Origin of the sequence: Nitrobacter sp. Nb-311A (genome assembly GCF_000152905.1) — a bacterium.
Lineage (GTDB): Bacteria > Pseudomonadota > Alphaproteobacteria > Rhizobiales > Xanthobacteraceae > Nitrobacter.
Window position 1 is genome coordinate 84070 of sequence record NZ_CH672420.1, and the last position, 56629, is coordinate 140698.

Annotated in this window: 59 protein-coding genes and 1 pseudogene (1 of these 60 cut by a window edge); 48 read left to right on the forward strand and 12 right to left on the reverse strand. The window is 60.0% G+C overall.

Annotated features, from left to right (window positions below; translation table 11 throughout):
- On the reverse strand, positions 1-1798 hold a 1798-nt coding region (locus NB311A_RS16335), incomplete at its 3' end, for a peptidylprolyl isomerase (protein WP_040675679.1).
- 253 nt (positions 1799-2051) lie between these two features.
- On the opposite strand from NB311A_RS16335, the gene tpiA reads away from it, so the two are divergent.
- From tpiA to NB311A_RS16350, 3 genes are all read left to right on the forward strand, one after another.
- Positions 2052-2804, forward strand: coding sequence for a triose-phosphate isomerase (tpiA, locus tag NB311A_RS16340; RefSeq protein ID WP_009799827.1), 753 nt, complete (start codon positions 2052-2054; stop codon positions 2802-2804).
- Positions 2805-3105: 301 nt separating this feature from the next.
- Positions 3106-3495, forward strand: coding sequence for a preprotein translocase subunit SecG (gene secG / locus NB311A_RS16345; protein ID WP_009799826.1), 390 nt, complete (start codon positions 3106-3108; stop codon positions 3493-3495).
- Between the two features lie 169 nt (positions 3496-3664).
- Positions 3665-5296, forward strand: a complete 1632-nt coding sequence (locus tag NB311A_RS16350) for a CTP synthase (RefSeq protein WP_009799825.1) — start codon at positions 3665-3667, stop codon at positions 5294-5296.
- A 106-nt stretch (positions 5297-5402) separates the two neighbouring features.
- Here the strand turns inward: NB311A_RS16350 and NB311A_RS16355 are convergent, their stop codons facing one another.
- Positions 5403-5759, reverse strand: coding sequence for a PAAR domain-containing protein (locus NB311A_RS16355; RefSeq protein WP_040675746.1), 357 nt, complete (start codon positions 5757-5759; stop codon positions 5403-5405).
- Between the two features lie 174 nt (positions 5760-5933).
- On the opposite strand from NB311A_RS16355, the gene kdsA reads away from it, so the two are divergent.
- Both kdsA and NB311A_RS16365 read left to right on the forward strand, forming a co-directional pair.
- The gene (gene kdsA, locus NB311A_RS16360; protein ID WP_009799822.1) at positions 5934-6797 is read left to right on the forward strand and encodes a 3-deoxy-8-phosphooctulonate synthase; all 864 of its coding nucleotides are present in this window, start codon (positions 5934-5936) and stop codon (positions 6795-6797) included.
- Entirely contained in the window at positions 6794-8005 is a 1212-nt protein-coding gene (locus NB311A_RS16365) for an MFS transporter (RefSeq protein WP_009799821.1), read from the forward strand. Before kdsA ends, NB311A_RS16365 begins: the two co-directional genes overlap by 4 nt.
- Before the next feature lie 3 nt (positions 8006-8008).
- On the opposite strand, the gene queF is transcribed toward NB311A_RS16365, so the two are convergent.
- A complete protein-coding gene (gene queF / locus NB311A_RS16370; protein WP_040675682.1) occupies positions 8009-8485 on the reverse strand; it encodes a preQ(1) synthase in 477 nt (158 codons plus the stop codon).
- Positions 8486-8836: 351 nt separating this feature from the next.
- Here queF and eno point away from each other — a divergent pair, with 351 nt between their 5' ends.
- The gene (gene eno / locus NB311A_RS16380; protein ID WP_009799818.1) at positions 8837-10120 is read left to right on the forward strand and encodes a phosphopyruvate hydratase; all 1284 of its coding nucleotides are present in this window, start codon (positions 8837-8839) and stop codon (positions 10118-10120) included.
- A 217-nt stretch (positions 10121-10337) separates the two neighbouring features.
- Here the strand turns inward: eno and NB311A_RS16385 are convergent, their stop codons facing one another.
- On the reverse strand, positions 10338-11012 hold the full coding sequence (locus NB311A_RS16385; RefSeq protein ID WP_009799817.1) for a thioesterase domain-containing protein: 675 nt from the start codon (positions 11010-11012) through the stop codon (positions 10338-10340).
- Between the two features lie 219 nt (positions 11013-11231).
- On the opposite strand from NB311A_RS16385, the gene NB311A_RS16390 reads away from it, so the two are divergent.
- The 10 genes from NB311A_RS16390 to NB311A_RS16430 all read left to right on the forward strand — a co-directional run bounded on the left by NB311A_RS16390 (position 11232) and on the right by NB311A_RS16430 (position 21040).
- Positions 11232-12488: a hypothetical protein gene (locus tag NB311A_RS16390; RefSeq protein ID WP_009799816.1), complete on the forward strand. Its 1257-nt coding sequence runs from the start codon at positions 11232-11234 to the stop codon at positions 12486-12488.
- A 16-nt stretch (positions 12489-12504) separates the two neighbouring features.
- Positions 12505-13092, forward strand: a complete 588-nt coding sequence (locus NB311A_RS16395) for a protein-S-isoprenylcysteine O-methyltransferase (protein WP_040675748.1) — start codon at positions 12505-12507, stop codon at positions 13090-13092.
- Positions 13093-13254: 162 nt separating this feature from the next.
- Complete coding sequence (locus tag NB311A_RS16400) at positions 13255-13572, forward strand: septum formation initiator family protein (RefSeq protein ID WP_040675750.1); 318 nt, start codon at positions 13255-13257, stop codon at positions 13570-13572.
- Between the two features lie 190 nt (positions 13573-13762).
- Entirely contained in the window at positions 13763-14785 is a 1023-nt protein-coding gene (gene pdhA / locus NB311A_RS16405; protein WP_009799813.1) for a pyruvate dehydrogenase (acetyl-transferring) E1 component subunit alpha, read from the forward strand.
- Between the two features lie 26 nt (positions 14786-14811).
- Complete coding sequence (locus tag NB311A_RS16410) at positions 14812-16227, forward strand: pyruvate dehydrogenase complex E1 component subunit beta (RefSeq protein WP_009799812.1); 1416 nt, start codon at positions 14812-14814, stop codon at positions 16225-16227.
- Positions 16228-16239: 12 nt separating this feature from the next.
- Positions 16240-17592: a pyruvate dehydrogenase complex dihydrolipoamide acetyltransferase gene (locus NB311A_RS16415; protein ID WP_009799811.1), complete on the forward strand. Its 1353-nt coding sequence runs from the start codon at positions 16240-16242 to the stop codon at positions 17590-17592.
- Between the two features lie 382 nt (positions 17593-17974).
- Positions 17975-18148: a DUF559 domain-containing protein gene (locus NB311A_RS23245; RefSeq protein ID WP_116394795.1), complete on the forward strand. Its 174-nt coding sequence runs from the start codon at positions 17975-17977 to the stop codon at positions 18146-18148.
- Between the two features lie 2 nt (positions 18149-18150).
- On the forward strand, positions 18151-19584 hold the full coding sequence (gene lpdA, locus NB311A_RS16420) for a dihydrolipoyl dehydrogenase (RefSeq protein WP_040675752.1): 1434 nt from the start codon (positions 18151-18153) through the stop codon (positions 19582-19584).
- A 288-nt stretch (positions 19585-19872) separates the two neighbouring features.
- The gene (locus NB311A_RS16425) at positions 19873-20232 is read left to right on the forward strand and encodes a hypothetical protein (RefSeq protein WP_009799809.1); all 360 of its coding nucleotides are present in this window, start codon (positions 19873-19875) and stop codon (positions 20230-20232) included.
- A complete protein-coding gene (locus NB311A_RS16430) occupies positions 20225-21040 on the forward strand; it encodes a tetratricopeptide repeat protein (protein ID WP_371256531.1) in 816 nt (271 codons plus the stop codon). Before NB311A_RS16425 ends, NB311A_RS16430 begins: the two co-directional genes overlap by 8 nt.
- Before the next feature lie 74 nt (positions 21041-21114).
- Here NB311A_RS16430 and xth read toward each other — a convergent pair whose 3' ends face one another.
- Both xth and erpA read right to left on the reverse strand, forming a co-directional pair.
- Positions 21115-21915 carry an exodeoxyribonuclease III gene (xth, locus tag NB311A_RS16435; RefSeq protein ID WP_040675755.1) on the reverse strand — a complete coding sequence of 267 codons (801 nt, stop codon included), beginning with the start codon at positions 21913-21915 and terminating at the stop codon, positions 21115-21117.
- A gap of 93 nt (positions 21916-22008) precedes the next feature.
- Positions 22009-22341 (reverse strand): iron-sulfur cluster insertion protein ErpA, encoded by a 333-nt coding sequence (erpA, locus tag NB311A_RS16440; protein WP_009799806.1) that lies wholly within the window; start codon positions 22339-22341, stop codon positions 22009-22011.
- 111 nt (positions 22342-22452) lie between these two features.
- Here erpA and NB311A_RS16445 point away from each other — a divergent pair, with 111 nt between their 5' ends.
- The 7 genes from NB311A_RS16445 to gyrA all read left to right on the forward strand — a co-directional run bounded on the left by NB311A_RS16445 (position 22453) and on the right by gyrA (position 32685).
- Positions 22453-23667 carry a deoxyguanosinetriphosphate triphosphohydrolase gene (locus NB311A_RS16445; protein ID WP_207382390.1) on the forward strand — a complete coding sequence of 405 codons (1215 nt, stop codon included), beginning with the start codon at positions 22453-22455 and terminating at the stop codon, positions 23665-23667.
- A 38-nt stretch (positions 23668-23705) separates the two neighbouring features.
- On the forward strand, positions 23706-25499 hold the full coding sequence (gene argS / locus NB311A_RS16450) for an arginine--tRNA ligase (protein WP_009799804.1): 1794 nt from the start codon (positions 23706-23708) through the stop codon (positions 25497-25499).
- Positions 25500-25600: 101 nt separating this feature from the next.
- Positions 25601-27019 (forward strand): SPOR domain-containing protein, encoded by a 1419-nt coding sequence (locus NB311A_RS16455; RefSeq protein ID WP_040675758.1) that lies wholly within the window; start codon positions 25601-25603, stop codon positions 27017-27019.
- A 47-nt stretch (positions 27020-27066) separates the two neighbouring features.
- On the forward strand, positions 27067-28092 hold the full coding sequence (gene nagZ, locus NB311A_RS16460; RefSeq protein ID WP_009799802.1) for a beta-N-acetylhexosaminidase: 1026 nt from the start codon (positions 27067-27069) through the stop codon (positions 28090-28092).
- Positions 28089-28922, forward strand: a complete 834-nt coding sequence (locus NB311A_RS16465) for a ScpA family protein (protein WP_009799801.1) — start codon at positions 28089-28091, stop codon at positions 28920-28922. Before nagZ ends, NB311A_RS16465 begins: the two co-directional genes overlap by 4 nt.
- Before the next feature lie 20 nt (positions 28923-28942).
- Complete coding sequence (gene scpB / locus NB311A_RS16470; protein WP_009799800.1) at positions 28943-29689, forward strand: SMC-Scp complex subunit ScpB; 747 nt, start codon at positions 28943-28945, stop codon at positions 29687-29689.
- Positions 29690-29943: 254 nt separating this feature from the next.
- On the forward strand, positions 29944-32685 hold the full coding sequence (gene gyrA / locus NB311A_RS16475) for a DNA gyrase subunit A (protein ID WP_009799799.1): 2742 nt from the start codon (positions 29944-29946) through the stop codon (positions 32683-32685).
- Between the two features lie 94 nt (positions 32686-32779).
- Here the strand turns inward: gyrA and NB311A_RS20800 are convergent, their stop codons facing one another.
- Complete coding sequence (locus NB311A_RS20800) at positions 32780-33034, reverse strand: hypothetical protein (RefSeq protein WP_083780496.1); 255 nt, start codon at positions 33032-33034, stop codon at positions 32780-32782.
- 321 nt (positions 33035-33355) lie between these two features.
- Between NB311A_RS20800 and coaD the strand changes: the two genes are divergently transcribed.
- The 6 genes from coaD (at position 33356) to tgt (ending at position 37658) form a co-directional block, all read left to right on the forward strand.
- Entirely contained in the window at positions 33356-33853 is a 498-nt protein-coding gene (coaD, locus tag NB311A_RS16480; protein WP_009799798.1) for a pantetheine-phosphate adenylyltransferase, read from the forward strand.
- 32 nt (positions 33854-33885) lie between these two features.
- Positions 33886-34446 (forward strand): peptidylprolyl isomerase, encoded by a 561-nt coding sequence (locus NB311A_RS16485; protein WP_009799797.1) that lies wholly within the window; start codon positions 33886-33888, stop codon positions 34444-34446.
- A 19-nt stretch (positions 34447-34465) separates the two neighbouring features.
- Positions 34466-34876: a TonB C-terminal domain-containing protein gene (locus NB311A_RS16490; protein WP_245257021.1), complete on the forward strand. Its 411-nt coding sequence runs from the start codon at positions 34466-34468 to the stop codon at positions 34874-34876.
- Positions 34869-35333, forward strand: coding sequence for a peptidylprolyl isomerase (locus tag NB311A_RS16495; protein WP_009799795.1), 465 nt, complete (start codon positions 34869-34871; stop codon positions 35331-35333). The genes NB311A_RS16490 and NB311A_RS16495 overlap by 8 nt, the downstream gene beginning before the upstream one ends.
- Positions 35334-35445: 112 nt before the next feature.
- Positions 35446-36528 (forward strand): tRNA preQ1(34) S-adenosylmethionine ribosyltransferase-isomerase QueA, encoded by a 1083-nt coding sequence (queA, locus tag NB311A_RS16500; protein WP_040675690.1) that lies wholly within the window; start codon positions 35446-35448, stop codon positions 36526-36528.
- Complete coding sequence (gene tgt / locus NB311A_RS16505) at positions 36525-37658, forward strand: tRNA guanosine(34) transglycosylase Tgt (RefSeq protein WP_009799793.1); 1134 nt, start codon at positions 36525-36527, stop codon at positions 37656-37658. The genes queA and tgt overlap by 4 nt, the downstream gene beginning before the upstream one ends.
- A 27-nt stretch (positions 37659-37685) precedes the next feature.
- Here the strand turns inward: tgt and NB311A_RS22725 are convergent, their stop codons facing one another.
- Positions 37686-37901: a hypothetical protein gene (locus tag NB311A_RS22725; RefSeq protein ID WP_083780497.1), complete on the reverse strand. Its 216-nt coding sequence runs from the start codon at positions 37899-37901 to the stop codon at positions 37686-37688.
- Positions 37902-38114: 213 nt separating this feature from the next.
- Here NB311A_RS22725 and cysK point away from each other — a divergent pair, with 213 nt between their 5' ends.
- Positions 38115-39092, forward strand: coding sequence for a cysteine synthase A (gene cysK, locus NB311A_RS16515; RefSeq protein ID WP_009799791.1), 978 nt, complete (start codon positions 38115-38117; stop codon positions 39090-39092).
- 147 nt (positions 39093-39239) lie between these two features.
- Here the strand turns inward: cysK and NB311A_RS16520 are convergent, their stop codons facing one another.
- Positions 39240-39737: a hypothetical protein gene (locus NB311A_RS16520; RefSeq protein WP_009799790.1), complete on the reverse strand. Its 498-nt coding sequence runs from the start codon at positions 39735-39737 to the stop codon at positions 39240-39242.
- A gap of 19 nt (positions 39738-39756) precedes the next feature.
- Positions 39757-40104, reverse strand: coding sequence for a hypothetical protein (locus tag NB311A_RS16525; protein ID WP_009799789.1), 348 nt, complete (start codon positions 40102-40104; stop codon positions 39757-39759).
- A gap of 489 nt (positions 40105-40593) precedes the next feature.
- Here NB311A_RS16525 and NB311A_RS16530 point away from each other — a divergent pair, with 489 nt between their 5' ends.
- Positions 40594-41742, forward strand: coding sequence for a PcfJ domain-containing protein (locus NB311A_RS16530; RefSeq protein WP_009799787.1), 1149 nt, complete (start codon positions 40594-40596; stop codon positions 41740-41742).
- Between the two features lie 269 nt (positions 41743-42011).
- Here NB311A_RS16530 and NB311A_RS16535 read toward each other — a convergent pair whose 3' ends face one another.
- Entirely contained in the window at positions 42012-42212 is a 201-nt protein-coding gene (locus NB311A_RS16535; RefSeq protein ID WP_009799786.1) for a twin transmembrane helix small protein, read from the reverse strand.
- 337 nt (positions 42213-42549) lie between these two features.
- On the opposite strand from NB311A_RS16535, the gene NB311A_RS16540 reads away from it, so the two are divergent.
- The 11 genes and pseudogenes from NB311A_RS16540 to NB311A_RS16585 all read left to right on the forward strand — a co-directional run bounded on the left by NB311A_RS16540 (position 42550) and on the right by NB311A_RS16585 (position 51110).
- Entirely contained in the window at positions 42550-42819 is a 270-nt protein-coding gene (locus NB311A_RS16540) for a hypothetical protein (protein WP_009799785.1), read from the forward strand.
- Positions 42820-43302: 483 nt separating this feature from the next.
- Complete coding sequence (locus tag NB311A_RS16545) at positions 43303-43743, forward strand: globin family protein (protein WP_009799783.1); 441 nt, start codon at positions 43303-43305, stop codon at positions 43741-43743.
- Positions 43744-44149: 406 nt separating this feature from the next.
- A pseudogene (locus tag NB311A_RS22730) lies at positions 44150-44392 on the forward strand (Arm DNA-binding domain-containing protein); the annotation flags it as partial.
- A 57-nt stretch (positions 44393-44449) separates the two neighbouring features.
- Positions 44450-45385, forward strand: coding sequence for a site-specific integrase (locus NB311A_RS16550; protein WP_245257024.1), 936 nt, complete (start codon positions 44450-44452; stop codon positions 45383-45385).
- A complete protein-coding gene (locus NB311A_RS16555) occupies positions 45382-45837 on the forward strand; it encodes a hypothetical protein (RefSeq protein ID WP_040675694.1) in 456 nt (151 codons plus the stop codon). The genes NB311A_RS16550 and NB311A_RS16555 overlap by 4 nt, the downstream gene beginning before the upstream one ends.
- An 87-nt stretch (positions 45838-45924) precedes the next feature.
- On the forward strand, positions 45925-46137 hold the full coding sequence (locus tag NB311A_RS16560; RefSeq protein ID WP_009799780.1) for an AlpA family transcriptional regulator: 213 nt from the start codon (positions 45925-45927) through the stop codon (positions 46135-46137).
- On the forward strand, positions 46134-46358 hold the full coding sequence (locus NB311A_RS16565; RefSeq protein WP_040675763.1) for a cold-shock protein: 225 nt from the start codon (positions 46134-46136) through the stop codon (positions 46356-46358). Before NB311A_RS16560 ends, NB311A_RS16565 begins: the two co-directional genes overlap by 4 nt.
- Before the next feature lie 18 nt (positions 46359-46376).
- A complete protein-coding gene (locus NB311A_RS16570; protein WP_009799778.1) occupies positions 46377-47132 on the forward strand; it encodes a hypothetical protein in 756 nt (251 codons plus the stop codon).
- Positions 47122-47427: a hypothetical protein gene (locus NB311A_RS16575; protein ID WP_131522928.1), complete on the forward strand. Its 306-nt coding sequence runs from the start codon at positions 47122-47124 to the stop codon at positions 47425-47427. Before NB311A_RS16570 ends, NB311A_RS16575 begins: the two co-directional genes overlap by 11 nt.
- 138 nt (positions 47428-47565) lie before the next feature.
- Positions 47566-48933: a hypothetical protein gene (locus NB311A_RS22735; RefSeq protein ID WP_009799775.1), complete on the forward strand. Its 1368-nt coding sequence runs from the start codon at positions 47566-47568 to the stop codon at positions 48931-48933.
- 266 nt (positions 48934-49199) lie between these two features.
- On the forward strand, positions 49200-51110 hold the full coding sequence (locus tag NB311A_RS16585) for a primase-helicase family protein (RefSeq protein ID WP_009799773.1): 1911 nt from the start codon (positions 49200-49202) through the stop codon (positions 51108-51110).
- A gap of 142 nt (positions 51111-51252) precedes the next feature.
- Here NB311A_RS16585 and NB311A_RS16590 read toward each other — a convergent pair whose 3' ends face one another.
- Entirely contained in the window at positions 51253-51894 is a 642-nt protein-coding gene (locus NB311A_RS16590) for a hypothetical protein (RefSeq protein WP_131522929.1), read from the reverse strand.
- A gap of 542 nt (positions 51895-52436) precedes the next feature.
- Between NB311A_RS16590 and NB311A_RS16595 the strand changes: the two genes are divergently transcribed.
- The 6 genes from NB311A_RS16595 to NB311A_RS16620 all read left to right on the forward strand — a co-directional run.
- Positions 52437-53081 carry a hypothetical protein gene (locus tag NB311A_RS16595; protein WP_009799771.1) on the forward strand — a complete coding sequence of 215 codons (645 nt, stop codon included), beginning with the start codon at positions 52437-52439 and terminating at the stop codon, positions 53079-53081.
- Positions 53075-53827 (forward strand): phage terminase large subunit, encoded by a 753-nt coding sequence (locus tag NB311A_RS16600; protein WP_009799770.1) that lies wholly within the window; start codon positions 53075-53077, stop codon positions 53825-53827. The genes NB311A_RS16595 and NB311A_RS16600 overlap by 7 nt, the downstream gene beginning before the upstream one ends.
- Complete coding sequence (locus NB311A_RS16605; RefSeq protein ID WP_009799769.1) at positions 53818-54477, forward strand: hypothetical protein; 660 nt, start codon at positions 53818-53820, stop codon at positions 54475-54477. The genes NB311A_RS16600 and NB311A_RS16605 overlap by 10 nt, the downstream gene beginning before the upstream one ends.
- A gap of 202 nt (positions 54478-54679) precedes the next feature.
- Positions 54680-54838: a hypothetical protein gene (locus NB311A_RS22120; RefSeq protein ID WP_009799768.1), complete on the forward strand. Its 159-nt coding sequence runs from the start codon at positions 54680-54682 to the stop codon at positions 54836-54838.
- Positions 54839-54849: 11 nt separating this feature from the next.
- On the forward strand, positions 54850-55107 hold the full coding sequence (locus NB311A_RS16615) for a hypothetical protein (RefSeq protein WP_009799767.1): 258 nt from the start codon (positions 54850-54852) through the stop codon (positions 55105-55107).
- Positions 55108-56084: 977 nt separating this feature from the next.
- Positions 56085-56629, forward strand: the 5' portion of a protein-coding gene (locus NB311A_RS16620) for a hypothetical protein (protein WP_009799766.1). It continues 25 nt past the right edge of the window; 545 of the gene's 570 nt are visible here — the first part of the coding sequence; its start codon is at positions 56085-56087; its stop codon lies beyond the right edge, outside the window.

Here is a 56629-nt window from a genome sequence, read left to right on the forward strand (position 1 = left end):
TGCGCTGGATGCCTTCACGCAGCTTCTTCATTTCATCGGAGGCAAGGTCGAGCGGTGGCACCTTGACGTCGGTCACGCGGAAAACGAACCATTCGTCGTTATCCGCACCCGGAGCCTGGCCAGCGGCGCCTTTGACGACGCGGAATACGGCGGCGACCACGGCGGCGGGCAGTTCGCCCGTTGTGGCATCCCGTTTGATAGCACTCGCGCTCTCGACCTTGAGACCGAGGCTGGACGACTCTTCGGCGATCTTGCCGCCCTGCTCGAGGTTGCGGACGATGTCCGTCGCCTTGGTCATCAGGCGGCCGCTGATCTGGTCTTTGCGCCACCCCGCTTCAACCTTGTCCTTGACCTCGGCGAGAGTGCGGTCGCGCGAGGGGGTGACGCCGAGAACGTCAAACCAGACAAAGCCGTTGTTGCCGAGTTGCAGCGTGTCGTTGTCGACGCCGACATCGCTGGCGAATGCCTGCGCGATCAGGTCGACGCCCTGCGGAATCTCCGTAACGGGTTTGCCGTCCGGCGCGCGCCCGGAACGGTCGGTGGCTTCGATGGTGACCGCGGACAGTCCAACCTTTTTGGCGGCTTCAACAACGCTCGCGCCGCCTCCGCGCTCATCCTCCATTTTGTTGTGGAGGTTGTTGACCTCGGCGCGTCCGCGATCGACCGCGATGTCGTGCTTCAGTTTCGTGGCGACGCTGTCGTAGGTCGGCTGGTTGCCCGGTTCGATCTTGCTGACCTTGACAAGTGCGACGCCGAATTTTCCTTGAATCGGCTGGCTGACATCGTCGGTCTTCAGCGAGAAGGCGGCTTCAGCAACAGCGGGATCGACGATCTCGGGTCTGGAGATCGTGCCGAGGTCAATATCGGAGGTGGCAAGATTGCGCTCCTTGGCAATGTCGTCGAATGAAGCGCCGCTGGCGATTTTCTCCCGCGCGGCCTGGGCGTCTGCGACGCTGGGGAATATGATCTGCCAGATTTTTCGCCGTTCGGGTGTGGACAACTTGTCCTTGCGCTGCTCATAGACCTTTTTGGCGTCGTCGTCGGACACTGTCGTCCATTTGGCGACCTCCTCGGGCGTCAACACCACGAAAGCGATCTTGCGATACTCCGGCGCGCGGAACTGCACCTTGTGAGCATCGAAATAGCCGGACAATTGGGCCTCCGTGGGAGGATCGATGCTTCCGGCTTGTGCCGCGCCGAGCTTGACGTAATCGATGGTCCGCTGCTCGTTCTGGAAGCGGTTCAGCGCTTCCAGCAACTTTGTTGAAGGCTCGACGCCAGCCGTTACCGTTCCGACGATCTGGCGGCGCAGCGCCAAATTCCGTTGCTCGGTGACATAGCGCTGCTCGGTGTACCCCAACTGGCGGATAAGGCCGGCGAAGCGTGCCGGATCGAAAGCGCCGTTAGCTCCCTTGAAATTGGGGTCGCTCATGATCTGGCGGCTGATCTCCTTGTCCGAGACCTCAAGACCCTTGCGCCGGGCATCTTCATCGAGGGCGGCTTCCGCGATCACCTGCTGCAAAATCTGACGGTCGATGCCGAGGGCCCTGACCTGATCGGGAGGCAGCGTGCGGCCGAACTGACGTCCGATCTGTTGCAGCCGGTCGGTGTAGATTTGCCGAAACTGCTCGGTCGAAATCTCGGTGTTGCCGACTGTCGCCAGCGCCGACTGGCCGAAGCCCTGAAAGATGTCCGCGATGCCCCAGATGCCGAAGGCGACGATCAAAAGGCCCATCACGATCGTCATGAGGGTCTTGCCGAGCCAGTTTGATGAGGCGTTGCGTATTCCTCGAAGCATGAGTCCGTCTTTTGCAGGAGGGAGGTGGGTCGCACCTGAGCGGAAGCCGCGTGAGGGCGCCACCAGGTTGATAACGCATCATAAAGTGGCAAGCGCGCCGTCGCAACCTCAGCGGAACGCATCGGCTGTGAACCTAAGCGGGGCAGGGAGACTGGCCCCGGCGGATAACCTCTGCTAGCAAGGTGCGCGAACTTCGGCGGCGGATTGCCGGTATGCCGAGTTGGCGCAACATCAAATCATCCATGAGAGATCCATGACCGGGCTGCGACCGCTGATTGCTGGAAACTGGAAGATGAACGGCCTCAAGGCTTCGGCCAGCGAGCTCGGTCAGATGATCACAGGTGCGGACGGTCCCGCGCAAAAAGCCGATCTGCTGATCTGTCCGCCGGCGACGTTGGTGTTGGCGTTTGTGGGGGCGGTGCAGGGCTCGCCGGTGCGGATCGGCGGGCAGGATTGCCACCCCAAGCCCGCCGGAGCCCATACGGGTGATATTTCCGCCGAGATGCTTGCGGATGCGGGCGCCACCGCGGTCATCGTCGGCCACTCCGAGCGCCGCGCCGATCATGCAGAGACCGACGCTCTCGTGCGGCAAAAGGCCGAGGCCGCGTGGCGGGGGGGGCTGATTGCCATCGTCTGCGTCGGAGAGACCCAGGACCAGCGCGATGCCGGTCAGACACTTGAGGTGGTTGGACAGCAGCTCACGGGCTCGCTGCCGGACGGCGCGACCGCCGCCAATCTCGTCGTCGCCTATGAGCCGGTCTGGGCGATCGGCACGGGACGTACGCCGACATCGGAAGATGTTGAGGAAGTCCATAGATTTATCCGTGAACAGCTCGCAGGACGGTTTAGTGTCGAGGGGGCGAAGATCCGTATTCTGTATGGCGGATCGGTAAAGCCGTCGAACGCTGCGGAATTGTTGGCGGTTCCGAATGTGAACGGGGCGTTGATCGGCGGCGCCAGCCTCAAGGCAGCAGATTTTCTGGCGATCGCCCAGGCCGTTGCCTAACCGTCACATCGCGGCGGGCCAGTGATCCTGCGGGGGTGACAACGTCGCGTCTGATCGTGTAGATACCCGCCGAGCAGGAGTGAATTCGACATTCGCAACCCACTTGGCCGCGGGTCCCGGACGCGAATGTCAAATTCAAAACTCCATTAGCAACCTATACTTGCTAATGGTCCTTCGATTCTGACGTTCGCAAGAGGCTCGCTGAAAACGGGATGCAAATGTTAGAATCGGACCACTAGGTTCAAGCCCGCAAGATTGCGATTTCCGGCCAGCCGGCGCGCGCTTGTGATGGAAGGCCGAGATGCAGACCGTTGTTATCGTAATCCACCTGATCATCGTTTCGGTGCTGACCGTCATCGTGCTGCTGCAAAAGTCCGAAGGCGGTGGCCTCGGCATGGGCGGCGGCGCGGGATTCATGTCAAGCCGGGGCACGGCGAACCTGTTGACGCGCACCACGGCCTTTCTCGCTGCCGGTTTCTTCGCGACCAGCCTGTTCCTGTCTTGGCTTGCAGGCGCTCACCAGAAGCCGAGTTCGATCCTGGATGGAGCGCCGGCGTCGCAGTCTCAGCCGGCGGGAGGCACCGCACCGGTCGCTCCCCCCGGCGGGGGCGGACTCCTCGATTCGCTGAAACAATCGGAGCGGCCGGCTACGCCGGCGCCCGCGGGCCCGCAGGCGCCGCGCTCCCAATAAAGCAGGGACGTTATGCAGGGCGGAGACTCCGTCCTGCATCAGCCGTTTCCGGTAAGAAACTGCAATCGTTTGAATTTTGAAGTCACCCACAGCCCATCCGCATTCCGGCTGACGGCTGGCCGGGATTGGTTTTGGCGAATCGACTTTGGAGCCTTAAAGGTTGAGACCCATGGCGCGGTATATTTTCATCACCGGCGGCGTGGTCTCCTCGCTCGGAAAAGGTCTGGCGTCGGCGGCGCTCGGCGCGCTGTTGCAGGCGCGTGGCTACAAGGTCCGCCTTCGCAAGCTCGACCCCTACCTCAACCTGGATCCCGGAACGATGTCGCCGTATCAGCATGGCGAAGTGTTCGTGACGGACGACGGCGCCGAGACCGATCTCGACCTCGGTCATTACGAGCGATTTACGGGGCGTCCCGCGACCAGGCAGGACAACATCACCACCGGCCGCATCTATCAGGACATCCTGACCAAGGAGCGCCGGGGCGACTATCTCGGGGCCACCATCCAGGTGATTCCCCACGTCACCAACGCTATCAAGGCGTTCATTCTCGACGGCAATGATGGCTATGATTTCGTGCTGTGCGAGATTGGCGGCACGGTGGGTGACATCGAGGGGCTGCCGTTCTTCGAGGCGATCCGGCAGCTCAAGAATGATCTTCCGCGCGGTCATGCGATCTACGTCCACCTGACCCTGCTGCCGTTCATCCCGAGCGCCGGCGAGTTGAAGACCAAGCCGACGCAGCATTCGGTGAAGGAGCTGCGGTCTATCGGCATCCAGCCCGATATCCTGCTGTGCCGCACCGACCGGGAAATCCCCAAGGAGGAGCGCCGGAAGCTCGGATTATTCTGCAATGTCCGTGAAAGCGCCGTGATCGAAGCGCGCGACGCCGACAACATCTATGCCGTGCCGGAAGTCTATCATGCCGCGGGCCTCGACGACGAGGTTCTGGCGGCGTTCGGAATCGAGCCGGCCGCGCCTCCTGCCTTGCAAGGCTGGCATGAGATCAACGAGCGAATCCGCAACCCGGAAGGCGCGGTGACGATCGCGATCGTCGGCAAGTACACGGGCATGAAGGATGCCTACAAATCGCTGATCGAGGCGCTTTCCCACGGCGGCATCGCCAATAAGGTGAAGGTCAATCTCGACTGGATCGAGAGCGAAGTGTTCGAAAACGAAGACGCCGCGCCGTTTCTCGAACATGTCGACGGCATTCTGGTGCCGGGCGGGTTCGGGCAGCGCGGAGCCGAGGGCAAGATCAAGGCGGTGCGGTTCGCTCGCGAACGACATGTGCCCTATTTTGGCATCTGCTTCGGGATGCAGATGGCCGTGATCGAGGCGGCGCGCAATCTCGTTGGAATTGCAGGCGCCAACTCGACCGAGTTCGGTCCGACCAGCGAGCCGCTGGTTGGACTGATGACGGAATGGTTGCGCGGCAACGAGTTGGAAAAGCGCTCCAGGGCCGGGGACCTCGGCGGCACCATGCGGCTGGGGGCTTACCCGGCGGCGCTCAAGCGCGGCAGCCGCGTCTCCAAAATCTACGGAGGGGCGCTCGAGATTTCCGAGCGGCACCGCCATCGCTACGAAGTCAACACCGCCTACAAGGATCGGCTGGAGCAGCACGGCTTGCGGTTCTCGGGCCTGTCGCCTGACGGTGTGCTGCCCGAGATCGTCGAGTACGAAGACCATCCCTGGTTCATCGGGGTGCAATACCACCCGGAACTGAAGTCGCGGCCGTTCGAGCCGCATCCGCTGTTCGCCTCGTTCATCCAGGCTGCGGTGGTGCAGAGCCGGCTGGTTTAGCCGGGCATTTTCGCTTCTGATGGAATCAGAAGCGAAGCTCTGGATTTTTCTTTTGACGCGTTTTCTTCATGCGAAGCGGTATCCGCTTCGCTCGAAAATGCTATAGCTATTTCGCACACCCGGATGTCTGGTCGCCCTGGCGCGCCATCGGCTTGCCGTTGATGAACACGCCATGGCCGCCAGAAGCGACCGAGCCGCCGCATCCGGTTCGGTCGCCGGTCACCGTGGCGGGTTTACCGTTGATGAAGACGTTGGACGATCCTTCGATCAACGCGCCGCCGGTCGTCGCGTCGCCCTGACGCGCGGCGGGTTTGCCGTTGACCGTCACGTTCTGGCTTCCGCTGGTAATGACGCCGGGCGATTGCGCTACCGGGTTTGGCGTTTGACCCCACGCCGGTCCCGGTCGAGACGCTCCGATAAAGGCGGACGCCGCGGCGATGGAAACAATGATAGACGCGCGCATCGGCGACTCCGGGAAAGACGACGTACAGCCTATCAGGCCGGACATGGCGGAGCTACGGTCGGCGGGCCGGCACAGGCCAGCATCCGGTGGCCGGCAACTTCCGTTCGAAGCCGCGACAAGCGGGTTGATCCCGCCGTCGCTGCCCGGCATGGTCCGCCGGCAAAGGAATTCGCCTTGAACCAGTCTGTCTCCGCAGCGCCCGTCGTTTCCGTCGGCTCCGTCACTTTCGGCCAGGACCAGCCGCTGTCGATCATTGCCGGTCCGTGCCAGATGGAAAGCCGGGCTCACGCACTCGAAGTTGCTGGCGCTCTGAAAGAGATCGCCGCGCGGCTGAACATCGGCCTCGTGTTCAAATCCTCGTTCGACAAGGCCAACCGCACCAGCGCTTCGGGCGCGCGCGGGATCGGGTTGAAGCAGGCGCTGCCGGTTTTCGCGGAGATTCGGTCGTCGCTCGGATTGCCTGTGCTGACCGATATCCATGAGGCAGCCCAATGCGCCGAGGTCGCGGAGGCGGTCGATGTGCTGCAAATCCCGGCGTTTCTGTGCCGGCAGACCGACCTGTTGCTGGCGGCGGCGGCAACCGGCAAGGTGGTCAATGTCAAGAAGGGGCAGTTTCTGGCGCCGTGGGATATGGGGAACGTGGTTGCCAAGATCACGGGCGGCGGCAACCGCAACGTTCTGGTGACTGAGCGCGGCGTGTCGTTCGGCTACAATACGCTAGTGTCCGATATGCGCGCGCTGCCGATCCTTGCGCGCACTACCGGTGCGCCGGTCATTTTCGATGCCACACATTCGGTGCAGCAGCCGGGCGGCAAGGGTACCTCAAGCGGCGGTGAGCGCGAATTCGTGCCGGTGCTGGCGCGCGCGGCGGTCGCGGTCGGCGTCGCCGGTGTGTTCATCGAGACCCATCCCGATCCTGATCATGCGCCGTCGGACGGTCCCAACATGGTGCCGTTGCGCGACTTCGAGGCGCTGGTGCGGAGGCTAACGGCGTTCGATGCGCTGGCGAAGGCGGCCGATCCGGCCTGCCCGGAATGACATCGGATGCCCCGGCAGCGGCCGGGAAGAACAAATTGCCGCCGCTCCTGAACATCATCGCACTGGCCACCTTCGCCGCGAGTCTGTCGACCCGCGCGATGGACCCGGTGCTGCCGCATGTCGCCGACGATCTGTCGGTGACGGTCGCGACAGCCGCCGGCTTGTCGGCGGTCACCGCCTTCTCGTTCGCCATCGTGCAGCCGCTGATCGGCGCGGCCGCCGATGTCTTCGGCAAGGGGCGGCTGATGCTGATGTGCCTGGTTCTGCTCGGCATCTCGAACGTCGCCGGCGCGCTGTGTACGTCCTATACGGCGCTGTTCATGACGCGAATCTTCGCCGGGATCGCGTCAGGCGGCGTTTTTCCGGTCGCGCTCGGCATGGCAAGCGACCTGGTGCCGGTGCCGCAGCGTCAGGTAGCGATCGGCCGAACCATCGCGGGTACGATGGGGGGCAACCTTCTGGGCGCTTCGTTTGCCGGCGTGATCGGCGATTTCGTTGGTTGGCGCGGCGTGCTTGTCGTGCTCGGAGCGCTGGTTCTTGCCGTTTCGATCGCCGTAAGACTTGGATTCCGGCGCGGCGACGTGATCGCGACCTCGCGACGGATGAAACTGACCGATCTGTGGCAAGGTTATCGGCAGATCTTCAGCAATCCCAACGCCAAAGTCTGCTATTCCGCCGTTTTCATCGAAGGTTGCTGCGTGCTCGGGCTGTTCCCTTATGTCGCGGCGTTCCTGTTCGAACTCGGTGAAACCCGGCTGTCGATCGCGGGCGTCGTCATCGCCGGATTTGCCGTCGGCGGCCTGTTCTACACCATGACGGTGTCGCGGTTCCTGTCGCTGCTCGGCGTACGCGGCATGATGATATCCGGCGCGATGCTGGTGGCGGCGCAGATCGTCGTCGTCGGCTTCGGGCCGGACTGGCGCATCCAGCTTCTCAGCTTCGTTGCGATGGGTTGGGGTTTCTACATGCTGCATGGCTGCCTGCAGGTGTTCGCCAGTGAATTGTCCGAGCAGGCGCGGGCGACCGCGCTGTCGCTGCATTCGTTCTTTTTCTACATGGGGCAGACGGCAGGCCCGATCGCCTATGGAGCGAGCCTTTCATGGGCCGGGAAATTTCCGACGCTTGCCGCGAACGCCGTCGTCATCGCACTTCTTGGATTGGCTTGCGCGCGGCTGCTGGCCGGCAAGGATGGATCACGCGCGCGTTAAGAATCAGCCCCGTCCCCGGTAGGACGCGACGTCCTGATCCGGAATCCAGACGCCCCTCGGCGCCGTTCCCGTCTGCCAGAACACGTCGATGGGAATGCCGCCGCGCGGAAACCAGTAGCCGCCGATACGCAGCCATTTCGGTTTGATCGCGCCGACGATGCGCTTGCCGATCGCCACCGTGCAGTCCTCGTGGAAGGCTCCGTGATTGCGAAAACTGGCGAGATAGAGCTTGAGCGATTTTGACTCCAGCAGCCAGGATGCCGGCACATAGTCGATGACCAGATGCGCAAAATCCGGCTGGCCGGTGACCGGACACAGTGCGGTGAACTCCGGCGCGGTGAAACGCGCGACGTAGCTGGTGTCTTTCTGCGGATTGGGCACGCGGTCGAGCTTTGCCTTCTCCGGAGAATCAGGCCACGCCACGGCGCGGCCGAGCTGCAAAGGAGACGATTTTGGCGAAGAGGGGAGCTTTCGTGGCATGATCGTTTCTGTCGAAGCGGGATCAGCGAATCTGGAAGCCGGCTTTTGCGTCCGCTCGCGGTGTGAACTGTCTTAAACGGCGCGTGATCTTTCGGCAAAACGTTCACGCTTTGGCGAGATCGCTGCTGATATCCAATCCTGACGGACTATAGCGTTTTCGAGCGAAGTGGATACCGGTTCGGCGTGAAGAAGAAAGCGCGTCAGATCAGAATCATAGAGCCCCGCTTCTGACGCCGTCAGAAGCGGATAGGTCCTCGTCACGGGAGCGTCGTGATTCACGGCCTTTCCCGCCCCCAAGCATTGCTGTAGAAGCAGCGCAAAATCCAGTGATCCAGTGATTCAGAGGTTCTTATGACTGCCATCGTCGACATCATCAGCCGCGAAATTCTTGACAGCCGCGGCAATCCGACCGTTGAGGTCGATGTGGTGCTCGAAGATGGCGCGACGGGCCGGGCCGCCGTGCCATCCGGCGCTTCGACCGGCGCTTATGAGGCGGCCGAACTGCGTGACGACGACAAGAGCCGCTATCAGGGCAAGGGTGTGCGAAAAGCGGTCGAGGCGGTGAACGGCGAGATTTTCGATGCGATCGGAGGCATGGACGCCGAGCAGCAGGTGCAGATCGACGAGACCCTGATCGAACTCGACGGCACCGCCAACAAGGGCCGCCTCGGCGCCAACGCGATTCTCGGTGTCTCGCTGGCGCTCGCCAGGGCGGCGGCAGACTCTCTCGACATACCGCTGTACCGCTATGTCGGCGGCGTCATGGCGAGGACGCTTCCGGTGCCGATGATGAATATCGTCAACGGCGGCGTGCATGCCGATAATCCGATCGACTTCCAGGAATTCATGATCATGCCGGTCGGCGCCAATACGTTCTCGGACGCGCTGCGCTGCGGTTCAGAAATTTTCCACACATTGAGGTCCGAGCTGAAGAAAGCCGGCCACAACACCAACGTCGGCGACGAGGGTGGCTTTGCACCGGACCTGCCATCAGCCGGCGCCGCGCTCGATTTCATCATGGGCGCGATCGTCAAGGCCGGGTACAGGCCGGGCGATGACGTGGCGCTGGCGCTCGATCCGGCTTCCACCGAATTCTTCAAGGACGGCAAGTACGTTTACGAAGGCGAGGGCAAGACCCGTTCGATCGAGGAGCAGGCAAAATATCTCGCCAAGCTGGCCTCGGACTACCCCATCGTCTCTATCGAGGACGGCATGGCCGAGGACGATTTCGAGGGCTGGAAGCTCATTACCGATATGATCGGCAAGACGTGCCAACTTGTCGGTGACGACCTGTTCGTTACCAACGTGACGCGACTCGCCGACGGCATCCGAAATGGCCGTGCCAATTCCATTCTTATCAAGGTCAACCAGATCGGTACGTTGACCGAGACGCTTGCCGCTGTCGAGATGGCGTACAAAGCTGGCTACACCGCCGTGATGTCGCACCGATCGGGGGAGACCGAGGACTCCACCATCGCTGACCTCGCGGTCGCCACCAATTGCGGACAGATCAAGACCGGATCGCTGTCGCGTTCGGATCGGGCCGCCAAGTACAATCAGTTGCTGCGCATCGAGCAACAACTCGGGACCCAGGCCAAGTACGGTGGCCGCGCGGCGCTCAAGGCGCTGGCGTAGCGGGACCAATAGACGAAAGCGGCGGACGCAGGGTCTTGTTCAGAATTATAGTATTTTCGAGCGAAGCATGTCCTCGGGCTCGGCCCTAGGATGAGAGCATCGGTTTACGTGAAGAAGCGCGTCAAAACAGACGAAGTCTTTCACCGTTCCCATGAAGCAGCGAAGACTCCAGCAGTTGCGTCGCTTCGCCGCCTGAAGCGGCCAGAGGCCGTCTCGCTTACTGCGCCGGCGCTGCCGAAATCTGATCGCGCCTGGCAGGTCGCTTGACGCGATGTGAGCCCCGGCCGACGGCCTGAAGAACAGCCGCGATCGCCCTGCGATGGAGGGCTTCAGCCTTGTCGACGTCAAAATGGCTATACCTGCCGCCTTCGTTGAGGTTAGACAGGCTGCCGTGGAACCGCTTGCTTGCCTCGACCGGGCGTCCCCAGGCGGTGGGGACGTAGAAATTAATGATGCGGCGAACGTTAGGGGGAACCCGGTCCGGCGCCGTTGGATCGAAGTTCACGATAAGGGCCACGGGAATTCTGCGCTCGTTAAGCTTGCGGGCCAGGGCGATCGTGGTGTCTGCTCCGAAAGAATGGCCCATCAGAATCACCGGTTCACGGTTTCCGGCACGAAAATTCGCGGTGATGCTGTCGGCGAGCGAGGACCAGGAGGTATAGGAGACGGCTTCGGCCTTTACGCCGGCTCTCTGGAGTTTTGCGGCAAGTTCATCCATGCCCAGCGAAAATACGTTAAACAGGCCCCGCATAAGATAAACATGACCTGGCCTGTGCGGCGCCATAGTCTGCGCGATGGCCGAATTGGCCATGAATCCACCGAGCGCAAACAGGATAAGACCTCCGATCCCGGCACGCAGGCCACGGCGGGCAGACGGAAAATCAGTCGGCATCGATGAGTTCCATTCAAGTGGTTTGAAGCCCCTATATTTCCGCTTCGTGCTCTCTCGTCAATTGTATTGCTAGAAATCCTGTGCGTTGTGATTGAAACATCACACATGGCTTGTTTCCAGGGAAGTATTCGAGGTCGAAGTTGGGTATCGTGTTGGTGGCCGGAAGAATCTTCGTTTCTCTGCCCGGCTTGAAAATATGATGACTACGGAAATGGCGGGATGATCGCTCGGCGGCATGTCTTTCATATTGGCGGATACGATCCGATTTCTCCGGAACAGCAACGCCACCGCTTGGAGCGATCGCTTTCGGTGTTTCGGCATACGTGGGGCGTGAGCGCCGGGATCGTAAGCACGCCCGAGGCGACGCCGGTTAGCGCGTCCTGGGTCATCGAGGCGTCCGGGCCCAACTGGAACACGCGTACATCCTATGAAATGCTGCGATGGGACGACTTGATCGTTGAAGATCATGCGCGGGGCATGTGGTCGCGCCTATGGCAGAGCTTCGTCACGCTGGTTGATTTCGTTGTGACCGGCACACTGTTCCGTTTTATGTATGCGAACTGGAAATATGCCGGCTTCTTTCTGTTTCCGTATCTGTACGTCGCAGCGTTCATCGGATGCGGCGCGGCGGTCGGATACGGCCTGGTCTGGCTCACGGGCGTGACCGGATTCCCGGCGGGCGTGGTCTGGGCGGGGGCGGCCGTGGGCGTCACGGCTGGCTTGTTGCTCCTGCTGGGCTGGCGGCGTCCGATCAACCATGTGTTCGACGACTGGATATTTTCGCGCGAGTTTGTATACGGCCGGCGGCCGCGGATGGATGCCCGGATCGATCGGTTCTCAGAGCGGATACTCGATCGGGTTCGCAACGCCGATGTCGATGAGATCGTCATCGTCGGTCATTGCCTCGGCGCCGCGCTGGTCATGGATACGGTCGCGCGCGCGCTCAAGCGCGACCCTGAACTTGCGCGGCGCGGCCCTTCGCTGTGCATCCTCACCGTCGGCTCTACCATTGCGAAATTCGCGCTGCATCCGCGCGGCGAGCGCATTCGTCAGGCCACGCAAGCCGTCGCCGGGGAACTCGGAATTCCGTGGACCGAATACCACGCCCGCGACGACGCCATCAGCTTCTATCGCTTCGATCCGCTCCTGTTGAAGCGCGTCAGCCGCGAGCGCTCAGGCGGGCGCCCGATCATCCGGCGCGTGCAGTTGCACAACATGATGGACAAGGCTAGCTTCCGGCGTCACCGGTTCAATTTCATGCTGTTGCACTACAAGTTCTTGATGGGAAACAGCGTGCGCGCCAACTACGACCATTGTCTTATCGTTTGCGGTCCGCTGCCATTCGATGAGATCACGGCGTCCCGCGGCGGTGTCGATCGTTTCGGAGAGGATGGTGCGCTTCTTAAGAGCGTGCCATCGGAGGTGGACGCAGCCGCAACCAGGCTGGCGGATGCCGCCGCCGTCGGTGCTGCGTAAGCGTGGCGGGCGGCTGATGTCTTCGATCGCTCTGGGACAGACGATATGGCTTATCGGCATCGTCGCCTGGTTTGTCATCCGCTATCCCTACGCCCGGCGGGCGAGGGGCGCTGCGACGTTGCGGCGCGACGGGACCTGGCGCGAGCGCGTGCTTCTGGCGGCGGCTTTTGCCGGACTGTTTCTCATTCCGATGATCAATCTCGCGACCGGTTGGCCGCGCGCTTGCGCTTACGATCCGGGTTATGGTCTCGTCGTGCTGGGCGGCGTCTTGTTTGCCTTCTCGCTCTGGCTATTCCGCCGGTCACACAAGGACCTCGGCCGGCAATGGTCGGCCTCGCTCGAGGTGCGTGAAGGGCACCGGGTCGTTCGCAGCGGTGTGTATCGGACGATCCGCCATCCGATGTATGCTTCGTTCTGGCTGTGGGGGATCGCGCAAGCCTGCCTGCTGCCGAACGTCGTTGCCGCCTTCAGCGGAGTCGTCGCCGTGGCGGTGCTGTTTTTCGCGCGCGTCCGCTTCGAGGAGCGGATGATGATCGAGATGTTCGGAGAAGACTATCGCCGCTACATGCAGCAAACACACCGCATCATTCCCGGCGTGTATTGACCGGAGGTCGAAGGTCCGGCGAAGGTTTTCTGGTGATTATGTCTCTCGCACGGAGCTGCGCCCTGCATCCTCTTCGCGCCGTCAGGTTGCAATCCCAACCGGATGACGCCGCTCCGCTTGGCCGTTAGCGAAGCTTTAACCGGACCATCGCATCGTCGGTTCATGGTCTCGCGCTCACGGCTCATATCGCTGCTCACCGGCCTTGCTCTCTATACGATGGCGGCAATGATCGTCGGCTATTTCGGCGTCAACGCCTATACCGGCAAGTACGGGCTGAACGCGCGGCAAGAGCTCGATCAGGAGATCATCGCGCTGACGTCCGAACTGGCGCGGCTGAAGGCGGAGCGCGCAGAAGGTGAAAAGCGGGTCGCACTTTTACGTTCAAGCGGAATCGACCCCGACATGCTCGATGAGCGCGTCCGGTATCAGCTCGGCTATGCCAATCCGCGCGATCTGATTCACGTCATCCGCCAGAAATAGGGATGCGCTGTGAGCGAATAGCTCGCGGGCACTCCATCCTTTTCGAACAAGGTTTTTGTCTAATTTCAAAAACCGCTGATTTTCGGTCACGGAATTTCGCGGCGTCTCAAACATCTGCAAGATCACGCGCTTTCAAGGTTGCCTGACTTGGGTTAGAGAGGGTGATCCTTTCTAGCTTCCCGGAATTGCCATGGTTGCATCCAAGAAGAGCGTCGCGCAGGCGGCGGGCAACGGCTCGAAAAGCCAGCCACCTCCCTCGTTTACGCGCGAGCAGGAACTTCACGCATTGCGCGAAATGCTGCTGATCCGCCGTTTCGAGGAAAAAGCCGGCCAGCTCTATGGAATGGGTGCGATCGGCGGCTTTTGTCATCTTTACATCGGCCAGGAGGCGATCGTCGTCGGAATGCAGATGGCTCTCGAAGAGGGCGATCAGGTCATCACCGGCTATCGCGATCACGGGCACATGCTGGCTTGCGGCATGGACGCCAAGGGCGTGATGGCTGAACTGACGGGGCGGCGCGGCGGCTATTCCAGGGGCAAGGGCGGCTCCATGCACATGTTCAGCAAGGAGAAGCATTTCTACGGCGGTCACGGCATCGTCGGCGCGCAGGTGTCGCTTGGAACGGGCCTCGCCTTCGCCAACCGCTATCGCGGCAACGATCGCGTCAGTCTCACTTATTTCGGGGACGGGGCGGCCAATCAGGGGCAGGTCTATGAGAGCTTCAATATGGCGGAGCTCTGGAAGCTCCCGGTCGTCTACATCATCGAAAACAACCGGTACGCAATGGGCACCTCCGTGGCGCGTTCGTCGGCGCAGACGGATTTTTCCAAGCGCGGCATGTCCTTCGACATTCCCGGCGAGCAGATCGACGGCATGGATGTCCGCGCCGTGAAGGCGGCAGGCGACAAGGCTGTGAAATGGTGTCGCGAGGGCAATGGTCCCTACATCCTGGAAATGCAGACCTACCGCTATCGCGGTCACTCGATGTCGGATCCGGCGAAGTACCGGACCCGCGAGGAGGTCGACAAGGTCCGGCACGATCAGGATCCGATCGAACAGGTTCGCAACCGGCTGCTGGCGGCCAAGGTCTCCGAGGACGATTTGAAGAAGATCGATGCGGAAGCGCGCGAGATCGTCAATACGGCTGCGGACTTTGCGCAAAACGATCCAGAGCCCGACGCATCCGAACTTTACACCGACATTTATCGCTGAGCGCGCAAGCCTTTTTCGGAGCGATCATGCCAATCCAAGTTCTGATGCCTGCGCTTTCGCCGACCATGGAGAAGGGCAACCTCGCCAAGTGGCTGAAGAAGGAGGGCGAGACGATCAAATCGGGCGACGTTATCGCGGAGATCGAGACCGATAAGGCGACTATGGAAGTCGAGGCGACCGACGAGGGCACGCTCGGCAAAATACTGGTTCCCGAAGGAACCGCCGACGTGGCGGTGAACACGCCGATCGCTACCATTCTCGCCGATGGCGAGAGCGCTGCCGATCTTGGCAAGACAGAGTCGAAGGCTTCCAAGACATCGCCCGCTTCCGTTCAGGACGTTTCGAAGGACGTCGCGGAATCCCGTTCGCCGGTGGGCGAGGGCAAGCCGATGATCTCGGATCCGCCCCGCTCTGCCGGATCAGCGATCTCAGAGGATCCCGACATCCCTGCCGGCACCGAGATGGTGACCATGACCATCCGCGAGGCGCTGCGCGACGCCATGGCCGAGGAAATGCGCCGCGACGATGATGTCTTTCTGATGGGCGAGGAGGTCGCCGAATATCAAGGCGCCTACAAGGTGTCGCAGGGCCTGTTGCAGGAATTCGGCGCGCGGCGGGTGATCGACACGCCCATCACCGAGCACGGTTTTGCCGGCGTCGGCGTCGGCGCGGCGATGGCGGGCCTGAAACCGATCGTCGAGTTCATGACGTTCAACTTCGCCATGCAGGCGATCGACCAGATCATCAATTCGGCCGCCAAGACGCTCTATATGTCCGGCGGCCAGATGGGCTGCGGAATCGTGTTTCGCGGCCCCAACGGCGCCGCGGCGCGCGTCGCCGCTCAGCACAGCCAGGACTATTCGGCCTGGTACTCGCAAATCCCGGGCCTCAAGGTGATCGCGCCGTATTCAGCCGCTGACTACAAGGGGCTTTTGAAAGCCGCGATCCGTGATCCCAATCCGGTGATTTTCCTTGAGAATGAAATTCTGTATGGACACACCGGCCCGGTGCCGAAACTCGATGACTATGTGCTGCCGATCGGCAAGGCGCGAATCGCGCGGACTGGTCAGCACGTTACGCTGGTCTCCTGGTCGAATGGCATGACCTACGCACTGAAAGCTGCCAATGAACTCGCCAAGGAGGGCATCGAGGCCGAGGTCGTCGACTTGCGCACGCTGCGGCCGATGGACACCGACACCATCGTGGCGTCGGTGCAAAAGACCGGCCGCGCGGTGACCGTGGAGGAGGGGTGGCAGCAGTCGGGCGTCGGCGCGGAGATCGTCGCGCGCATCATGGAACACGCCTTCGACTATCTCGACGCGCCGGTGATGCGCGTTTCGGGCAAGGACGTGCCGATGCCTTATGCCGCGAATCTCGAAAAGCTGGCGCTGCCGTCGGTGGCTGAGGTCGTCGCCGCGGCCAAGGCCGTCTGTTATCGGTAAGCGGGGCCCATCATGCCGATCAACATTCTGATGCCCGCGCTGTCGCCGACGATGGAGAAGGGCAATCTCGCCAGGTGGCTCAAGAAAGAAGGCGACGCGGTCAAGTCCGGCGATGTTATCGCCGAGATCGAGACCGACAAGGCGACCATGGAAGTCGAAGCGGTGGACGAGGGGATCATCGCGAAAATCCTGGTGCCGGAAGGCACGCAGGACGTGCCGGTCAACAACGTCATCGCGGTGCTCGCCGGGGACGGTGAGGACGTGAAAGCGGCGGCGAGCGGAGCGACCTCAGAGCCGAGGAACGCCGCCAAGGCAGAATCCAGGGTGGAGGCGAAAGCTGGTAACGGGGGAACGGCTCGCGCCTCCGATGCATCGTCCAGCATGTCTGCTTCCAAGCCTCCGTCGCCAGAATCGGCAGCGCCACGATCGGCCAATGGTCATACCCGCATCTTCTCCTCGCCGCTGGCGCGGCGGCTCGCCGGCGAGGCCGGCATCGAACTGGCGCGCATCGAGGGCAGCGGCCCGCACGGACGTATCGTCGCGCGCGACGTGGAGCAGGCGAAGTCCGGCAAGGGGCTGAAGGCGCCCGCTGCACCGGCGGGTGCGCCGGCGATCGCGCCTTCGATGTCGGACAAGCAGATCCTGTCGCTGTTCGAGGACGGCTCCTACGAACGCGTCCCGCATGACAACATGCGCCGCACGATCGCGCAGCGCCTGACCGCGTCGATCCAGACCATTCCGCATTTCTATCTGACGATGGACTGCGACATCGGACGGCTGCTGTCCGCGCGCGAAGACATCAACGCGTCCGCGCCGAAGGACAAGGAGAAGAAGTCTCTCTACAAGCTTTCGGTCAACGACTTCGTCATCAAGGCGATGGCGGTGGCGCTGCAACGCGTGCCGAATGCCAATGTGAGCTGGACCGAAGGCGGCATGCTCAGGCATAGGCACTCCGATGTCGGCGTCGCGGTTGCGATGCCGGGCGGACTGATCACGCCGATTATCCGTAAGGCCGAGACCAAGTCGCTTTCCGCCATCTCATCCGAAATGAAGGATTTCGCCGCGCGGGCGCGGGCGCGCAAACTCAAGCCCGAGGAGTATCAGGGCGGCACCACCGCCGTCTCCAATCTCGGCATGTACGGCATCAAGGATTTCACCGCCGTCATCAACCCGCCGCACGCCACGATCCTCGCGGTCGGCGCCAGTGAGGAGCGGGCGGTGGTTCGTAGCGGCAGGATCGAGGCGGCGCACATCATGAGCGTGACGCTGAGTTGCGACCACCGCGCGGTCGACGGCGCGCTCGGCGCGGAACTGATCGGCGCGTTCAAGACGCTGATCGAGAACCCCGTGATGATGATGGTGTGAAGCTTCTTTGATAGGAGAAGTCGGTGCCCGCAAAATCAGTGAAAGTCAATCTAACGAATCACCCTCTTAGTCGCGAAGAATCCGGGGTGACGTTTGATGTTGAAGTAAGGCGGAGCGAAGTTTAGCGAACTCGTGGTGGGCAAGGGTGGGATTCGTTGGAATCCCAGAGGTAAGCAAGACCATCATCACATGCGTTGCGGAGAATTAGACAAAGCTATGCGAGATCAGCCAAAAAGGTGATCCCTTTCTTCCCTCTCCCCTTGTGGGAGAGGGTGGACACCGAAGGCGGCCGGGTGAGGGGTATGCGCCGACGCATTGCGAAACCGAAGCGGACCTTTGCGAGAGTGCTTCGCACAAACGCGACCGATGCTGAAATCGCGCTGTGGAATGCGGTTTTCGTATACTGCGGTTTTGGAATAATGACATTCTGCTAAAGACTTCTGCGGTTGTCGAAGAGATCCGTGCGAGCGTAAGTCCCCCCTCACCCGGCTTCGCGCCTGCCGGCACTCAGCCACCCTCTCCCACAAGGGGAGAGGGAAAGACAAGAAGCGAATGACCATGCCTGACACCTCCTTCGACGTCATCATCATCGGCTCCGGTCCGGGCGGCTACGTCACCGCGATCCGCGCCGCGCAACTCGGCTTCAAGACGGCGGTCGTCGAGAAGCAGCATCTCGGTGGTATCTGCCTGAACTGGGGTTGCATTCCGACCAAGGCGCTGCTGCGCTCGGCGGAAATCTACCATTACATGCAGCATGCCAAGGATTACGGCCTGTCGGCGGAGAAGGTGAGCTTCGATCCGAAGGCAGTGGTGCAGCGTTCGCGCGGGGTTTCGAAGCGTCTCAACGAGGGCGTCGGCTTCCTGATGAAGAAGAACAAGGTCGCCGTGATCTGGGGCGAGGCGTCGATCGACGCGCCCGGAAAGATCACGGTGAAGAAGTCTGACTCGCGCCTCGCCACCGATCCGCCGAAGGGCGCGCTTGCCGAGGGCGGCTATCAGGCCAGGCACATCATCGTCGCGACCGGCGCGCGGCCGCGCGTGCTGCCGGGACTGGAGCAGGACGGCAAGCTGGTGTGGACCTATTTCGAGGCGATGGTCGCGCCGAAGGTTCCGAAGTCGCTGCTCGTCGTCGGCTCAGGCGCGATCGGCATCGAGTTCGCCTCATTCTTCCGCACCATGGGCGCTGAGGTCACGGTGGTCGAAGTGCTGCCGCAGATTCTTCCGGTTGAAGATGCCGAGATCGCCGCGCTTGCCCGCAAGCAGTTCGAGAAGCAGGGCATCAAGATCATGACCTCCACGAAGGTCACCAGGCTCGACAAGAAGGCCGATAGCGTGGTGGCCACGATCGATGCGGGCGATGGCAAGCCGGTCACCGCCGAGTTCGAGCGGGTGATTTCGGCGGTCGGCGTGGTCGGCAATATCGAGAATCTCGGATTGGAAAAGCTCGGCGTGAAAACGGATCGCGGCTGCATCGTGATCGACGGCTATGGCAGGACCAACGTGCCGGGCATTTATGCGATCGGCGACGTCGCCGGACCGCCGATGCTGGCGCACAAGGCCGAGCACGAGGGAGTCATCTGCATCGAGGCGATCAAGGACCTCAAGCCGCATCCGATGGACAAGAGCCTGATCCCTGGCTGCACCTACTGTCACCCGCAAGTCGCCTCCGTCGGCCTCACCGAGGCCAAGGCGAAGGCGGCGGGCAGGGACATCCGTGTCGGCCGCTTTCCGTTCGCCGGCAACGGCAAGGCCATCGCGCTGGGCGAGGATCAGGGGTTGGTGAAAGTGATCTTCGACAAAAAAACCGGGCAACTGCTCGGCGCGCACATGGTGGGCGCAGAGGTCACCGAGTTGATCCAGGGCTACGTGGTTGCGATGAATCTCGAAACCACCGAGGAAGAACTGATGCACACCATCTTCCCGCATCCGACACTTTCGGAAATGATGAAGGAGGCGGTGCTCGACGCCTATGGGCGCGTGCTGAATATGTAAGAGCGGAAGCGGTTCGAACAGCAACCGGCCCGCTCGGACGACCGCTGACCAGAATCGGCGCGAACTATTGTAGAGCGCGGCTGATCGAGCCATTGTTGCTCTGCGATAACATTGTTGCCAGGGCGCAACACCAGCTGGCCATTTAATCCTATGAACAGGTGGCTCTTGCATGCGCCGCTATTTAGCCACACCCCTTCGTGAAATTTACTTGTCGGCTAAAGGCTGGCGCTTTCGCGGAACGTCCCGGAAGCTTCTCAGAAAAAAAGCCGCGCAGGGAGCGTATTCGCGATGGACGTCGAGCCGGGCATCAAGGGCAGGTTGTCGAGCCGTCGCGTCACGGTAGGTCAGTGCGCGCCCGGCTATTTAAGTTCATATATCGCGCGATGGATCGATCTGCATAAACCTGCCGTGCTCGCGACCGCTGTTGGCGACGCCGGCGCCCGGAGCGTAACGGCGGTCGGCCGGTCCTCTGACGTAAATTTGATTTGTGCCAGGCGCTTTGCCCGCAAGACCAAATGGCGGATCGGCGCGACCAATCCTACATCCAACGAGCGCACAAAATACGCTCGGCTGTTTGGAAAAACGTTTAGCGGTAACCTGTCCTATACGGATGGGGTAGTCGAGAAGTCGCGTTATGCGTATGGCTAGAAGCACAGCTTTTCTTGCGTTGGCATGGAGCGCGGTCTGCGTGAGCGCGCCGGCCATTGCCTTCGACGGAACCGTGGCGGGACAACAGGATGCCGCCGCCGCGGCGCTTCCCGTTGCCTCCGCGCCCCTCGCTGGTGGTGAGACGCTGAAAAAGGCGGTTGCCCCGAGCGCGTCGTTGACAGCCTTGCAATATGCGGCCGAGGGCGGGCACCCGATTGCCCAGTGGCGGCTGGGGCGTATGTACGCCAACGGCGACGGCGTCACCCAGGACGATCTACGCGCTTTCCAGTACTTCAGCCGTATTGCCAATGCACATGCCGAGGACAGTCCTTCGGCGCCGCAGGCCGCCGTTGTGGCCAATGCGTTTGTTGCGCTCGGACGCTATTACCTACAGGGGATTCCAAACTCGACCATCAAACGCGACGCAGAGCGTGCGCGAGAGATGTTCTCCTATGCCGCTTCCTACTTCGGCAATGCCGATGCGCAATACGATCTGGCGCGCCTTTATCTGAAAGGCGTCGGAGCTCCTCACGATGTCAAGTATGGCGTCCGTTGGCTAGGTCTTGCGGCGCAAAAGGGCCAGCATCAGGCGCAGGCCATGCTCGGCAAGATGCTGTTTACCGGCGATCAGTTACCCCGGCAGGCTGCGCGTGGATTGATGTGGCTGACGCTGGCGCGGGATGCCGCCGCGCCGGACGAGAGCTGGATTATGGACAGCTATAATAAGGCTATCGCGAAAGCCTCTGAGGATGATCGCGCCATGGCGCTGCAGATGCTGGAGCACTGGGTGCAGGGGCGGCGGGACTGAGGTGCTTCGCTTATAGCGTTTTCGCGCGAGGGGAATACCGGTTTGCGGCAAGAAACCGCCGTTAAATCAAAAGGCTAGGCCGATCCGGCCACTTCCAGATCGAGATCGATCCAGACGGGAACATGGTCGGACGCCTTTTCCCAGCCGCGGACATGGCGATCGATTCCCACGCCGCCGAGCCGGTCGCTGGCCTGCGGCGACAGCAGCAGATGATCGATCCGCAATCCGTTGTTCTTTTGCCATGCGCCCGCCTGATAATCCCAGAAGGTATATTCCCCGGCGGCGTCTGAGGCCGCCCGTAGCGCGTCGGTCAGGCCCAGTCCGAGCAGCGTCTGAAACGCTTGCCGTGTGTGCGGGCGGAACAAGGCATCATCGACCCACGACGCCGGATTGTAGACGTCGCGCGGCGCGGGGATGACGTTGAAATCACCGGCAAGCACAAAGGCTTCCTCACTCTTCAGCCGCTCTTTCGAATATTCAATAAGTCGCGATATCCATTTGAGTTTGTAAGGATATTTCTCGGTGTTCGGCGGATTTCCGTTGGGCAGGTAGAGACAGGCGATCCGGACAATGCCTTGCTTGAGTGAAACCACGCCTTCGAGGAATCGCGACTGCACGTCGCCGTCATCGCCGGCCAGCCGGGGCCGGGTTTCGTCGAACGGAAATTTCGATAGCAACGCCACGCCGTTAAAGGTCTTCTGGCCGTGCGTCACCACATTGTAGCCGAGTGCTTCAATGGCCTCGCGGGGAAACTGCTCGTCGACGCATTTGATCTCCTGGAGGCAGACCACGTCCGGCGTGGTCTCCCCCAACCAGGTGATAAGGTGATCCAGTCGCTGCCGGATCGAATTGACGTTCCAGGTGGCTATGCGCATCAGGCGATCCCGCATGTGATTGCCGATCTGATCGGGCAATCCGGTGCGAAAGTTTCCTTCGGTGGATAAGCGGGTTAAACCCGCGCTCTATCCCTATATCGAGAAACTGGTGCCGCAGCCGCAGGAGGCGGTGGCGTTCGGGTTGACGACCCGGAACGACGCTCCGATCAGGTCGTCAACGAAATCGACTTCGGACCCGCTCAGGAACGGGACGGAGGCCGGGTCGACGAGCACCACCGCGGAATCTCGAGCGATTACCAGATCATCATCGGCCTTGGCGCGTTCGATGTCGAATTTGTATTGAAAGCCCGAGCAGCCGCCGCCTTCGACGCTGATGCGCAACATGGCGCCGTCACCTTCGGATTTCAGGATTTCCCCGATCCGTCGCGCCGCGCGCTCGCTGACGGTGATGTTGGCTTCTGTCATCCTGCAACTCCGTATGCGATTGCGGACATTGTCCAATATTTTGAATCGCCCGCAAGCCATAGTTAAGTGCCCTGGCGGCGGGAATCAAACCATCGGAGGGGGGCAAGTGCCGTGGTAGTCGGAATGGCAGCTCCCCGTGCGTCCTTCGCCAGCGAATCCGACCGCAGCCGCGGCCGGTTGTATGACGAGCCGCCGAGCCGGACCCGTAGCGCGTTCCGGCGGGATTGCGACCGGGTGATCCATTCGACGGCGTTCCGGCGGCTAAAACACAAGACACAGGTGTTCGTCTATCATGAAGGCGACCACTTCCGAACCCGTCTCACCCATACCCTCGAGGTCGCACAGATCGCCCGCGCGCTGGCCCGCCAGCTCGGGCTCGACGAGGATTTGACGGAGGCGCTGGCGCTGGCGCATGACCTTGGTCATCCGCCGTTCGGCCATGCCGGCGAACGGGCGCTGGACCTCTGTCTCGGTCCGTATGGCGGCTTCGACCACAACGCGCAGACGCTGCGGATCGTAACCCTGCTGGAGCGCCGCTACCCGGATTTCGACGGTCTCAACCTGACCTGGGAAACGCTGGAGGGGATCGTCAAGCACAACGGCCCGCTGACCGATGCCTCGGGGAACGCGGTTGGGCGTTATCAGCGTCGCGGCGTTCCGGTGGGCATCGTCGATTTCAACCGGATCTGCGATCTGGAATTATGGAGCTTCGCCTCGCTCGAGGCGCAGGTTGCGGCGATCGCCGACGACATCGCTTATGACGCCCACGACATCGACGACGGCTTGCGCGCCGGATTGTTCGCTGTCGATGATTTGAAGGAAATGCCGCTAACTGCTGGAATGATCGCCGATATCACGCGTCGCCATCCTATGCTGGATGATGGGCGGCGCGGCGCCGAATTGGTGCGCGAACTGATCTCCTACCTGATCATGGCCGTTTTGTCCGAGGCGGGCAGGCGGCTTGCCACGGCGCAGCCGCGATCGGTCGATGATGTGCGCGGGCACTCTGCGCCGCTGCTTGCCTTTCCGGCGGAAGCGGCAGAGGCCGAGGCCCTGATCAAGGCGTTCCTCCGGCAAAGGATGTATCGCCATCCCCGCGTTCTGCGCGTGATGGATCAGGCCGAGACTATCGTCCGGGATCTGTTCATGCGCTACCGCGACGATCCGGCGGCGCTGCCTGCCGAATGGCTGCCGGAGAAGGGTATCAACCGCGCGTTCGATGCCGAAAAAGCGCGCACGGTTGGTAATTTCATCGCGGGTATGACCGATCGGTTCGCTATCAACGAGCACAAGCGCCTTTTTGACTCGACTCCGGAATTGCGTTAGGCAGCGCCTGTTCCAGCTCCACTTAAATCGCGGATATCATGACCAATTCCAGTCCATCGCAGCATCTTTTCGCGGACGTGCTTGCGCGAGTGCATAAGGCGTGCGCCGCGCTCGCGGAAGAAGGCGCGCTTCCGTCAGGACTGGATTTGACGCGGATCGTCGTCGAGCCGCCGAAAGATGCGGCCCATGGCGACATGGCGACCAACGCCGCCATGGTTCTGGCGAAGGACGCCAAAGCCAAACCGCGCGATCTCGCCGAACGGATCGTGACGAAGCTCCGCGCTGACGACCTGATCGAGAACGCCGAGATCGCCGGTCCAGGTTTCATCAATCTGACCCTGAGGTTACCGGTCTGGTTTGATGTCCTGCGTGATGTGTTGCGGGACGGCGAGGGCTATGGCCGCAGCGCCATAGGTGGCGGCGAAAAGGTCAACGTCGAATACGTCTCGGCCAATCCGACCGGCCCGATGCATGTCGGGCATTGCCGCGGCGCGGTGTTCGGCGACGCGCTGGCGAGCCTGTTGTCGTTCGCGGGCTACGACGTGACGCGCGAATACTACATCAACGACGCCGGATCGCAGGTGGACGTGCTCGCGCGCTCGGCGTTCCTGCGCTATCGCGAGGCGCTGGGCGAGGACATCGGCGAGATTCCGGATGGACTTTACCCTGGCGATTATCTCAAGCCCGTGGGACGGGCGCTCGCGGCCGAACACGGCGACAGTCTGGTGAAGGCGCCGGAAGCGGGGTGGCTGCCGCTCGTGCGCGCAAAAGCCATCGGCATGATGATGGAGATGATCAGGGGCGATCTCGCCGCGCTGAACATCCGGCACGACGTGTTCTTCTCGGAACGCTCGCTGATCGAAGGCAACGCAGATCGCGTCGCGGAGACCATCGATTTCCTGCGAGAAAAGGGCGACGTCTATGAGGGCCGGCTGCCGCCGCCGAAGGGCGCGCCCGTGGAAGACTACGAGGATCGCGAGCAGACTCTGTTCCGCGCCACGGCCTATGGCGACGATGTCGATCGCCCGTTGAAGAAGTCGGATGGCGGTTACACCTACTTCGCCTCGGATATCGCCTATCACAAGACGAAGTTCGACCGCGGCTTTCATAACATGGTCGATGTCTGGGGTGCCGATCACGGCGGCTACATCAAGCGCGTGCAGGCCGCGATCAAGGCGGTCACCTCGGGCAGAGCGACCCTTGATGTCAAGATCGTGCAGCTCGTGAAACTGCTACGCAATGGCGAGCCGGTGAAGATGTCGAAGCGCGCCGGTGATTTCGTCACGTTGCGCGAGGTGGTCGATGAAGTCGGCTCCGACGCGGTGCGCTTCATGATGCTGTTCCGTAAGAATGACGCGGTGTTGGATTTCGATCTTGCTAAAGTGATTGAGCAGTCGAAGGACAATCCGGTATTCTATGTGCAGTACGGCCACGCTCGCGGATTCTCGATTTTCCGCAATGCGCGGGAAGTCTTTCCGGACCTTCCCGAAGCGGATGCGGCGCGGAAACAATTTCTCGGGACGGCGGACATGGAGCGGCTGTCCGATCCGGCTGAACTCGGCCTGTTGCGGCGGCTGGCGCTCTATCCGCGGACGGTCGAAGCTGCCGCGGCAGCGCACGAGCCGCACAGGATCGCTTTCTATCTCTATGATCTCGCGAGCGAATTTCATACGCTTTGGACAAAAGGGCGCGATTTGCCTCATTTACGCTTCATTATCAATAATGATGCACAAATAACCAGGGCGCGGCTGGCTCTGGTTCAGGGGGTTGTCGCGGTTCTGGCATCCGGACTTACCGTTCTCGGCGTCCACGCGCCGACCGAGATGCGATAATGGGTTGGCCGTCATGAAGGGGATCGTGATGGGCTTGATTGGCAGCTGTTTCGTTTAGAACGAGCGAGTTGGCGCCTTTCCGAAAGGGACGCGACATCACGATGGCTCATAAATATCAGGACAGACCCTCCCCGGAGGACGATGATTACGGGCGTGACGACCGGAGCGCGACCGCCCCCACGGAGCCGGATCCGCTCGCGGAACTTGCCCGGCTGATTGGCCAGACTGATCCCTTCGACGATATCAAACGGGGAGCACCGATGGCTCCGATGGATGATCCCGTCGATCACTTTGAGCCGCTTCCGCCGATCGAAGCGCCAATCAAAGACGAGGTTCCCGGCGGTCCGCCGCTGTGGATGCAGAGGCGGATGGTCCAGCCTAATTCTTCTTCTTCTTCGCCGGAGCAGGTTGAATCCCCGCCGCATCCGGTGCTGCGCCGCGCGGCGGTTTATCCTGACAACCAACATCAGCAGCCTGAACCACAATCTTATCATCAGGTCGATCCCGACCGCTATGACGACGTGCTGTACGGGAAACGGCCGGACCAGCAGCCTGCGTATGCCTATGGCGATCACGTCCCGCGCGACGCGTATGAAGGCCAGTTTCCGCGCGAGACTTATGAGGACGCGCCCTTCGGCTACGAGGATGGTTATGGGGGAGCTGAATCGACTCCCGAGCGCCGCCGTAAAATGGCGACCGTGGTCGCGATTCTGGTGCTCGCCGTAGTCGGCACCGGTGCAGCGTTTGCTTACCGAACGTTTGTTGGGACTGCGCCGAGCGGCGAGCCGCCGGTCATCAGGGCCGATACCGAACCCACCAAGATCGTGCCTCAGCAGGCCACTTCGGATGATGCCGTCGGCAAGTTGCTTCAGGACCGGATGTCCACGGAGAACGGCACCGAGCAGATGGTGTCGCGTGAAGAGCAGCCGGTCGACGTCAAGGACGCCGTGAATGCCGGTCCGCGTGTGGTATTCCCGCCGTTGAACCAGAACGGCAATCCGCCGTCCGCAGCAAGCGTTGCCCCGAATATCAAGCCTCCTGCGACGGTCGCAAACGGAACGATCGCTGGCGACGAACCACGCAAGGTCAGGACCATGACGGTTCGTGGTGACCAGGCCGATCTCGCGGCGGCGGGTGTTGGGCGGCCTGAGTTCCGGGAATCTCATGCCGCGGACACTGCGCCTGCGCCGGTGTCTCCCCAGGCTGCCGAAACGCGCACCCGGATGGCCTCGACCAATCCGGCCGCGCAGGCGCCGGCTGCCGCCAGTACCGGAGGTTACGTGGTCCAGGTCTCGTCGCAGCGGAACGAGGCGGACGCACAGGCTTCGTTCCGAGTGTTGCAGGGTAAATTCCCGTCGATGCTGGGATCGAGGACCCCGTTGATCAAACGGGCCGACCTTGGCGCCAGAGGCGTCTACTATCGCGCAATGGTCGGGCCGTTCGGCTCGTCCGGCGAGGCTTCGCGTTTCTGCGGCAGCCTCAAATCGGCCGGCGGACAATGCGTCGTCCAAAGGAATTAACGGCGGATTCCTTGACCGTCGCGGCCGACAAAGGCTAATCGGCCGCCATGAGTTCGCGCGCATTCATCACGGGAGCGTCAGGCCTGAGCCTGACAGCGGAGGAGCGCGAATTCCTGCGTGCACAGCGGCCCTGGGGATTCATCCTGTTCAGGAGGAATGTAGATACTCCCCTGCAAGTCGCTCGTTTGGTTCAGGAGTTTCGCGAAGCGGTCGAGGATAGCGATGCTCCCGTCCTGATAGATCAGGAAGGTGGCCGCGTGCAGCGGCTGGGACCGCCCCACTGGCCCGTCTATCCGGCGGGGGCGGTGTTCGGCGCGCTCTATGACCGCGACCGCGCCATGGGGCTGAAAGCGGCGCGGCTCAGCGCACAACTGATCGCGGCCGATCTTGCCGATCTCGGCATCACGGTCGATTGCCTGCCGCTGGCGGATGTTCCGGTGCCGGGCGCGGATGCCGTCATCGGTGATCGTGCTTATGGCGCCGATCCTCACAAGGTCGCGATAATCGCGCGGACTGTTGCCGATGGACTGGAGCACGGTGGAGTTCTGCCCGTTCTCAAGCATATTCCGGGTCACGGTCGGGCGACCGCCGACACCCATCACCGGCTCCCGATCGTAGATACCTTGAAAGACGAGCTTGAGGCCGTTGATTTCGCTGCATTTCGTCCTCTTGCGGATCTGCCGATGGCGATGACTGCACATGTTGTGTTCAGTGCAATTGATGCCACCCAACCGGCCACGACATCTGCGACAATCATCGAACAGGTGATTCGCGGCTCGATCGGATTTCAGGGATTGTTGATGAGCGATGACGTGTCCATGAATGCATTGACTGGAACGATCGCCCAGCGGACCAGGGCGATCGTTGCGGCCGGGTGCGACATTGTCCTGCATTGCAATGGCAGGCTGGATGAGATGCGGGAGGTTGCGAGCGAAACTCCGGAACTGTCGGGTTCCGCGTTGGACCGCGCCAACAGGGCCCTGGCCGCACGCAAGCCGCCGCAACCCTTCGACCGCGGAGCGGCGCAGGCTGAACTCGACGCGTTGACGGCGGCAGGAGCGGCGAGCGCATGAGTGCTGAAATTCTGTCGTTTGAAACCGGCCGGCCCACCGAGCCCGTCGTCATCGACGAGGTTGCGCTTGTGGTCGATGTTGAAGGTTATGAAGGCCCGCTCGATCTGTTGCTGGCGCTTGCCCGGCAGCAGAAGGTCGACCTGTCGAAAATCTCTATCCTGGCGCTCGCGGATCAGTATCTCGTTTTTGTCGAGGCGGCTCGCAAGATTCGTCTCGAATTGGCCGCCGACTATCTGGTGATGGCGGCATGGCTGGCCTTTCTCAAATCGCGATTGCTTCTGCCGGAGCCGCCGACGCCGGATGGTCCGAGCGCCGGCGAGATGGCGACGGCGCTCGCCAATCGCCTGCGCCGCCTTGAAGCCATCCGGGAGGCGTCGAATCGCCTGATGAATCGTCAGCAGTTGGGGCGCGACATTTTTCCGCGAGGAAACCCGGAATCGATTGCGGAGATTCGGCATCCGAGGTTCACGGCGACATTGTTCGACCTGCTCTCCGCCTATGCCGTGCAGCGCCAGCAGCGCGTATTGACGACCGTTCACATGACCAAGCGCACGGTCTGGTCGTTGAGCGAGGCACGAGCCTCGCTTGAACGTCTGGTCGGTCTTGCCGGCGAGGATTGGGGCTGTCTCGACGAGTATCTGATGACCTTTGTCGTCGATCCGTCGCAGCGGGCCACTGTGTTCGCTTCGAGTTTCGCGTCCGCGCTCGAATTGGTGCGCGAAGGCGTCATGGATCTGAATCAAAAAGAGGCTTTCGCGCCGCTTTATTTTCGCAAGCGTGCGCGGCCGCCATCTGATCCGACGACTGGGCCGGACGTCTCGGCGCAGTAAGTGAAGAAGGAGAGCGAGCGATGGCAGGCCTGGCGGAAATGCGCGTGGAGCAGCTCGAGGATTTTGAGTCGGAACTACCCGCAGCGCGTCCCGAGGAATTGCGGTTGCTGGAGGCGCTGCTGTTTGCCTCCAGCGAGCCGCTCGATCAGGCGGCGCTCGCCAAGCGGATGCCCGACGGGGTGGACATCAAAATGGCGCTTGCACAGTTGCAGGCGGATTACGCCTCGCGCGGGGTCAACCTGGTGCGCATCGCCAATAAGTGGACCTTCCGCACGGCGGGCGATCTGGCCTGGCTGATGACGCGTGAAAGCACGGAGACCCGGCGCCTGTCGCGCGCCGCGATCGAGGTGTTGGCGATCATCGCCTATCATCAACCCGTGACCCGCGCCGAGATCGAGGAAATCCGCGGCGTCGTTACCTCCAAGGGGACGCTCGACGTGTTGCTTGAGACCGGCTGGATCAAGCCGCGCGGCCGTCGCAAGACACCGGGCCGCCCGCTCACTTTCGGAACGACAGAGGCGTTTTTGTCCCAGTTCAGCCTCGAAAATCTCGGCGACCTGCCTGGCCTGGAAGAACTGAAGGGAACGGGGCTGCTGGATTCCCGTTTGCCGGGCGGGTTCAGCGTTCCCACACCTTCCGACGATCCGGCCTTGCGTGACGATGAGGAACCGCTTGAGGCGGGCGATCTCGAACTGGCTCTGGTCCCGCCGCTGGAGCCTGAAAGCGATAATTCGAGCAGCGGAGGTGCCGCCGCAGGCGGGTCTTAAAGGGCTTTCCGGAAATACCTCATGTCGGCGTTGCCCGGCTCGACCCGGCGACCGGCGCCATCAGTTGAAGCGGATGCCCACCCGAGATGTGTCGTCCAGCAACACCGTTCCACCATAAGATTCTGGTTGCCGTTATAGTCGATAAGTACCTGAAAGAACGATGGGAAAAAACCACCTTGGGTGGTTGCCGAAGGTGGTTTTACGAGCTTCGATAGGCTATATGATCTGCAAATAAAATCGACCGGAATCCTTCTTTGTCAGACAGCGAAGACACCAAACCCGGGGAGCCGCCGGCGCCTTCGGGCATTCGGCCCGTTTCAATCCTTGATGAGATGAAACGCAGCTATCTCGATTACGCCATGAGCGTAATCGTGGCGCGGGCGCTGCCGGATGCGCGCGACGGCCTCAAGCCGGTTCATCGTCGCATTCTCTACGCCATGCACGAAAACGGTTTCGAGTGGAATAAGCCCTATCGCAAGTCTGCCCGCACCGTCGGCGATGTCATCGGTAAGTACCATCCTCACGGCGACCAGTCAGTTTATGACGCGCTCGTGCGTATGGCGCAGGATTTCTCGATGCGTGTGCCGCTGATCGACGGGCAGGGCAATTTCGGCTCGGTCGACGGCGATATGGCGGCGGCGATGCGTTACACCGAGTCCCGCCTCACCAAGATCGCGCAATCGCTGCTCGATGACATCGACAAGGACACCGTCGATTTCCAGCCCAACTACGATAACAGCGAGAAAGAGCCTTCCGTTCTTCCGGCGAAGTTTCCGAACCTTCTGGTCAATGGCGCCGGCGGCATTGCCGTCGGCATGGCCACTAACATCCCGCCGCACAATCTTGGAGAAGTCATCGACGCTTGCGTGGCGCTGATCGACGACCCCGCGCTCTCGATCGACGATCTCATCAACATCATTCCGGGTCCGGATTTTCCAACCGGCGGCATTATCCTCGGACGGCAGGGCATTCGCTCAGCCTATCACCTCGGCCGAGGCTCGATCGTGATGCGTGGCAAGGTGTCGATCGATACGATCCGCAAGGACCGTGAAGCGATCGTGATCTCGGAGATTCCGTATCAGGTCAACAAGGCCAGCATGGTCGAACGTATCGCCGAACTGGTGCGCGAGAAAAAGATCGAGGGCATTTCGGATTTGCGTGACGAATCCGATCGGGAGGGTTTCCGCGTCGTCGTCGAGTTGAAGCGCGACGCCGTTCCGGAGGTCGTGCTCAACCAGCTTTACAGGTTCACGCCGCTGCAGACCAACTTCGGCGCCAACATGGTGGCGCTGGATGCGGGCCGTCCGCAGTTGATGAATCTGAAGGACCTGCTGACTCTCTTCATCGCGTTCCGCGAACAGGTCGTCACCCGGCGCACCAAGTTCCTGCTCAACAAGGCCCGCGATCGCGCCCACATCCTGGTCGGCCTGGCGATCGCCGTCGCCAATATCGACGAGATCATCCGCGTTATCAGGGAGTCGCCGGATCCCAACGCCGCGCGCGAGACGTTGATGTCGCGCGACTGGCCGGCAAAGGATGTCGCGGCGATGATCACGCTGATCGATGATCCGCGCCACCGCGTCTCGCCGGACGGCACGGCGCGGTTGTCGATGGAGCAGGCGAAGGCCATCCTCGATTTGCGCCTGCAGCGCCTGACCGCGCTCGGCCGCGAGGAAATTTCCGAGGAACTCGACAAGCTCGCCATCGAGATCGCTGACTATCTGGATATCCTGCGGTCGCGCGCGCGCGTCCAGGCGATCATCAAGACCGAGCTTGACGCGGTGAAGTCCGAGTTCGCCACTCCGCGCCGGACCGTCATCGTCGAGCAGGAAGGCGAGGTCGAGGACGAGGACCTGATCCAGCGCGAGGACATGGTCGTGACCGTCTCGCACGCCGGCTACGTCAAGCGGGTGCCGCTATCGGCCTATCGCGCGCAAAAGCGTGGCGGCAAGGGCCGCTCCGGAATGCAGACCAGGGATGAGGACTTCGTCAGCCGGCTGTTCGTGGCGTCGACCCATACGCCGGTGCTGTTCTTTTCGTCACGCGGACAGGTCTACAAGGAAAAGGTCTGGCGGCTGCCGATGGCCGCCCCAAATGCCCGCGGCAAGGCGCTGATCAACATCCTGCCGCTCGATCAGGGCGAGCGCATCACCACCATCATGCCGCTTCCTGAAGATGAATCGTCCTGGGCCGCGCTGGACGTTATGTTCGCGACCACCAGCGGAACGGTCCGCCGTAACAAGCTCTCCGATTTCGTCGATGTCCGGCGCTCCGGTATCATCGCGATGAAGCTCGGTGAGGGCGAGTCGATCGTTGACGTGCAGATCTGCACCGAGCGCGACGACGTGTTGCTGACTGCCGCGGGCGGTCAGTGCATCCGGTTCCCGGTCACCGACGTGCGCGTGTTCTCGGGCCGGACCTCGATGGGCGTGCGCGGCATCGCGCTGGCGAAGGGCGATCGGGTGATCTCGCTATCGATCCTGCATCACTTCGACGCTACGCCGGCCGAGCGCGCCGCATATCTCAAGCAGTCCGGCGCGATCCGCCGCGCTGCAACCGGCGAGGATATCGAGCCGGAGGAGGCGACGCCGGAGGCTGATGAGGCCGCGCATACCGATCTCTCGCTGCCCGAAGGGCGCTATGTGGAGATGGGCGCCGCCGAGCAGTTTGTTCTCACCGTCACCGCGCAGGGCTATGGCAAACGATCGTCGTCGTTCGAATTCAGGGTTTCCGGACGCGGGGGCAAGGGCATCCGCGCGACCGATCCGACCAAGCTCGGTGAGATCGGCCATCTGGTGGCGGGATTCCCGGTCGAGATGTCGGACCAGATCATGCTGGTCAGCGACGGCGGGCAGCTGATCCGGGTACCGGTGGAAGGCATCCGCATCACCAGCCGCGCTTCCAAGGGCGTGCGCGTGTTCAACACGGCAGACGACGAGCATGTGGTGTCGGTCGAACACATCCGCGAGGACGGCGAGAACGGCAACGGCGGGTAGCGGGCTTCGCCTGCTGCGCCAAACAGTAAAACCCGCCCGTTGGCATGCGGGCGGGTTTTACTTGGAAGAATCAAGGAACGGAATGGAGTCCGGATCAGTGACGCTCTGCCGTGATCAACCGGGCTTCACGAACCACTGTTTTGGAGCCGGCAGAGCGAAGGCAGGACGTTTGGAAATTCGGCCACGCTTGCTGTGAGCAGGTCGCGCCCGTCGGGCGGATGTCGAGCCGGTCTCCCTTGGCCAGCGGAACGGGGGTGCTGGCGGAAACCTGGGGGGCAAAACCCGGAAGAATGGTGAGAGCGGCTGCGATAAACGCCGCGATCGCAATTGCAGAAACAGCTCTGATCATGACGGTCCCCTGTGATTTGGGCCTGTCCGTTTAATTTGGCGGCCCGTTTGTTGGGCGGATTGATAATCGGCCCTGGTTTCGCGACGTCTTCGCCGGCCATGAAAACAGGTTTCATCCCGCGAAGAATTGTTTCACCCGCCTTTCGAACGAAATAGAATCCTAAAATCTGTAATGATTTCAGGTCTCTCGCTGCCATACGATAAGACGCCCACGCCCCCGGAGTGGTTCGACCGGAGCCAAGAAATAAATATCGGCCGCCGCCTCGATAATTGTGGAACCCTCTTCGCTTGCGGCCTCTGAACTGGCGCGCTAGAGGGGGTGATGCCACGCGTCGCGCTTTATCCGGGATCGTTTGATCCCGTCACCAACGGCCACGTTGACGTGGTCAGGCACGCTATTGTCCTATGTGACCGGCTGATCGTTGCTGTCGGGGTGCATCCCGGTAAGACGCCGCTGTTTTCAGCCGAGGAGCGCGTGGTGATGGCGCGCGGGGTGTTCGCGCCTGTCGCGGCTGAAGCCGGCTGCGCCTTCGACTGCGCGACGTACGACAGTCTTACGGTTGTTGCTGCGCAAAAGGCCGGCGCCACAATTCTGGTCCGGGGCCTGCGCGATGGCACCGATCTCGACTATGAAATGCAGATCGCCGGCATGAATGAGACCATGGCCCCCGACGTGCATACGGTGTTCGTTCCGGCTTCGCCCGGCGTCCGCCCGATCACCGCCACACTGGTGCGCCAGATCGCGACGATGGGTGGCGATGTGTCAGCTTTTGTTCCGCATCTGGTCGCATCGAAGCTCAAGACCAAATTCGCCGGTTGAATGAACCGGTCTTCCTCTGATCCGGAGTTGTCATGATTAGAATCCTTGGCCTCGTCGCCGCGCTGATCTTCGCGGTCCCCGCTCTCGCGCAGCCATTGCCGGCTGGTCTCGACAAGCAGAACGCCATTGTGATCGACACCACGAAGGGACAGATCGTCATCAAGCTGCGGACCGACATCGCGCCCAAACATGCCGAGCGCATCAAGCAACTCGCTCGTGACGGTTTTTACAACAACGTACCGTTTCACCGGGTCATGGATGGGTTCATGGCGCAGACCGGCGATGGCAAGAATTTCAATGGCACCGGCGGCTCGAAGTATCCGAACCTCCAGGCCGAGTTTTCCAACGTGCCGTTCAAGCGCGGCGTGGTCGGAATGGCGCGCGCGGGAAGTCCGGACTCGGCGAACTCGCAATTTTTCATCTGCTTCGCCGATGCCTCCTTCCTCAACGGCAAATATACCGTGGTGGGCGATGTCGTCTCTGGCATGGACGTAGTGGACAAGCTGAAGAAGGCGCCTCCCGGATCGCGAAGCGGCGCTGTCACAGACCCGGACAAGATGCTGAAGGTTCAGGTTGCGTCTGATATCAAGTGAAGGACGCTTCATGGTCCGAATGGTCGTCCTGGCTTCTGTCTGTTTGGGCATCGTCGGCCTGGCGTCGGAATATGCCATGGCGCAGGACGGCGACGTGGCGAACCTGGCCATGATGTCCGCGCGGTTGAAGCGATGCTGGCAGCCACCCGCTTTGCCGCGCGGTAGTCCAGGTATGGAAATTACCGTGCTGTTCACATTCAAGCGAGACGGTAGCCTGCTGGGTCGGCCGCGGATCACGTCCGAGACGCGGGGTATAACGGACGAAGAACGTCTGATTTACCGGACGGCTGTGATGGAGGCTTTGCAGCGTTGCTCGCCGATGCCGTTTACCTCGAGCATGGGCGAAGCGATTGCGGGCCATCCCATGACCATCCGATTTGACGATCGACGAACCCATCCGAAAGCAAGAGAGAGAAGAGAGCATGGCTGACAACGAAAACACATTGATCCTCGAAACCACCCAGGGACCCGTGACGATCGAAATGCGTCCTGATCTGGCTCCCAATCATGTCGCGCGGATCAAGGAACTTGTACGCGAGGGGTTCTACGATGGCATCGTATTCCATCGCGTCATCGACGGCTTCATGGCCCAGACCGGATGCCCGCAAGGCACCGGAATGGGAGGGTCGGGCCAAAAGCTGAAGGCTGAATTCAACAGAGAGCCCCATGTACGCGGCACCGCATCCATGGCGCGGGCGCAAAGCCCGGATTCGGGCGACAGTCAGTTCTTCATCTGCTTCGACGACGCGTCTTTCCTGAACGGACAATATACTGTCTGGGGTAAAGTGGTCGAAGGCATGGAGAACGTTGACAAGATCAAGCGCGGTGAGCCGGTGCAAAATCCCGACAAGATCGTCAAGGCCAGGATGGCCGCTGACGCGGCTTGAGACGCTATTCCGACTCTTCAGACCGACGTGAAATGGCCGGACGCGTTCCGGCCATAGACGTTTCGGGTCAACAGGCTCAGTGACGAGTTACATCCGTCGTCTCGATCATTCCATGCGAACCGATCTCTTCGATTTCGAATTACCGGCCGAAAGCATTGCGCTGCGTCCGGCGAGCCCGCGCAATTCCGCGCGGATGCTCGTGGTGCACCCCGGAACCAGGTTACACGACCAACGGGTGAGCGATCTCCCAGAATGGCTGCGACCGGGTGACCAGCTTGTCGTGAACGATACGCGTGTCATCGCTGCTCAGTTGCATGGCCGCCGCATCGGCCGCGAGGCGGAGCCGAGGATTGACGCGACGCTGATCAAGCGTCTCGACGGTTCTCGCTGGAGCGCATTGGTCAGGCCGGCCAAGAAGCTGGTGGCGGGAGACGTCGTTCGCTTCGGCAACGACGGACGGGTTTGTTTCCTCGGGCACCTGGACGCGCAGGTCGAAAGCAAGGGTGAGGAGGGCGAGGTCACTTTCGCTTTCTCGTTCCACGGGCCGACGCTGGATCGGGCCATTGCCGAGCTGGGCTCAACGCCGCTGCCGCCATACATCGCATCCAAGCGTGCGCCCGACGATCAAGATGCAGCAGATTATCAGACCATGTTCGCGGCTCATGAGGGCGCGGTCGCGGCGCCGACCGCGGGGCTGCATTTCACGCCGGTGATCGAGACGGCGCTACGCGAACGCGGCGTGGGCCTTCATCGGATCACATTGCATGTCGGCGCCGGTACGTTTCTTCCCGTGAAGGCCGAGGATACCGCAGGACACCGGATGCATTCGGAATGGGGCACGATATCCGCGGAGACCGCGGACGCGCTGAACACGGCGCGGTCGCGCGGCGGCCGGATCGTTGCGGTTGGTACGACATCGCTTCGGCTTTTGGAAAGCGCCGCGGCCGAGGACGGTCGGATCGCGCCGTTTACCGGGGAGACCGCGATCTTCATCACGCCGGGCTATCGCTTTCGCGCGATCGATATCCTGATGACGAATTTTCATCTGCCGCGGTCGACGCTGTTCATGCTGGTCTCGGCCTTCAGCGGTCTTAAAACCATGAAACAGGCCTATGCTCATGCGATCGCGGCGGGCTACCGGTTCTATTCCTATGGCGACGCCTGCCTGCTGTTTCCGGAGCGGTCGGGCGCATGAATCTCGTCAACCCTTTCGAGATTCTCGGGCGCGATGGCGACGCTCGCACCGGGATTCTCACCACGGCGCACGGGACGGTACGAACGCCGGCCTTTATGCCGGTCGGGACGCAAGGCGCCATGAAGGGCCTGCAATGGCAAGAGGTGCGCGACGCCGGGACCGACATCGTGCTCGGCAACACGTATCATCTGATGCTGAGGCCCGGGGCTGGGCGGATAGACGAACTCGGCGGTTTGCAAAAATTCACCACATGGAACGGACCCATGTTGACCGATTCCGGCGGGTTCCAGGTGATGTCGCTGGCCCAGTTGCGAAAGGTGAAAGAGCAGGGTGTGACGTTCCGGTCCCACATCGACGGTACCGCGATCGAGCTGACGCCTGAACGCGCCGTCGAGGTTCAGCGGCTGCTTGGCTCCGACATTGCGATGCAACTTGACGAATGCGTGCGTTTGCCGGCGGAGCGTGGCGACATCGAGCGCGCCATGCAGCTTTCGCTGCGCTGGGCCGAGCGCAGCAGGCGCGCTTTCGAGGGTGCGCCCGCCGCCAACATGCTGTTCGGCATCGTTCAAGGCGGCGACCGCCCCGAGCTGCGGCGCACCAGCGCGTGCCGGCTGACCGAGATCGGTTTTCACGGCTACGCCATCGGCGGGCTCGCTGTCGGAGAACCGCAAGCCGTCATGCTCGCGATGATCGAGGAAACCGCGCCGTCGCTTCCGATGGAAAGGCCGCGGTACCTTATGGGTGTCGGCACGCCGGATGATTTGCTGGAGGCCGTCGCACGCGGCATCGATATGTTCGATTGCGTTATGCCAACGCGGAACGGACGCCACGGCATGGCCTTTACCCGCTTCGGCCAGATCAATCTTCGCAATGCCCGTCACGCCGACGATCCGCGTCCGCTCGATGAAGAGAGTTCATGGCCGGCTTCGCGGTGCTATTCGCGTGCCTATCTGCATCATCTGGTGAGATCCGGCGAAACGTTGGGCGCGATGCTGCTCTCCGGAATCAACATCGCATATTATCAGAGTCTGATGCAGGCTATGCGCGCGGCGATCGCCGCAGGGACCTTTCAGCAGTTCAGGGAGCAGACACGCGAAGGCTGGGCGCGCGGCGATATCACCACGCGCTGATATCTGATGGCGTCGGAAAAGATTGTATCAATTGCAGGCGATGCGTCGGACGACATGCTTAGTTACGAAGCCATAACCGCAAGTGTCGCAACTCCACAAGTGGCCAATGATATTGTCCGGCAAATATGCGGATGCTTCCGCTGCAATCATCGAGTCGGCGCAAACCGGGCATGTCGGAAGATCGCTTCCGCGAGGCGCGGAATGCAGCAGGGCGGTCGACTGGATTTCAGCAATCGCTGGCATCGTGACCTCCTTTGTGAAAATGGCAGTCTGGACTTTCGGGCACGGTACACGCATCGTTTGACGATGTCGCAACACAAATGCGTTTCTTTTACGAATTCTAGTTCTGCGAGAGCCGGTTTTTGGCGCAACGAATGAGTGCTGCCAGGCGCTTGGCCCCGGCACGGCTGGCGGATGTGATGAGCCTTGTTCAACCCGTTACGTAAGGATGCCGATATGGATACGAAGTCGAAGACCGTTGCACCGCACCGTGCCGGCCGTGGCCGTGTGTTCGACAGCATTGTCGATACGGTCGGAGACACCCCGATTGTGCGGCTGCACAGGCTGCCCCGGCAGCACGGTGTGAATGCGACCGTTCTGGCCAAACTGGAGTACTTCAACCCGGCCACGAGCGTGAAGGATCGCATCGGCGCGGCGATGATTATAGCAATGGAGAAAGCCGGGAAGATCGATGCTGACACCGTTCTGATCGAACCGACCTCGGGAAACACCGGCATCGCACTGGCCTTCGTGGCGGCCTCGCGGGGTTACCGTCTCAAGCTGGTGATGCCGGAGTCGGTTTCGACGGAACGCTGCAAGATGCTGGCCTTTCTGGGAGCGGAAATCGTTTTGACGCCGGCGGCGGAGGGCATGAGAGGGTCGATCGCCATGGCCGAGGAACTGGTGCGTACGACCCCGCACGCCGTGATGCCGCAACAGTTCAAAAACCTCGCCAATCCGGAAATTCACCGATCCACCACAGCCGAAGAGATATGGAACGATACCGGCGGGAACATCGACTGGGTCGTGGCTGGCGTCGGCACCGGCGGCACCATAACGGGGATCGGTCAGGCGCTGAAGCCACGTAAGCCATCCCTGCGCATCGTTGCAGTGGAGCCCGAAGAGAGCGCGGTACTGTCGGGCGGACGGCATTCACCGCACAGGATCCAGGGGATCGGTGCGGGTTTCGTCCCAGAAATCCTGGATCGTTCCGTCATCGACGAGGTCGTCAAAGTCGATAGCGCCACGGCGTTGGAAACAGCCCGCGCCCTGGCGCGTAACGAAGGAATTCCAGGTGGGATATCGTCCGGCGCAGCTGTTGCAGCGGCGCTTGCCATCGGCCGGCGGCCAGATAGCGACGGCAAAACCATTCTTGCCGTTATCCCCTCGTTCTCGGAACGATATCTCTCGACGGCGTTGTTCGAAGGAATCTGACCAGGGCCTTTCACGGATTCACGGAATGGGGAAAGACCCTGTCAGTTTCATCTGATGCGTGAAGAAAACCCGCCAAAATAATGCCTATGGCTTTGTTTCTGGTTGAATCAGAAGCGAAGCCATAGGCTGAAGATGGCGTTTGAAATATCAGGAACGGGACAGTGAGATACTGGCTCCCCTGAATTGCCCGTCTGATCTGATGACGACGTCCTGCCGGTTGCCGTTCGTCTTCAATTTGAGCTTCGCCGTGAATGCGGGCGCGCTGACGTCGACATTAAACTGACCGTTACCGGCCTGACCTTCGAGAGTGCCGCTAACATTACGGCTGGTTTCGCGCCAATCTCCCGACAGGATACCGTTGCGGGCGAGCACATTGCTTTTGAGTTCGAACTTGTAACTGTCACTGGCGCATAGCAGCGTCTGATTGAGACCTTGGGCATCGCCGCTCACCGCGTATGTGGCTTTGCATCGGATTTTTTCGGTCGAGCCGTCCTCAAGCTGTATAGTGCCACGTCCAACCCAGACACCCGCCAAACCTTTGAACGGTCCCGCTTCCGCGAAGCTTGCGGACATCGATAGCATCACCGCGGCGCCGAGCGCGCACGCGGCGGATAATCCTCGTGACATGGTTCCCCCGAATCCCATTTGCATCATCCCATTATTATTACTGACGCGAAGCTTCCCAGCGACCGCTGCAAGGAATTCCTCCGGATGCTCCGTTCCATTTGCCAGATCCGACGTTGCCGCTCAGCTGTCCGTTAGCGTAAGCGCCGCGGATCGATACTTTCACATAGCCCTGGTTTCCGACGCTGCCGGAGATGTCAGCGCCGGCCGCCGAGACCTTACCGTTGGTAACCATCAAAGGATATTGCGCTACCGGGTCGCAGCTGCCTGTCTTGGTGACAATCCTGACGTTCCAAAGTCCGTCATAAGCTTTTCCCGCAAGCGCCGGGGAAACCAAGCCCGCCAGAACAAATGATAATAGAACAGCAAAAATGCGAGCACCGCGCATGAACCAATTCCTCGATTTACGTGATTTGCCGCGTTATTCCGGTAGATTGTGTCCAAAAATTAGCGGCAGGGCAACATCGCTGCCGCCCGCTTGGGTCGTAAGTCAGTTCGCGCGCACCAATAAAGTCTCGATCGACATTGGCCAATCACTAATCAATTCAATCTATTACGTTCGCATGGTAACGCCATGAAAGAGGTTTTTTCCGACTTCGTCCCAGAGAACCCCGACGGCGCCGGTCCAGCGGACCGATGACGAATCGGGCGGTTTGTTGACCCATGAGGCGCTCATACCCAGATTTGATGGAGAAGAATAGACGTTCAAGAAAACGCACGCCGTAAGCGAGGCTTCCTGAGTGATGTATGGCAGGCGATGAACACTTCTAAAGGTTTCCCAAGTGTTGCTTCAAAGGAGCTCGAAGGAGAGAATATATTTGATCCGGCTGGAACCTGAATGTCAGGAGGTTTCCGGTCGGAACGCTCAAGGTCTCGCATGAAGGACAATGCACAGAAGAGCCTGCTGGAGTGGTTGGCTCCCGAATTTGCAGCAAAGGGGCTGTTGCTGCGGGATGAGCCCTGGGTTCATGCCTGTGCATACGAAGCTGAGAACATGTTCGCGGTCCGGCCATTGGCCATCGCGGCTGTGACCATGGTCGTCGTCGAACCTTTCGCGATTGACTACCTAAGACAAGCTCCAGTCCTTGTGGTCGCGGCGTCGCAGGGTATGGAGTGTTTTCGCCCAAGCGAACGAGACTTTATCCAGCAGGATTGGCAGGCGATCATTCAGGATCGTCCAAAGTTACGTGATCTCTTGAGATATTATGGACTTATCCGTCCCTTACGCGCGCTAAAGGGGCAGGCGTTTCGGGCCGGTCCCACCGAATATCAGGTCATTCAGAATTTGTGCGATGTTTCGCCCTCACCATTGGCGCAGGCGATTCCGAGCGCGATCCGCAAGCAGCACAACTGGTTGCGAGCGCTCGGCGAATGGTCGGAGGCTATGTGTCGTCGCGAGCAGAGCACCAGAGCGCTCTTTGATTGGGCAGTGCGCGCGATGGGCGATCACACGGCAAGCGCGGCCGGCGGCGCCCTTGATCAGGCGTCCGCTGTTGCAGATTATGCGGCATTCCATATCGGCCGGTTCAATCGGCGCTGGAGTTATGAACGCGCTTACCGGGCGGCGCTCGAGTGGCACGATGAACTCGCGCGGGCCAGTAGTGAGAAGGCATATCTTCTGACTCACAAGATCGGTTGGAACGACGTCATCGATTATGGAGACCTGCCGCGCAGAAGGATCATCGATGGATATGAAATTGTCGCGCTTCAGTCAGGCGCGGCGCTTCACGCCGAGGGCGCGGACATGCATCATTGCGTTGCGAGCTACGCGGGGAATGTCATACGCGGCTTCAGCCGAATTTTCTCGGTGCGAAAAGATGGCCAGCGGCTTGCGACGTTCGAGATCAGCAAGTCAGGCTTCCTGCTTGCGTCGGGCGAATTCCTCCAGTTGCCTGCCAGAAAACGATCGCCGTACAAGCTCATTCAGATCAAGGGACCGTACAATGCCGACGTCCCGCAGGAGGTTGAGAAAACAATCGGGGCGTTTATCTCCAGCCTGAACGAGATCACCCCGATGGCCGGTTGAGCAGTTTTCCGATCGTAAAATCGGGCGGAACACCCGCCGCGGCGGAGACATCGTCGGCGGTGAAAAATGGACGGGGGCCTAAAGGCCTCGGCCCGTCCCGAGTTGTAGATGGCAATACTCGTTCCGATCGATGATGGCGACAAAAGGCCCGCCTCATGCGCGAGGGAGGCGGGCCAGATCAAGTGAAGCCGGACGGTACCCGGCCAAGGGACCGCCCGGATCGGGCAATGCACCGAAAGGCATTTGGTTCCGCAGACGATGTTTGATTCTTACCGCTGTCCCGCCATCCACCAGATGGCCAGCATGACCAGCACGATTGCGACGAATTGGAGCGCAACCCGTGTTTGCATCAGGTATTGCGAGCGCCACGGATTGCCGCCGCGCATCATATTTATGAGGCCCAGCACCAATACCGCAGCAACGGAGGCCACCGCGACCGGGACCAGAACTTGGCTCAGGAATTCCGCCATGCCGATACCAGCCTCGCATTACATGACTGGTCTAATAACTGCGCGCCAGGGAAGAGGTTCCGCGAGCCGGCAACCGCTTCGCTCGAAGGATCGACCCGCTCTCGAAATCTTTTACGGTTGGCTCCGCAGTACATGACGTGAGTTCTCAAGTTTACCGTGACAAGATCTCATCGTCGCATTCGCATGCCTGGGAGCCCGAGCTCTTGGCTGGGGAATTCGTGCGGCGCAAAATGAACCGTCCTGACGCAGATCATCGCCATCGTTTTCGACCGCGTTCAGTTCATCGGAACAATTGCCCGGGCGTTCGGTTGATGGTTACAAAAGGGAGCGATTTATCATGGCTAATATTAGTGGCGACGCAGAAATTGAAGGCGCGCTCCGAAACGCCTCCGATCAGGTCAAACGCGCCACGCGAGACTTGGCCGCCAACTTAACGAAATCGGGCTCAGCCGCTTACGATCACGGTTCCGATCTCGTCGCCAGAAGTCCGGGGAGCGCCCTGCTAACGGCCGGAATTATCGGTTTCGCGCTGGGCGTGATCTTGACCAGGGGCTCTCAGCCCTCCCGGAACAGTCTTCAACGCTATTACGATCGCTATACCCGCTAACCCGCGTCTGTCGAGCAGGGTGGATAGCAGCCGGCGGGAAGGGTGAGGCGCAGCGCGACGGAAGGTCCTTCGCCGTCTCGGCCTATTTCGCTGCGGCCAAAAGGCTGGCGCGCCTAACGTATCTGCATCTAGCACGACCGTCGCGGTTCGTGGTAATTTTGGTTGAAGGGGAGCGCGAGAGCCATCGGCAAGGCGCGCACCGTCATTAGTCGAACCTCCGCGCTGTCCTCGTTTCGCCTTTGTCGATAACAAGGCGATGGCCTTCTCGAAGGATATGGAAGGAATGGACGCGTCCCCGAACCTAGTCGAAACGGCGACGCCTGCTGAGCGGCACAACATGGTGCTAGCGCGCGGCCGGAGCAGGGAGACGCTTCGCGGGCTGAACGAAGGCCGAGGCCTGGCGATGGGCCGTCGCCGCCTCTGACGGCGACGGCCGGCGGGTGAAGGGACTGACTGCCAAGCCAAAACCTGGTGGAGCGTGCAATGTCCCCTGAACAGAAAGCACTCGTGAGAGAAACGTGGCAGAAAGTTGAGCCAATAGCAGACGAGGCGGCGCGTCTGTTCTACGATCGTCTTTTTGAGATCGACGTAACAGCGCGGCAGCTTTTCAAGACAACCGACCTGACGGAGCAGCGCCGGAAGCTTTTTCAAACTCTTACAATGGTCGTAGGGGGGCTCGATTATCTCGAGGTGCTTGTTCCGACCATTGAAGATCTGGGCCGCCGCCATGCACAATTCGGAGTCACGGACGCTCATTACGAAACGGTCGGTGCGGCCCTGCTGTGGACGCTGGAGCAAGGGCTCGGATCGGAGTGGACGCCGGAGGTGAAAGGTGCATGGTCTAGCGCTTATACTCTGCTGGCCGATATCATGCGCGCAGCCGCTGCTCGATCCGCTGCCTCAACGGTGACAGCAAACACGTAATCGACATCGGCAAACGACCTGGAACAGAGAACCTTGCAGACTCATCGACAGTCCGTTCGGCACGAGACTGTCACCCATGTCTTAGGTGCAAGCTGTTACCCATGTCTCCGGGTCGTACACATGTCTCGGGGGCGTACACTTAATTTTATGGTGAGCGCGGAGGGACTCGAACCCTCGACCCCATGATTAAAAGTTATAAAGTCCAACCATTCAAAGCGTTTCGTTCCCTTTCATAAGAGAAGGTCGGCTACCGTAACAGGCTGCATCAGTTGCATATTATCGCGTTTATGCTATTTAGTGAAATTCATTGGGGCCACATGCTATTTCAGGCCCTTGTGGCCCCATAGTGGCCCGAGGAATTTCACGGATGCCAGCGAAGAAGCACAGAAGGGAACTGACCGTCACAATGGTCAGTAAACTGAAGCCACCTACCACCGAGGGAGGGCGCCTTTGGGTTGCGGATTCGCTTGTGCCTGGTTTCGGCGTTCGCGTGACCAACAAGGGATCGAAAACCTACGTGCTCCGAACACGCTATCCAGGCGAAGCAAGTGCCAGTCGCCGAGAAATCGGGAAGGTTGGAGAGATCGAACTCACAGACGCGAGAGACAAGGCTCGGGGCTGGCTTAAGCTGATTTCTGAGGGAAAAAATCCTACCCACGTAGAGGCAAAGAAACGCAACGTTCAGATTGAGCGAGACGCCGCGACCGTGAATGCTCTCCTCAACGCTTTCGTGAAGCGCCACGTCAGCAAGCTCCGCAGCGAGGATCAGATCACAGCGGCGCTAGATCGATATGTCCGACCGCGCATCGGGGATACTTCGATCTACGATTTGAAGCGCCGGCAGATTGTGGAACTGCTGGATGCTGTAGAGGACAAGGCCGGACCGGTGATGGCGGATCGCGTGCTGGCCCATGTCCGCAAGGCGTTCAATTGGCAGGCCGCGCGGGATGACGATTTCCTTTCACCAATCGTCCGGGGCATGGCCCGGACCAAGCCCAAGGAACGAGCCCGGCAACGTGTCCTGACGGACGATGAAATCCGGGACATTTGGCAGGCGCTGGAAACGGCCGACGTGCCGTCCTGTTATCCGCGTTATGTCAAGATGCTGCTACTGACAATGACCCGGCGCAACGAATCCGCCGATATGAACGCCGCTGAAGTCGAGGGCGATCTTTGGACAATTCCAGGCAAGCGCTACAAGAATAAGCTGGATCATGTCATTCCGCTGTCGCCGGATGCGAAAGCCCTGATCGGCGAGAAGCCGAAAAGGTTCAAGGGCAATGACTGGTTCGTGTTCTCGACCACGGACGGCAAACGGCCATTTAGTGGATTCAGCAAGGCCAAGGTTAGCCTTGATCTCGAAATCGCCAAGCGGCGCAAGGCAGAGGGCAGGGCGAGGATGCCGCATTGGACGCTACACGACCTGCGTCGCACCGCTCGGACTTTAATGAGCCGCGCCAAGGTGCCAGAGGATCATGCCGAGCGTGCCATGGGGCATGTCATTGCCGGCGTGCGTGGCACCTATGATCGATATTCGTTCCTCGACGAAAAGCGAGAAGCATTTCAGAAACTGGCGGACCTTGTCGCGATAATCCTCAAGCCTCGGGCGGGGAATGTGATCAACATTGCAAGCGCCAAATGATGACGAAGAAAATCACAGACACCCTAGCGCATTTGCGTGCAAAGATCGAAAACGTCAGAGTTACGGATGAGGTAGCGAATGACCCCGTCGCGCTCAAGGCGTTGGCCGAATTAGAGGGGCGTATATCCGCGGTTGAAATGACGAGCGCTCAATTAGATCAAAGCCCGAGTTGGGAGAAGTACGAAGTAGCTCGCCAATCGCTTCACGAACTCTATGTCGCTGCGGGTCAGATTATCGAAGTTGGCGCGACTGCCGCGACCCGACGGGGCGGCTATAAAGGTGCGGCGACGACGAACATCAACCGCGCGATGTCAAGCGACACCCGAAGATCCATTAAGGCTGATTTTGATCGTTTGCGGGCATCCGGCATGGCGAAGGAAATCGCCTATATGAAACTCGCGCGCCACTACAAATTAAGCGACCGGACTATTAGGCGCGCGATCAAGCCGTAACGAGTCAACTGCAGCAAATCTGACAGCGGCTCACGTAGTCAGATTTCCAGTAGCAGTATGTGCTTCTGAATTTCACAGGAGCACCGCATGTCGCAAAAGCTCATCGACTACGCTGACCTTTCCGAAAAAGGCATCAACGCCTCTATGGTGACCCTCTGGCGTTGGGAGAAGGCGGGAAAGTTTCCGCGGCGGGTCCGCGTTTCACATCTGAAAGTTGCTTGGGTCGAAGACGAGGTCGACCGGCACATTGCCGCGCGTATTGCTGCACGTCCCGCGCGGGTAGCGGAGTGCGCCGCGTGAGCTGCAGTGTCAAATACCGTGGCACTGTTGTGCATTGGAATGCCGAAAGAGGCTTCGGTTTCGTTCAGCGTGACACCGATCAACGCGAAATATTCGTGCACATCAGCGAGGTCGACGAAGCCTACGAAAGTCTCGTGCTTGGTCAGCGCATTGAGTTTGAGATCGCTGAGAGCGAACGGAAACCGGGTCACCCCAAATGCGTCAACGTTGACGTCGTCTAGAGAAGAAGGATTCGTAAATTGGCTATTCCAACTATCTACGAGCAACTCGGTTCGCGTTTCAAAAGCGAATGGCTCAATAAGCCGACATTGCTTCGGCATTATGAGCATATCGATGCGATCAAGGCCGCTATCACTGCCACAAGCAATCAGCGGACGCAGCTTTCGGATTCAGGCGTGCATAGCCCCAAGGGTATCGCCGAGCAGATTCGGGTAAAAGCCGCTAAGGATCTGGTACCAATTCTTAAGCGGGCTGCCGAGCATACAGACCGCACTAAAAGTGCCATTGATCAGCGCCGAAAAAATCTAACGACGCCAAAGATTGATCCGATTGATTCGGTTGCGGAAATGCAACGCGCAGAAATCCGCGCCAATCTGAAATCTCTGTCAGCCGGTGATCGCATTGCCGCCGCTACGAAGGATCCGAGAGTCGCCGATGCATATCTGAGTGCGCCCGCGTTCTTGAGTGGCAGCAACGAGACAGAACGTGCGCAGATCGACGACCGGGTAGCGAAGCAGTTTCATGGCGACGCGTTGCAGGAAATCGACGCCGAGCGCGGAGCCATCGCTGTTCTTGATGCGGTGATTGGTGTCGGACTGACGGACTTGCGGAAGGTTACGGATTTCGAGAATAGCCCGCAGCAATTCGATGAATGGATGCATTCGGTCTCTGTGCCGAGCCGAACTTTCTCGGCAAATGAACCCGGCATTTTGCGGCCGTCAGATATCGGTCCGCGAACGGCAGCTAGCTATGAAAGGACAATTCATGACCACTAAATCTGACATGCTCACCTCACGCGCCACAGCTGGCACGAGGTACGCGGCCGCTATCACTGAGCTGCGTGCCGCATACGTGGACTTGGCTGCGCTCGACGGCGCGCTTAGGAACAAGAACTTCGGCGTGGGCGACACTGCCGCGGGCATCGGCGCCTCGGATGGTTTCAACGGTCGGCTGCCTGAAATTCCTCTCTCCTTGCGGCATGGCACATACGCCTCGGACCCGCTCGGCGCGATCGACAACGATGTGGACGCGCAAACGCTGACGTATTTGGCAGCACTACAGGCGGGATGAAGCTGCATGTCAGAGGATCGCATGACCGAAGAAACCAGAAAGCATGAAGACAAGCCGAAGCCAACGCCGCAGCCAGAGCCTGCCGATCCGTTCGGCTCCTTTGGTCCGGGCTTCATACCAGGTGAGGGAATCTAAACAGTGTTCAAATTATTCGATCGCGTGAAGGTCAACATTGCAACGACCGGGACTGGTGACGTAACGTTCGGCTCGGCATCGTCCAACGCGTTCGTGACTCCAACGGAGGCGGGGGCCGGAGACGGCGATACAGTCCGCTACCTTATCGTGGATGGCACCGACTTTGAGGTTGGTATCGGCACGATTAAGAGCAGCGTTGCCGAGATGGAACGCACGACGGTCAAAGAGTCCAAGATTGGTGGCACCGTAGGGACAACCAAACTCACCCTGAGCGGAACGGCAGTTCTGTCGCTTTCTGCCTCAGCCGCCGATATCCTTGTCCCGGTGAACAACCTGTCCGACTTGGACGACGCCGACACCGCCCTGGATAATCTTGGTGGCACCACGGTCGGCAAGGCGCTGTTTACGACGACGGATGCGGCGGCGGCACTAAATGCGATCGGAGGCATAAATTCCGATTTCATCGCTGTAAACCTCGTCGTTAATCCTGAGTTTCAGATTGACCAGTTCGGTGATGGTGTCGGCATATCGACCGCTGACAATGGATATTTTGCCGACGTATATCGTTACATCGGAGAGGCGATCGCTACTACATATGCACTTCTGCCAGGTGGCGGCGTTCGTTTTATCGGCACAACCGACAAAGGCGGCGTGTTTCAGGTCGTCGAGTCCATCAAATCAGTGCGGCTTCGCGACCAGGACGCAACATTGTCGGCCACACTGTCCGTCACAAATGCACGGATCGGCAACGTCAAAATGGCGATTGTGGAGTGGACCGGCACGGCCGACGCGACCACCAGTGACCCTGTTTCGTCATGGGGCGCAGACGGAACGACACCGACGCTCAATGCAAATTGGTCGTTCGTAAACACTCCCGCCAACCTCAACGTCACGACTACGCCGACTCGATATTCAGTGACCGGCACGGTCGGATCGTCCATCAACAATCTGGCATTGCTGATCTGGAATGACGATAAATCGTATACCGCGGGCGATGGGTTCAATGTCACTGACATTGATCTTCACGCCGGACAGGAGCGATCTTACCGGCCTATCGACATCGCGGCCGATATGAACAAGGTGCTCAGGTATTCCGAACCACTCTATTCTGTCGTGGCCTCTTGCTACAACACAACGTTAGGACTCGTAGCAGCGACTTGGCAAGCAAAGCGAACCACGCCATCGCTTGCGTTAGTTACCGCTGGCGCTTTGATTGGCAACGGCACCAGCAGCACGGTGACCAGCATAGCCAATCCGGTAGGCATGGGACCAACGGGCGGCAGTTGGGACATGAATGTTGCTTCCGGCCTAACCGCCGGTCATGCACGCACCTGGCGCAACGGCGTCATCGCGGTGACTTCGAGGCTATGACCAACAAAGGCACCAAGCCGCATCTACGCACCGACGCCGCGGCGATGAAGCGCGCGCCGACTGTCCCGAAATGGCTTCCCCATCTCCTAGAGCGGCGCATTATTCAAGTGATGGAACGACTAGTGCCAGACTGAAACGAAAACCGCCCGGATCGTTGGTGCGACCCGAGCGGCGATACTGAATTCTTGGCAGGGTTCTTTGTATCACGTTCGCGGCTTTTTGCAAGAGCTTTTCGATTCGGGCTTCCTTCAACAGAGGCCTGACTAATGTACTCACTATACCCGCCCAACACCGCCAGTGTGGTTGGCAATTCGCTGATTTTCTGCGACGGCCATTATCCCCTCGCATCATGCGAGATAGATGCGGACGGCACCGTCGAGATACTCGCCGACGATTCCGAAGGTGACGTCGGCGAGTACTTCCGGTTGCGTCCAGAGACGCTGCGCATCTTCGACGATGGTCGATGGGACATCGAGGAAGGCGTCGACCGGATCTTTTTCGACACCGACGAGAACCGGCAATGGATCCTCGAAGACCTTCCGGCAATGCGCGCGGAGGTCGAGCGCCGCGCCTACCTCCGCGCGGTCGAGCGCTGGGAAAATCTCACAGATCGACTCAAGGACGATGACGATTGGCCGGACTACCCGGTCTACGAGCCGGCGCGCGATCTGTGGGACAAGTGGCAAGCCGCGATCGCCGAGCACCGTGCGAACGGCTTTCGCGACTTCGCCAAGCTTGAGGTTTCCTACGAGGCGTATCGCAAAGAGTGCCCCAAGACGAAGAGAGAAATTGAATTGGAAAAGGCTCGGTCCCTGAAGCTGCAGGAGGAGAAAAAGCCCGTGCCGCCGGAGGGCATGGAATCCGCTACGGTGCTCGAACGCTTCTGGTGGCACATGCCTTCCGGCAAAGTGCTCGAAGAGACGTCTAGAAGCTTTTATGCCGCACAGAGCGTCGACAAACACATTGGGCGACTCAAAAGTCACCACATGGTTCAGCAAGGCGGACCAGGAATGCTGGCGTCAAACTGGCTCGCGCAAACTCGATACGTCGACTGTGTTGCATGGGATCCGAACAAAGAACTAATCATCAGGGACCACATTTTTCAGGACGAATGGATTCCGGCGCGAGGCCAAAACACGTTCAACCTTTATTTGCCGCCGAGCATCGTTCCCGTCGAAGGCGACGTTTCTCGATGGCTGCACCATCTGAAATACATCTATCCCGCCGAATGGGAACATGTGGTCAAGTGGTTCGCTCATCGGGTGCAAAAGCCGGGCGAGAAGTGCAATCACGCTTGCGTTTTTGTCGGCGAGCCTGGTATCGGCAAGGACATCGTTGTTCAGCCGGTCATCGCTGCGATTGGTGCACGAAACTTCAAAAGTGTATCAGCTAAGGAATTCTTCAATTCAGACTTTAACTCATACCTCGAATCCGTGATGCTTCGCATCGACGAGGTGCATGATCTTGGTGGCGAGTCGAAATATGCTTTCGAAGATCGGACCAAGACGGTGATCGCCGCGCCCCCGGCGCATCACTTTATCAACGCCAAGTACATTCCGCACCACTCTTGCGTGAACGTGACAGGCGTCATTTTGACCAGCAACCATGTCGATGCGCTCTATATCGACCCGCTGGATCGAAGGCATTTCGTCTGCATATCCGAACGCAAGCAGAGCGACTTCCAAGCCGGCTACTTCGAGGCGTTCGGTTCGTGGATGGAGAACGGCGGAAATCAGGCCGTCGCATACTACCTACAAAATCTCGACATTAGTTCATTCCACCCGAAGGCGAAGCCGCCCGAGACCGATGGCTGGCGTCGCATCGTCGCGGCAGGCATGGCGCCGGAGACCGGCGACCTCGCCGACATTGTCGAAGAGCTTAAGAGGCCGACGACCCTAACCATTCAAGATATCAGAGCGAGCCGCCACGGATCGGCGGTGCAAATGATGCTTAGTGACCCGGCGAACCGTCGGAAGATCCCGCGTCGGCTTGCTGAATGCGGATACGTGGTTGCCAACAACCGTGACGCAAAAGATGGACGCTGGCGAACGGAGATCGGCCGCATTCAGATATATGCCCGGAAGGAGCTGAGCGAAGCGGAGCGGATAGCAGCCGCCGCGGCGCGCGCCGCGACGATCAAGGCGCCGGCGGCGCCGCGATCACCGCCGCCGAGGTGAGGCGCCGCCTGATGCCACCTCTTAGAAAGTGCTGGGGTGTCGGACCCGGTGAGGTAACAGGTGTTCTTCGGCCCCAGAGTCACCATAAGTCTTTAGGACGGATTTGCGAACGTGATGAAAGTGTTCACCTCTGAATCCTTTTTCAAGACAAGAATGAGCTTTTGATACCTCGCTTTTTTGTTTCGCGTCGGACGCTCTCGAAGGAAATGATTTCTGAGTAGAACACGTGTTCATCCAGATTACCCCGCTCGCAGAAGCTGAGTTTTTCGTAAGGCTGCTTATGCTTCCTGTCGAAATAGCAATAGATGTGGGGGTAGGAGTAATACTGGTCTCCATCCCAATCGACAGTTTCTATGTTTTCGTAAGGCACGTAGCCCGTGAGCGTGACTTTTGTGTTCCCCCGCGCTCCTTTAGCTGGCGAATAATACACTTCTTCGTTCGCGTCATAGACCAGCTCGTAGATGCCGCAGCTCAACATAATGCCCCGTTCATAATTTCCGATAAGGCCTATTCGAAACCACGCCGAGATTCCCTTTCCCTCCTTCGTGTCTGGATAATTGTCTATTCTCCTGAGGTCACGGATGATGACCTCAGTGCTGAGCTTCTGATGTCGTTGATTTCGCAGCCACTCAACAAAAAGCGGCTTCCACTTTGAGCGGATCGCCAGAGTTTCCTGTGGTGTCAATCTGCGTCGGCGCGCGCGCCACCAGCGCCACCCGCCAGTACAGACAGTTATAAAGATTCGGCCTAAAGCAAGGCCTTCGCTCAAAAACGGAATAGGCATGGCACAGCTCTCCATTGAGGAACTTGAGAGCCGAAAGGGAAGAACACTTTCTGCGGGCCGATTTGGCGAATGTCAATTCGTCACTCCTAATGCCGGGGCCGGTGTCCGTCAGCAGGCCGCTTGTTCATCAACACGAAATAGCCGGAAGTACCATTACCACCGCCGCCGAAGTTAAGCGCGGACGTGTAAGACGCGTTGGACGCGTTCTTTCACTGTTGTCGAAATCGACTTGAACTTACGTGTTGACACGTAAAACAGAGCAGAAGGGCAGATAGAGAGAAGAATGGACAACCGCGTCCAACAGGTCCAACACGTCGTCGTCGATGTTGGTCAGTAACCACCGCGCGCAAACGAAACCGCCCTGGAATCCAGTCCGAAAAGCACCCTAAAACGTCGAACCCATGATAAGCAGTCACGTAGTCACATGCCAATGGTGCTTATAGAATATGCATAAGTTGACATTTTGAGATATTTCTATATATTGGGGCCACATAGGGGCCACATGACTATCAATTGCGCCGTAAATTTGCGAGTTTCTGATCTTGGGTAAGAGAGGCACCCGTTGCACGGTTTGCGACCACGACCACCGTCATCAAATTGAAATCGGGCTGACGCATGGCGTCGCTGCCCGCGTTCTTGGTGAACGGTTCGGTCTATCGAAGGATGCCATTCTCCGCCACGCCCGAAACCATCTGACACCCGCCCAGCGCGCCGCCATCCTGTCAGCACAGAAGCCGGCAGCGATCGATCTGGACGCGTTGCGGACGGCTGAGAGCGAGGGCCTGATCGCTAGCCTAGTTGCCCAGCGGGCGCGTCTCCTAGTGAAGGCGGACTTCGCCGCCGAGCATGGGGACATCAAGGGCAGCGTGGCGGCAGAGAACGCCATCACCGCGAATCTGACGTTAGTCGCCAAGCTCTTGGGCCAATTAGTCCAGGTTCACGACGTCCGACATACGAATCTCTTGGTCAGCCCGGACTACCTTAAACTGCGAAGCACGCTTATTGCTGCTCTGAAGCCGTTCCCTGAGGCTGCGCGAGCCGTTGGTGCGGCTTTGCACAGGCTGGAAAGCGATGCCGCCACCGACATCACCGCGGCTGCAGGCAAGGGCAGGGCGCGTGCGGAGCCTGTCTTGATAGACCACCAGTCAGCCGCGCCAGTCACCGTGCTGCCACCGCCGCCATGTTGATCGCTCATGACTTCGCCCGCGCCGTCGACCCGGTACTCATGGCGACCGATTGTGGAATTACACCGGATCCCTGGCAGGCCGAGCTATTGCGGCTCAATCCTAAGCGAGCATTGCTGCTGTGCTCGCGCCAGTCCGGCAAGACTACCGTCACGGCGCTGATGGCTCTACATCGCGCGATCTACGAGACCGGCGCCCTGGTGGTCATCGTCAGTCCCAGCAATCGACAATCGGGCGAGATGCTCCGGCAGATAAAGAAGCTGCACGGCAGCTTAAAAGGTGCCCCGGAATTAGTTGGCGACGCTGTACTCAAGGTCGAACTGGCCAATGGTTCGCGCATCATTGCGTTGCCTGGGACGGAAAAGACGATCCGCGGCATCGCAGGCGTGTCTCTGGTCATTATCGATGAGGCGTCGCGCGTGGACGATGAGTTGCTTGCCGCAGTGCGGCCCATGCTTGCCACTCGCGCCGACGGTAGCCTGATCGCATTGACCACACCTGCGGGCAAACGTGGCTTCTTTTACGAGGCATGGCATAGCGATGATCAGACCTGGCACCGCGTGCGCGTAGCTGCGAGCGATTGCCCACGTATCTCGAAAGAGTTCTTGGCCGACGAACTCAGGAGCCTTGGTCCGGCCCGCTATAGCGAGGAGTACGAACTTGCTTTCGTCGATGACGCCGCGAGTGCCTTTCCGACGGCCGTTATTGAACGAGCATTTACAACCGAGGTCGAACCGTTATGGGCGTGACGGAAGGATACCAAGAATTTGTCACCGATAAGTGGGCGCTTGCGGCGGACCTTGGTCAGAGTAACGACCCGACCGCAATATGCGTCATGCAACACCGTGTCATTGAGCGTGGCCATTGGCGCGAAGGACTTACAAAGGTCAGCGAGCACTTCGATGTTCGCCATCTACAGCGCTTGCCGCTCGGCTTGAGCTATGTGGATCAGGTCGCAGAGGTTCGCCGGCTTCTCGCCAGACCGCCGCTTAAGGATGGCTGCAAGTTTACGATCGATTCCACGGGTGTGGGCCGGGCGGTTGGCGACCTCTTTAATGATGCTGGAATGAATCCAACGCAGGTGACGATCACGGCCGGTAATGAGCAGACTAGAGTTGATCACTATCGTTGGCATGTGCCGAAATCTATTCTAATTTCAACGCTGGATGCTCGGCTGCACCTCGGCGAATTGCGTTTCGCCGCAGCACTGAGCGAAGCTGGTGCGATGGCAGAAGAGCTGAAGGATTTCCGTCGAAAGGTGACCGCAGCCGGACGCAGCACCTGGGAAGCAAGGGTCGGAAGTCACGACGATCTCGTGCTTTCGTGCGCCCTGGCTCTGTGGTCATTCGTCGGCTTGCCGAACCCTGCGATAGTGACTGTCCCAACCGACTGGTATTAATGACGTTCAAGGACTTCGCTCGCGTTCGGTTGACAAACTGCCGAAACGTAGTAGATTTTTTCAATGAAAACAAAGATTTAACGTTTATTCTTCGTTGACGTAGTGCGACCGCCGTGTATGATGCGGGTGCTTCAGACGAAGCGGGCCGCCAAGGTGCAGCAACACCGAAGCAGCCCTAACCCGAACCAGATGGAGAAGCATCATGGCCCAGGCTATCAACCACTCTACTCCCAAGAACATCGACATGAATACCGTTGTGATCCACGTCATGGCGCTCACGGTCGGTGTGTTGCTCGATGACAAAGAGGAAGTCCGCGCCGCTGAGGAAGCACTGGCTAACGAATGCGGCTTCGCGGTTTGAGGGAGGCGAGCATGGATATCGAGAACATCTTTGCCGCCGAGGTCTTCAACGCTCGCCGCACGGCTGCCGAAGCAGGGAGTACTCAGACCGTGACCGACCTCGTCAGTATGGCCCTTTCGGATTTGTGTGCTTTCTACACCGCCGGCCACATCAGCCAAGAACGATTCGACGCAATCGCGAGCAAGTATGTCCGATACGATGCCGATGACGAGCCATGGCCGCGCGATGACGTCGATTGGATGAGTGTGGTGCGGGCCGCGGTGATTTGAACTCCCCTTTACCGCACTGGCTAATTTCCACAAGTGCCGGTGAAGGGTCAAAACCACACATTCATACGGCTAATTGATACAGCGCAGAGGCGGTTCCAGAACGGTTTATTAACGGCGCCTCTCGCTACTTTTGATAGACTGGATTCGTTCTCTAAGAACGAAATACATTCAAAACCAGAACACGCTAAAGGAGTCCTCTCCACCACTCGTCTAGCGGCCCCGCTTAAGCCAGCCAAAACAAAACCCCACCAACTACCGAAGTAACTGGTGGGGCTTGAGATGATATTTTGAGGATTTCTCCTCATTGTATCATTCAATTTGCTAACCCGCGCGTTGCAAAGTCGTTCCAGCAACTTTTTAATTATTTCGGCGGCTGCAATTCGGGCGATCTCGACCATGCATCGTAGCGGGCTGCGGTCGCCGCCTGCTCTATTTTTTTCAGTAAGGCATCACGTGCGGGGCCAGGTCCTAGTTTGTCCGCTTGCTCGCGTGTCTTCTCAGCCCAAGCTGAAAGACGATCCTGGAGGGTTAGTTGCTTTGACCTACGACGTTCAGCCATTGCCGCATTCTCACTTTTGAAAACGGTAGAAATTCTAACGCCGAACAACCTTCCCGTGCGAGTCATTTCTTTGGGCGCGACTGATCCGGAATGCCTTGGAGCGTCTCGCCAACTTCCGCTTCCCCACCATGGCCTTCTTGCCGTTCGTGTTGCCGATCGGGGGATGCAACGTAATAAGTCACGTCAGCTATCGTGGTTATCCTTAGCTTGCAGCGCGTAAAACCACGCGAGATCGACGCGTATACGTCCGATAATGGTCATCGGGGCTGCCTTGAGTGCGGCTCGTATATCACCGCCGCGCGCTCGATTGCTTGCGCTACCGCAACTTCCAGACTGCCGCTTTCGTCCCGCTGTGGACCGGCTTGCATGTCGCTATTCCGTCTTGACCCGGCGTTGGACATGTTCCTATTTTGTTCTTATGGAGTCAAGCAGTCCGAAGCGACGTTTTCCGCCACCGTGGCAGGTCCACTGGGACGGCGCGGGACCATTCGTCGTCAGTGACGCCAAGGGCGTGCCGTTGGCCTATGTCCCCTGCCGCGACGATCTTCAAGGCATCGGTTTCGCCCACAACCACCTGACGTCGGATGAGGCCAGGCGCATCGCTAATGGCATCGCGCGGCTGCCCGAGTTCATGATGCAGCGGAAAAACTTTCACCCGCGAGGTGCCGGCAATTTCCGATGGAAAAAGTCGCGGCCGTACCATGTGGCTCTGGCGGATTTGTACATCAGGGAGCATTGGGGATTTATCGACGCCGTCTGTAGGCTCAACAGCATCCCATTTGACGGCACTGGCGAGAGCATCGAGCGAGACGGGATGTGGCGCGTATATGAGTTCGCGGTGCAGCTAGACGCGATTCAGTTTTGGGACCGATTCGAGGGGCGATGGCTCCGCGGAGAGGAGTTCATTTATCCGGTCCGGCCGAAAGGCTTGCCGCAGCTCCGCGAGCCGGTGGACATGAATCG

What these genes read in the sequence shown, in the direction of transcription:
- lpdA (WP_040675752.1), top strand. Translation starts at nt 18,151, where the DNA reads ATGCCTGACACCTCCTTCGACGTCATCATCATCGGCTCCGGTCCGGGC.
- NB311A_RS16365 (WP_009799821.1), top strand. Translation starts at nt 6,794, where the DNA reads ATGACATCGGATGCCCCGGCAGCGGCCGGGAAGAACAAATTGCCGCCG.
- NB311A_RS16605 (WP_009799769.1), top strand. Translation starts at nt 53,818, where the DNA reads ATGGGCGTGACGGAAGGATACCAAGAATTTGTCACCGATAAGTGGGCG.
- NB311A_RS16395 (WP_040675748.1), top strand. Translation starts at nt 12,505, where the DNA reads ATGTCTTCGATCGCTCTGGGACAGACGATATGGCTTATCGGCATCGTC.
- cysK (WP_009799791.1), top strand. Translation starts at nt 38,115, where the DNA reads ATGGATACGAAGTCGAAGACCGTTGCACCGCACCGTGCCGGCCGTGGC.
- NB311A_RS16490 (WP_245257021.1), top strand. Translation starts at nt 34,466, where the DNA reads ATGGTCGTCCTGGCTTCTGTCTGTTTGGGCATCGTCGGCCTGGCGTCG.
- queF (WP_040675682.1), bottom strand. Translation starts at nt 8,485, where the DNA reads ATGCCACGAAAGCTCCCCTCTTCGCCAAAATCGTCTCCTTTGCAGCTC.
- NB311A_RS16615 (WP_009799767.1), top strand. Translation starts at nt 54,850, where the DNA reads ATGGATATCGAGAACATCTTTGCCGCCGAGGTCTTCAACGCTCGCCGC.
- NB311A_RS16350 (WP_009799825.1), top strand. Translation starts at nt 3,665, where the DNA reads ATGGCGCGGTATATTTTCATCACCGGCGGCGTGGTCTCCTCGCTCGGA.
- coaD (WP_009799798.1), top strand. Translation starts at nt 33,356, where the DNA reads ATGCCACGCGTCGCGCTTTATCCGGGATCGTTTGATCCCGTCACCAAC.
- NB311A_RS16585 (WP_009799773.1), top strand. Translation starts at nt 49,200, where the DNA reads ATGTACTCACTATACCCGCCCAACACCGCCAGTGTGGTTGGCAATTCG.
- NB311A_RS20800 (WP_083780496.1), bottom strand. Translation starts at nt 33,034, where the DNA reads ATGATCAGAGCTGTTTCTGCAATTGCGATCGCGGCGTTTATCGCAGCC.
- NB311A_RS16385 (WP_009799817.1), bottom strand. Translation starts at nt 11,012, where the DNA reads ATGCCGACTGATTTTCCGTCTGCCCGCCGTGGCCTGCGTGCCGGGATC.
- eno (WP_009799818.1), top strand. Translation starts at nt 8,837, where the DNA reads ATGACTGCCATCGTCGACATCATCAGCCGCGAAATTCTTGACAGCCGC.
- tpiA (WP_009799827.1), top strand. Translation starts at nt 2,052, where the DNA reads ATGACCGGGCTGCGACCGCTGATTGCTGGAAACTGGAAGATGAACGGC.
- NB311A_RS16425 (WP_009799809.1), top strand. Translation starts at nt 19,873, where the DNA reads ATGGACGTCGAGCCGGGCATCAAGGGCAGGTTGTCGAGCCGTCGCGTC.
- NB311A_RS16455 (WP_040675758.1), top strand. Translation starts at nt 25,601, where the DNA reads ATGGCTCATAAATATCAGGACAGACCCTCCCCGGAGGACGATGATTAC.
- NB311A_RS16485 (WP_009799797.1), top strand. Translation starts at nt 33,886, where the DNA reads ATGATTAGAATCCTTGGCCTCGTCGCCGCGCTGATCTTCGCGGTCCCC.
- NB311A_RS22725 (WP_083780497.1), bottom strand. Translation starts at nt 37,901, where the DNA reads ATGCCAGCGATTGCTGAAATCCAGTCGACCGCCCTGCTGCATTCCGCG.
- argS (WP_009799804.1), top strand. Translation starts at nt 23,706, where the DNA reads ATGACCAATTCCAGTCCATCGCAGCATCTTTTCGCGGACGTGCTTGCG.
- NB311A_RS22120 (WP_009799768.1), top strand. Translation starts at nt 54,680, where the DNA reads ATGGCCCAGGCTATCAACCACTCTACTCCCAAGAACATCGACATGAAT.
- NB311A_RS16465 (WP_009799801.1), top strand. Translation starts at nt 28,089, where the DNA reads ATGAGTGCTGAAATTCTGTCGTTTGAAACCGGCCGGCCCACCGAGCCC.
- NB311A_RS16520 (WP_009799790.1), bottom strand. Translation starts at nt 39,737, where the DNA reads ATGGGATTCGGGGGAACCATGTCACGAGGATTATCCGCCGCGTGCGCG.
- NB311A_RS16540 (WP_009799785.1), top strand. Translation starts at nt 42,550, where the DNA reads ATGGCTAATATTAGTGGCGACGCAGAAATTGAAGGCGCGCTCCGAAAC.
- NB311A_RS16390 (WP_009799816.1), top strand. Translation starts at nt 11,232, where the DNA reads ATGATCGCTCGGCGGCATGTCTTTCATATTGGCGGATACGATCCGATT.
- tgt (WP_009799793.1), top strand. Translation starts at nt 36,525, where the DNA reads ATGAATCTCGTCAACCCTTTCGAGATTCTCGGGCGCGATGGCGACGCT.
- NB311A_RS16355 (WP_040675746.1), bottom strand. Translation starts at nt 5,759, where the DNA reads ATGCGCGCGTCTATCATTGTTTCCATCGCCGCGGCGTCCGCCTTTATC.
- NB311A_RS16600 (WP_009799770.1), top strand. Translation starts at nt 53,075, where the DNA reads ATGTTGATCGCTCATGACTTCGCCCGCGCCGTCGACCCGGTACTCATG.
- NB311A_RS16590 (WP_131522929.1), bottom strand. Translation starts at nt 51,894, where the DNA reads ATGCCTATTCCGTTTTTGAGCGAAGGCCTTGCTTTAGGCCGAATCTTT.
- erpA (WP_009799806.1), bottom strand. Translation starts at nt 22,341, where the DNA reads ATGACAGAAGCCAACATCACCGTCAGCGAGCGCGCGGCGCGACGGATC.
- NB311A_RS16410 (WP_009799812.1), top strand. Translation starts at nt 14,812, where the DNA reads ATGCCAATCCAAGTTCTGATGCCTGCGCTTTCGCCGACCATGGAGAAG.
- queA (WP_040675690.1), top strand. Translation starts at nt 35,446, where the DNA reads ATGCGAACCGATCTCTTCGATTTCGAATTACCGGCCGAAAGCATTGCG.
- pdhA (WP_009799813.1), top strand. Translation starts at nt 13,763, where the DNA reads ATGGTTGCATCCAAGAAGAGCGTCGCGCAGGCGGCGGGCAACGGCTCG.
- secG (WP_009799826.1), top strand. Translation starts at nt 3,106, where the DNA reads ATGCAGACCGTTGTTATCGTAATCCACCTGATCATCGTTTCGGTGCTG.
- NB311A_RS16575 (WP_131522928.1), top strand. Translation starts at nt 47,122, where the DNA reads ATGACCACTAAATCTGACATGCTCACCTCACGCGCCACAGCTGGCACG.
- NB311A_RS16560 (WP_009799780.1), top strand. Translation starts at nt 45,925, where the DNA reads ATGTCGCAAAAGCTCATCGACTACGCTGACCTTTCCGAAAAAGGCATC.
- nagZ (WP_009799802.1), top strand. Translation starts at nt 27,067, where the DNA reads ATGAGTTCGCGCGCATTCATCACGGGAGCGTCAGGCCTGAGCCTGACA.
- NB311A_RS16555 (WP_040675694.1), top strand. Translation starts at nt 45,382, where the DNA reads ATGATGACGAAGAAAATCACAGACACCCTAGCGCATTTGCGTGCAAAG.
- NB311A_RS16525 (WP_009799789.1), bottom strand. Translation starts at nt 40,104, where the DNA reads ATGCGCGGTGCTCGCATTTTTGCTGTTCTATTATCATTTGTTCTGGCG.
- NB311A_RS16535 (WP_009799786.1), bottom strand. Translation starts at nt 42,212, where the DNA reads ATGGCGGAATTCCTGAGCCAAGTTCTGGTCCCGGTCGCGGTGGCCTCC.
- scpB (WP_009799800.1), top strand. Translation starts at nt 28,943, where the DNA reads ATGGCAGGCCTGGCGGAAATGCGCGTGGAGCAGCTCGAGGATTTTGAG.
- xth (WP_040675755.1), bottom strand. Translation starts at nt 21,915, where the DNA reads ATGCGCATAGCCACCTGGAACGTCAATTCGATCCGGCAGCGACTGGAT.
- NB311A_RS16545 (WP_009799783.1), top strand. Translation starts at nt 43,303, where the DNA reads ATGTCCCCTGAACAGAAAGCACTCGTGAGAGAAACGTGGCAGAAAGTT.
- NB311A_RS16430 (WP_371256531.1), top strand. Translation starts at nt 20,225, where the DNA reads ATGGCTAGAAGCACAGCTTTTCTTGCGTTGGCATGGAGCGCGGTCTGC.
- NB311A_RS16400 (WP_040675750.1), top strand. Translation starts at nt 13,255, where the DNA reads ATGGTCTCGCGCTCACGGCTCATATCGCTGCTCACCGGCCTTGCTCTC.
- NB311A_RS16495 (WP_009799795.1), top strand. Translation starts at nt 34,869, where the DNA reads ATGGCTGACAACGAAAACACATTGATCCTCGAAACCACCCAGGGACCC.
- NB311A_RS16530 (WP_009799787.1), top strand. Translation starts at nt 40,594, where the DNA reads ATGAAGGACAATGCACAGAAGAGCCTGCTGGAGTGGTTGGCTCCCGAA.
- NB311A_RS16415 (WP_009799811.1), top strand. Translation starts at nt 16,240, where the DNA reads ATGCCGATCAACATTCTGATGCCCGCGCTGTCGCCGACGATGGAGAAG.